This is a genomic window from Stenotrophomonas sp. Marseille-Q5258 (genome assembly GCF_946900935.1).
In the GTDB taxonomy this organism is placed as follows: domain Bacteria; phylum Pseudomonadota; class Gammaproteobacteria; order Xanthomonadales; family Xanthomonadaceae; genus Stenotrophomonas; species Stenotrophomonas nematodicola.
On the sequence record NZ_CAMPPN010000007.1, the window covers coordinates 114150 to 171102 of the forward strand.

A 56953-nucleotide genomic window follows, 5' to 3' on the forward strand; every position below is an offset into this window, starting at 1 on the left:
CTGTCCTACCTGGGCGTGCGCTCGCTGGATGAGATCGTGGGCCGCACCGACCTGCTGCAGCAACTGGCGGTCGCGCCGCGCCCGGGCGTCAAGGTCGACCTGTCGCGCCTGCTCAACCCGGCGCAGTACGCCGGCAGCCATTGTGCCGCCCAGCGCCTGTACGAGTCACCGGACAGCCTGGCCACGCAGATGGATGGGCTGCTGGCGCCTGCGATCGCCGGCAAGCTCGGTGGCGAGCACCGCTTCCTGATCCACAACACGGACCGTTCGATCGGCACCCGCCTGTCGGGCGCGATCGCCCGCGCGCACGGCAACCAGGGCATGAGCGATGCGCCGCTGACGCTGCGCTTCCGCGGCACCGCCGGGCAGAGCTTCGGCGCGTTCAACGTGGGCGGCCTGCAGCTGGAAGTGGAAGGCGAAGCCAACGATTACGTCGGCAAGGGCATGGCCGGCGGCCGGCTGGTGGTGCGCCCGCCGCGTGGCGCACGCTTCGAGGCACGCAACACCGCCATCATCGGCAACACCTGCCTGTACGGCGCCACCGGCGGCGAACTGTTCGCGGCCGGTCGCGCCGGCGAACGCTTCGGCGTGCGCAATTCCGGTGCGCTGGCGGTGATCGAAGGCGCCGGCGACCACTGCTGCGAGTACATGACCGACGGCATCGTGCTGGTGCTGGGCAAGGTCGGGCTCAACTTCGGTGCCGGTTTCACCGGCGGCCTGGCCTACGTGCTGGATATCGACCGCGACTTCGTGGACCGCTACAACCACGAGCTGATCGACATCCACCGCATCTCCGCCGAAGGCTTCGAGAACCATCGCCAGCACCTGCATACGCTGATCAGCCGCCACCGCGAGCTTACCGGCAGCATCTGGGCGCAGCAGATCCTCGACGAATTCCGCGATTACGTCGGCAAGTTCTGGCTGGTCAAACCCAAGGCGGCCAGCATCGAATCGCTGACCGACTCGCTGCGCCGCGCCGCGTGATGCGTCGCGTGGTGCCCCGTAGTGCCGGGCTCTGCCCGGCAATCTCGACCAAACATCCGAGCACGCCATGAGCCGCAAGCACGCCTTCCAGTTCCTCGACCTGCCCCGGACCATGCCGCAGCGCATTCCGGTGGAACTGCGCACCTCCGGCGACTGGGGTGAGCTGTACGGCAAATTTGGCAAAGAGGACGCCCAGTTCCAGGCCGGCCGCTGCCTGGACTGCGGCAACCCGTACTGCAGCTGGAAGTGTCCGGTCCACAACGCCATCCCGCAGTGGCTGCAGCTGGTGCAGGAAAACCGCATCCATGAAGCGGCCACGCTGTGCCATTCCACCAACCCGCTGCCGGAAGTGTGCGGCCGGGTGTGTCCGCAGGACCGCCTGTGCGAAGGCAGCTGCACGCTGGAGGAGTTCGGCGCGGTGACCATCGGCGCGGTGGAGAAGTACATCGTCGACACGGCCCTGGCCACCGGCTGGCGCCCGGACCTGAGCGCGGTGGAGGCCACCGGCAGGCGCGTGGCGGTGATCGGTGCCGGCCCGGCCGGCCTGGCCTGTGCCGACAAGCTGGCCCATGCCGGCGTGCAGGCCGTGGTGTACGACCGCTATGAACAGATCGGCGGGCTGCTGCAGTTCGGCATCCCCAGTTTCAAGCTGGACAAGGCGGTGATCAGCCGCCGCCGCAACGTACTGGAAGGCATGGGCGTGCAGTTCCGGCTGGGCGTGGAGATCGGCCGCGACATCAGTGTGGACCAGCTGCTGGCTGAGTATGACGCGGTGTTCATCGGCACCGGTGCCTACCGCTACACCGATGGTGGCCTGCTCGGGCAGGACCTCAAGGGCGTGCTGCCGGCGCTGCCGTTCCTGGTACAGAACAGCCGCATTGTCGGTGGCAGCGACGCGCATGGCCGGCCCATTGCCGGCTGGGAGGACCAGATCGCCCTGCCGGACCTGGAGGGCAAGCGGGTGGTGGTGCTCGGCGGTGGCGACACCGGCATGGACTGCGTCCGCAGCGCGGTGCGCCTGGGCGCGGCCAAGGTGACCTGTGCCTACCGTCGCGACGAGGCCAACATGCCCGGCTCGGCGCGCGAAGTCGCCAACGCGCGCGAGGAAGGCGTGCGCTTCCTGTTCAACCGCCAGCCGTTGTCGATCGAAGCCGGTGCCGACGACGAGGTGATCGGGGTGATGGTGGTGGAAACCCAGCTCGGCGAGCCCGACGCGCAGGGCCGCCGCAACGCGGTGCCGATCGACGGCAGCGAATCCCTGCTGGAAGCGGACGTGGTGATCATCGCCTTCGGCTTCTCGCCCAGCACGCCGGCCTGGCTGGCCGCGCACGGGGTGGAAGCGGGCCAGAACGGCCGCATCGTGGCCGGTGGTGCCGGCCGGTTGCCGTTCCAGACCGCCCACCCGCGCCTGTTCGCCGGTGGCGATGCGGTGCGCGGTGCCGATCTGGTGGTGACCGCCGTGGCCGAGGGCCGCGACGCAGCCGCCAGCATCGTCCAGCTCGTTACCGCCTGATGCGTCGTGGGATCAGGCGGCGCGGGCGGCCTGCGGGTCGATGCCCGCGCGTTCGATCTCCAGCGCCATCAGCAGCTGGATGTTGTCCAGCTGGGCGCGGATACGCGCATTGCTGACAGCGTCGTCGTGGCTGCCCCCCATGTGCGCCTCCAGCATGCGGGCCAATCCGGCCAGCAGCAGCTCCGCGTCGGACGCGGGCGCCTGCCGCAGCACGCCCGCCAGGGTGCGCAGGCGGGTGGTGCGGTCGCCCACTGCGCGCGGCACCGGGATGGCAGCGGAAGGGATCGGGGTCATGGCAGGTACTCCAGGGCGGGGGATCACCGCGCCACTGTCGGTCAGGGCCGAATCCGACACCATGCAACTATTACGAAAACTCCACCCCCCGCAGCCCGGCCAGGTAGCGCTCCACCCCGGCGCTGAACCGGTCCAGCCCGGCGCGGCTGTCCACCAGCGGAGCCTCTTCCAGCGCCCGCATCAGCCCGCGCGCCTGCTTGCCCAGCCGGCGGGCGCCGACCACACCCAGCCCCCCTGCCATGCGATGCAGGCACGCGTTGACGGCCTGGGCGTCGCCGCCGGCCGTGGCCCGGATCAACCCGGACAGGTCGGCCTGGGTGGTGGTCTGCATCAGCGTCAGCACCTCACGCGCGGTAGCGACCGACCCCAGTTGCCGTCCCAGCGCCTGCACGCACGGCACCGGGTCGACCGCGGCGGCCATGTCCCCGGTCGTCGTCAGCAACGCCGCCAGGTGTTCGCGCAGGGCCTCCAGGGTGATCGGCTTGGTCAGCATCCGGTCCATGCCGGCCTGCTGGCACCGCTGCTGCGTCTGCGCCTGTACGCTGGCGGTGAGGCCCACGATCGGCACCGGCACCGCGCCGGACGCACGCTCGGTGCGCCGGATCGCACTGGCCAGCGCATATCCGTCCATCACCGGCATCTGGCAATCGGTGATCACCAGGTCGAATGCGCGGCCCTGCATCAGGCGCAGCGCTTCTTCGCCCTGCGCGGCCATCGTGTGGCCCAGGCCCAGCTGACGCAGCCGCCAGGCCATCAGCGCCTGGTGGATGGGATCGTCCTCGGCCACCAGCACCTGCAGGCCGGGCGCGAACACCGGCTGCGCCGCGTCGGCGTCGCGGGCGGATACAGCGCCTGGAGCGATCGCGATCGGCAGCGTGAGTTCCAGTTCCATCCGCGTGCCCTGCCCGGGTGAGCTGTGCATGCGCAGATCGCCGTCCATCAGCCCGGCCAGCCCACGGCAGATGCTCAGTCCCAGCCCGCTGCCGCCATAGCGGCGCCCGATCGAGGCCTCGGCCTGGGTGAACGGACTGAACAGCACCGCCTGCTGGTCGGCCGATACGCCGATGCCCGTATCGATCACCGCCAGGCACAGGCGCTGCCGGTCCCCCTCATCCGCGCGCACGTCCAGTTCGATCCGCACTCCCCCGTGCGCGGTGAACTTCAGCGCATTGCTCAGCAGGTTGAACAGGATCTGGCGCAGGCGCACGCCGTCGCCGCAATGGCCGGCCGCCACCCGCGGGTCGATCCGGGAGCGCAGCCACAGCCCCTTGTTGGCCGCCATCGGCGACAGCAGGCGCTGCACATTGCCGATGATGCCGGGCAGCGTGATCGGCGTGGCTTCCAGTGGCAGGGCACCGGCGTCGATGCGCGAGTAGTCCAGCACGTCGTCGAGGATCTGCCGCAGCAGGCTGGCGGCGTCGTGCACGGTGGCCAGCAGCGCGCATTGTTCCTCGTCCAATCCGGTGTCTTCAAGCACCTCGAGCATGCCCAGCATGCCGCTCATCGGGGTGCGTATCTCGTGGCTCATGGTGGCCAGGAAGTTCGCTTTGGCCGCGGCGGCGGCCTCGGCGTCGCGGCGCGCGGCGGCCAGCGCGGTGGCCTGCTCGTGCGAGGCGGTGACATCGATCCAGTAACCGCTCCATTTGACGCTGTCGTCGGCGGCGGCCATCGGCTGGCCGCGCGACCGCACCCAGCGCCAGCCCTGCGGCCCGCAGGCCCGGAATTCGACATCGATCACCGTCAGATGCGTGGCAGACACCTCCACGCTGCGCCGCAGATGCGCCTGGTCGTCCGGGTGGACCGTGGCGAACAGGCGCGACTCGTCGGCCATCGCCACCTCGGCCGACAGCCCGAACAGCGAGTACATGTCCCCGGTGATGTAGGGAAACGACAGCACACCGTCGCGCCCGCGATGGGCCTGGTACACCACCGCCGGCAGCGTGGCGCACACTTCCTGCAGGCGCCGCTCGGCGCGGTGGCGCTCGCCGGCCTCGCGGTGCAGCCGCCAGTAGCCATAGGCGTGCATCAACAGCAGGACCAGCACCATCAGCAGCAGCGGAATGGCCCAGCGCAGCAGGGAGCCGGACGCGGCGATCGGGTCCACCGTCACCTGTGCACCGGCCACCAGCCCGCCGGGCAGCGGCAGCCAGGCCACCTGCCCGCGCAGCGCCCGCTGACCGTCCCCCGGCGCGGACGCCGCCTGTCCAGGCCGTTGTTCCGTGGTGATCATTGGTTCTGCCCCCCTGCATCATGGTCGCCAACGGCAATGCGGCCCGGGCAGCGTCGAATGGCGGGCCGTCCTGCAAGGTGCGCCCACCCTCACCGCCACCGGAACATCGCCCCGCGCGGCCTGTCGACGTCATTGACGACAGGCGCTGCGCTGCACCCGACTCACCCTAGCGATTGCACCCGCTGCAGCAATGAAACTTGTTGCAAACCCCTGTGTGCGTGACGCCACGCACGTGATGCGCTGCGGCGCCGTCGCATTCAACCGGGCGCACCCCTGACATGCGATCGCATTACACTGCGGCCTCCTCCTTCTGCTGGATGCCCACCATGCGCATCGGCCTGGCCGCCAACCGCCTGCACCATCACGACAAGCACGCCGCGCTGTTCCGCTGGCTGCGCGCCAGCGACCGCGGCCTGCGCGAACTGGGGGTGGAACTGCATGCGGTCGGGCGTACCTACGATGCGATCCAGCGACTGGGATTCCTGCAGGATTTCGCGCCGCTGCGGCGTTATCCGAACGGGCGCGAGGGCGGTCTGATGAAACTGGTGGCCGAAGTGGTCGGGATGGGGACACCGGAACGCACGCTGGACGGGGCGATCTACCTGATGGACCCGGTCGATCCCTCCTCGATCTTTCCCGAAGCCACCGCGCTCAAACGCCAGTGTGTGATCCACGGCAAGCCTTTCATCTCCACCGTGGCCACCGCACGTGACTGGATCGAGATCGAGCGCGTGCATGCCGGGCTCGCCGCGGACCGGGGCGCCGATGATCTGCACGCCTTCGAACACCAGACCCTGGCGCTGATCGCGCACGACGCGATGAAACCGGCCATGCTGGCCTTCGCCGCTGAGCATTTCGAGGTGCTGTCGCGGTTCCGTACCCGGATCGGCACCGGCACCACCGGCCAGCGCCTCAACGCGCTGGCCTGGAGCCGGGGCTGGCCGCAGGACCAGGCGTGGGTGGAGCGCTACCAGAGCGGCCCGATGGGCGGCGACGCGCAGATTGCCGACCGCGTGCTGGAAGGCCACTGCCAGCGGGCGATCTTCTTCGAGGACCCGCACGTCGCACGCCAGCACGAAGCCGACATCCAGCTGCTTGAGCGCGCGGTAACCACAGTGACCGACCAGGCCGTGTGCATCACCGCACCGCGCGTGGCCGAACGCTGGGCGCAGGCGGCGGCGTTGCGCGCCCGCGCGTGAACGGCCGGCATTACAGCAATTGACGGAGCATTGCCTTGAGCCGGCGGCCTTCGCGCTGGAAGTAGTCGCGCTCGTCCTGCCAGGCCGGGAACCGCTTTTCCACCTCTGCCCAGAACGCCGGTGAATGGTTGGGCTGGATCAGGTGGCACAGCTCGTGGACCAGCACGTATTCGAACGCCGAGGGACGCCCCAGTACCAGCGCCAGGTCCAGCGCCATGCTGCCGTCCGGTGCCAGCGAACCCCATTGCGACGACATCACCTTGAGCCGCAACCGTGCCGGCGCGCGCGGCAGACCGGGCAGGTATCGGGGCAGCCACTGGCCCACGTCGGCACGGGTCTGGGCTTCGTAGAACTCGCGCAGGCTGCGTCGCAGGGTGGCCTCGTTGCCGCGCGCGGGCCAATGCATCACCAGGCCCGCCGCGTCGCGCTCGAGATGGGCGAAGCGGCCGCTCGCCCAGCGCAGCGCGACCAGTTCGCCACGCAGAGGCAGCTGGCCGGGCTCACCGATCACCAGCGGGGGCGGCAGGTTGTGCGCCTGGTAGCTGCGCAGCTGCGTGGACAGCCAGTCGCGGTGCTGCTCCAGGAAGCGCTCGCCCATCACCAGGCTGGCGCGCGGCGGCAGGGTCAGGCGTACGCCGCGCTCGTCCACGCTGAGTTTGATGCGACGCGCCCGCGGATCGCGCACGCGCAGTACATCGATCTCCGCATCTTCCAGGCGCAGTCGTACCGTGTCGCGCTGCAGGATGGGGGCAGCCGGCGAGATCAGGCGGCGGAGGAGTCCGGACATGGCAACAGCATAGCGCTGCCCGCGCGCCGCAGATGACTGCGGGGTAGCGGGGGCGGAGCGGGGACGCTGCCCCGCTCCGGTCCGCACCTGGCGTCAATCCGCCTTGCTGAGCTTGAACGCCTCTTCCAGCAGCAGGAACAGGCGACGGACTTCGCCGCTCTGCAGGGCAAACCGTGCGTCCAGTTCGGCACGGCGGCCGTCGTCGTCGGCGTGCTCGAGCTGGTCCAGCGCACCGTCCAGGAACTTCAGCTTGCGCACGATCAGGTCATCGCCCAGCACGAAGGACAGATTGTCCTCGAACACCAGGGCCAGCTTGGTGACCTGCTTGCCGGCGTCCAGGTGCTTGTCGATCTCGTCGCAGCGCAGTTCCTGGTGCTGGCACTTGACCACGGCGCCGCCCTCGGCCGGGTCCTTCATCTCGCATTCTTCGCCCAGGCTCAGGCCGGTCGGCAGCGCCTCGCCGGCGATCCAGCCGGTCAGGATCGAGCGTGGCGCCACTTCGGCGTTCAGCGGCATCGCCGGGAAGCTGCCGAGCAGGCCGCGGATGTCGGACATCACGTTCTCGCCGGTCTTGCGGCTGGAACTGTCCACGGCCACATAGCCGTGCGCCAGGTCGATCAGCGCATCGGTACGCGAGCTCTTGATGAAGGCGCGCGGCATCAGTTCATGCAGCAGGTCGTCCTTCATGCGCTTGCGCTCGCGGCCACCGGGCTTGCGGCCTTCCTTCTCCTCGATTTCCTCGAGCTTGCGCGCCAGCAGATCGTTGACCACCGCGCCAGGCAGGATCTTGTCTTCACCGCCCACGGTCAGCCACAGGGCATCGCCGATGCGATGGGAGAACACGGCCTTTTCTTCGCGGCCGAATGGCGAGATGAAACCGCGCGAGGTCATTTCAAGCGGACCCACCGGCTTGAGCAGGGCCTGCGGCAGCAGGGTGTCGACCTCGGAGAAATCGGTGGTGGTCGGGAAGCGGAACAGCGTCAGGTTGCGAAAGAACATGGAAGTCCGGAATGAGAGCGTGGAAGGAACGCAAGGCGCGGTGCACCGGCTAGGCCGGCGGCGGTACCTCGCCGGCGTCATCGGGGGTGGGCCACCCGCCCGGGGCGGCCCGCGGGGCGTCCTGCGTGCGCCCCAGCGACAGGAAATCGAACAGGGCCGGATCAGCCAGCTGCGACGGATGGATGTTGCCCAGCGCGCGCGCGATCTGGTCGATCCGGCCCGGGTGCGCCTGCTCCCAGCCCTGCAGCATCTGCGCGACCTGGCGGCGTTGCAGGGTGTCCTGGCTGCCGCACAGCGTGCACGGGATGATCGGGAACGCGCGTGCCTGCGCGTAGCGGGCAATGTCCTGTTCGCTGACGTAGGCCAGCGGACGGATCACCACATGCGCGCCATCGTCGCTGCGCAGTTTGGGCGGCATCGCCGACAGCTTGGCGTGGTGGAACAGGTTCAGGAAAAACGTGGCCACGCTGTCGTCGCGATGGTGGCCCAGGGCAATCTTGGTGAAGCCATGCTCGGCCGCATGGCGGTACAGGGCACCGCGCCGCAGCCGCGAACACAGCGAGCACATCGTGCGCCCTTCCGGGATGACCCGGGTCACCACCGAGTAGGTGTCCTGCTCGATGATCTGGAACGGCACGCCGATCGAGCGCAGGTAGCCGGGCAGCACGTCGGTGGGAAAACCGGGCTGCTTCTGGTCCAGGTTGACGGCCACCAGCTCGAAATCCACCGGCGCCTTTTTCTGCAGCTGCAGCAGCAGGTCCAGCAGGGTGTAGCTGTCCTTCCCGCCGGACAGGCAGACCATCACCCGGTCGCCGGCCTCGATCATGCCGAAGTCGCCGATGGCCTGGCCGACCTGGCGGCGCAGCCGCCGCGCCAGCCTGTCCTGGTCCGCCTCGGCCGCACGCGGATCGCGGGCGCGCAGGACGGGATCGGGCAAGGGCAGGACGGCGCTCATGACGGTCATTCTACCGGCTCGCCGCCGCCCCCATCGCCACCGGGAGGTGACTGCGTTCACTCCCGGGCATCATCATGGATGTGTATGCTCAATGGCCGTGGATACCCTGACGCCCACCGAGATCAGTACCCGTCTTGCCATGCTCCGGCAGGAGCACCGTGCGCTCGACGAACAGATCCTGCACATGGCCGCCAATGGCGAAGACGAGCTGGACGCCAAGCGCCTGAAGCGGCGCAAGCTGCAGCTCAAGGACTGCATCGCCAGACTGGAAAACATGCTGATTCCCGACGAACCGGCATAACACCGGCACCCGGCGAGCCGACCGTTGGTCGGCTGCCCTTCCTGCCGGCTGCCTCAGTCCTGTGCCACCGGCTCATCCGGCTTGGCCGCCTCCGGGCTGACCCGCTCGATGGTGTGGCGCAGCTCGCGGCCGAGGATGAACTTGGCGTCTTTGGCCCAGGCATCCAGGCGGTCGTCGAACAGCAGCTTGCTGTTCTCGTCCGGCCATACCAGCCGCAGCTCGCGCAGCTTCTGGATGAAGCCGCGGAACAGCGTGCGGTCGAAGAACTCCGGCGCGGCCGGCGCATACAGCAGGCTCAGGCGCTGCGCGGCCTGCTGGCACAGGCTTTCCAGCTCGGCCGCGCCGAGCGTGCCCGGGCCATTCTTCACCAGCACCGAGATGGCGATGTAATAGCGCTCGAACGCCTGCTGCAGCGAGTGGCCGATGGCACGCAGACGGAAGACTTCGTCGGTCTGTCCGGTGTTGCGCGCCAGGATGCCGCCGTCGTCGTCATTGACGTTCTGCAGCAGGCCCTCGCGCACGAACACGTTGATGGTCTGCTCGATGCGCTGGGCGAACTCGTCCTCGCTCCACGGCAGGAACAGCTCGGCCTGCAGGAACGGGTACACCGTGCGGCCCAGCTGCACCAGGCCGGTACGGCTCATGCGACGGTTGTTCTGGAAGCAGCACGCCACCCACGACGAGGCCGTGAACAGGTGCAGCACGTTGTTGCGGAAGTAGCTGAGCAGCACTGCCGTATCACCGCTGACGCTGAGCACATCACCGAGCGGGTGCTTGATGCGGGTCAGGACGTTGATTTCCTCGGCATGGGCGATGATCCGCTCCGGCGAGTGCGGGGTCACCGTCACGCGATCGGAGTACGGCATCTCCACCAGCAGGGTTTTGCACAGCTCGATCTGCGCGATCAGGTCGGCCTCGCCCATCGCATGCTTGGGCGTGGACAGCAGCGCCAGCGCCAGCAGGTTGATCGGATTGACGTCGGCGGCGCCGTTGATATGCACCTGGATGCGTTCGGCCAGGTGGTCGACCGTGCCCGACAGCCACGACGGCTTCTCGTCTTCGCCGACCGGCTGCCCATTCCACTCCGGCGCCTGCTGGGCCAGCACGTCGTTGAGCGCGATCGGCTCGCCGAAGTTCACCACGACCTGGCCGTAGTTCTGCTTGAGCACCTTGGGAATGGACCACAGCAGCTGCCAGATCGATTCCTTTTCCTTGGGCCGCCCGGACAGCTCATCCAGGTAGCTGCCGCCTTCCATCAGCTTTTCGTAGCCGATGTAGACCGGCTGGAACAGCACCGGCTTGCGCGGCTGGCGCAGGAACGCGCGCAGCGTCATCGAGATCATGCCGCCCTTGGGCTGCAGCAGGCGACCGGTTCGCGAGCGGCCACCCTCGACGAAGTACTCGATCGAGTAGCCACCCGCCACCAGCTGCGCCACGTACTCGCTGAGCACCGCCGAGTACAGCGCGTTGCCGCGGATGGAGCGGCGGATGAAGAACGCGCCTCCCTTGCGCAGCAGCGTGCCAACCACCGGCAGGTTCAGGTTGATGCCGGCCACGATGTGCGGCGGCACAATGCCACGGTCGTACAGCAGGTAGGACAGCAGCAGGTAGTCCATGTGGCTGCGGTGGCTGGGCACGTAGACCACTTCGTGCCCGGGCGCGGCCGCCTTGAACTTGTCCAGGTGATGGACCAGCACGCCGGCATAGATGCGGTTCCAGACGTGGCTGAGCATGAAGCTCGCCGAGCGCACCACCGGGCTGGAATAGTCCGCGGCGATTTCCCAGGCGTAGGCATGCGCCTTCTTCCAGGCATCGGCCGGCTTGGAGTTGTCGCGCTTGGCCTGCGAGGCGATCGCCTCGCGCACGGTGTCGGCATCGAGCACCTTGTCCACCAGCAGGCGGCGGGTGGACAGATCCGGACCGATCACCGATTCACGGATACGGCGGAAGTGCGTGCGCAGCACCCGCTGCAGCTTGCGCACGGTGCGCTCGGGGTCCAGCCCCTCGTCCACGGTGGTGCGCAGGGAAATCGGCGGCGCGAAGCGCACGATGGTGCTGCGGCCGTTGAGCAGCACGGCCAGCAGGCGACGGAACCGGCCCACCAGTGCCCAGTTTTCCGAGAACAGCACGGCGAACCAGCCGCTCTGCTTGTCCGGCGCACGTCCGACGAAGATCGACACCGGCACCAGGTGCACGTCCAGCTCATCGCGTGCGCGATGGGCCTGCAGCACCTTGGCCAGCGAATCCGAATGGGTCTTGGCGCCGCGCTGCTCGGGAATCAGCGAGTTGCTGCTGCTGCGGCGGGACAGCGCCAGGTAGGCACGCCGGCGCCCGGTCGGGTCGCCGGCGATGGGCACCAGCGGCGAGGGCAGGCCGGCTTCACGGCAGGCCTTGTCCAGGATCAGCGCGTTGGACAGCCCGTAGTCTTCCAGCACATAGACCACCGGGCGGCCGTCGTTGTACTGGCCGGGATGTTCCGGTTCGATCTTCAGCGACAGCCACGGCTCGACCAGCCGGCCCAGCAGGCGCGCCCACCACGGGCGGCGGCCCACCGGGGCACGGGTTCCGGGCACGATGGCGGACGGCGCGGTTGCCGCCGGGTCGGCCGCAGCCGGCGCCTCACCGGGCTCGGCCGGAATGCCGGCAACGGGCGCGGTGTCGGGCGACGCGGACGGTGCGTCCGGCGTCTTGGGCGGCTCTTCGCCGGGGAAAGGCAGGGGATTCTGGTTCGGCATCGGCTTCATTATGGCTTAGCCGGTGCGGAAGCATCGTCCTTGACCGCAGCGGCCGCCTCTGCTTCAGCCGCCTTGGCGGCGTCATGTTCAGCTTGTGCGGCCTCGGCGGCCCGCAGCAGCGCGTCGATGTCTTCGAGCGTCCGCGTCACGTACCAGTGGCCCTCGCGACGGGTCATGCGCACCTGTGCGTCGATCTGTTCGCCCGCCAGCGGGTACTGGATCCGCACCACGGCGGTATCGCCCTGCTGGGACACCAGTTCGCCGCGCAGTTCGGTCAGCGCCGTGTCCAGCGACAGGCCGTAACTGGCCAGCGCGGTTTTGAAGGCCTTGGCGAACGGTCCCAGCCGGCGCAGCGAACCTTCCATGCCCGCGGCCTGCAGTTGTTCCTCGGTCGACAGCGCGGCGGTCCGCGCCGTGGCCGTCAGCAGGGTGATGGTGGTGCGGGCGCGCTGTTTGTCGGTCAGCGGGGCGGCGGCCGCCCAGCGGCTGAGCGCGTCGACCACCTGGGTGTAGTGGGCGCGCTCGGTTTCGCTGTAGTCGCTCTGGTTGCGCAGGTACTGCACACCGAACAGTCCCATCGAATGCGCCGCCTGGCGCACCCCCGTGGCCTGGCCGGCAATCTGCGCGTCGAAGGCGCGCTGCAGGCGCTGCGGCGCGTCCGGCCGTGACAGCGCGGCCATCATCGGCAGGAACTGACCATCCAGCGGCAGTTCGGTCAGCGGCCAGCGGCTGCGTCCCTGGGCCCAGGCCGCCTGCAGGCGGTCGTACTGGGCCGGCGGCACCGACGCCTGCGCGTAGCCGACCAGGTCATTGTCGGCGACGAGGCAGGCAAGCTGGCGCAGGGCCGCCACCGGTTCGGCGGCTGGCGCATCCGGATCGATCTGATCGCGCTTGCACGCACTGAGCAGCACCAGGCCGCAGAACGACAGCGCCAGTACCCACTCTCGACAACGCCCTGGCATCAACGGCATGGACATGAATTCGGACTCCCCGGACCGGTCCGCATCTTGCGGCCTGCGGCCCTGCAGCGGCAAGCCGGGCCCTTGCGGCGCCACCATAGGAGGCCGCAGGTCATTGAAAAACAAGGAAAACGAACGGACACCGGCCGGGACCGGCGCGGTGCCCGTGCCCGACAGGGTCTAGTCGTGGGTCCAGGTCGCCCGGATGAAGTCGGCCATGTGCCCGTCCGACAGCCGTGCATATACGCCTGGATAGCCGGCCTGCGCGCAACCCACGCCCCAACTGACGGTCCCGAGAACCGTCCACCGGCCCTCGCGCTGCACCAGCAGCGGACCGCCCGAGTCGCCCTGACAGCTGTCGATGCCTTCTTCGCCAGCGCAGAGCACCTTGCCCGCCTGCAGGTTGGGATAGGCGTTGCGGCACTCACGGAACGGGACATAAGGCGTCTGCACGGTCTGCAGGACGGTCGGCGCGCCCGCCGGTCCTTCCAGGCCGGTGTCGCCCCAGCCGATCACGGTAAAGCGGCGACCACGGCGCAGGTAGCCGGTGTCACCGCCGAGCAGCGGCACCGCGAACTGGCCCTTGGCGATCGGGCGGCGCAGCTGGATCAGCGCGATGTCGTTGACCAGGGCTCTGCTGTCGTAGGCCGGGTGAACGTGGATGGCCTTGATGTTGGACACCCGCCGGCGCCCGGTGGTATCCAGCGTGGTCTTGCCGGCCAGCACCGCGTAGTCACGCGGCAGCGCATCTTCCACGCAGTGCGCGGCGGTCAGCACCCAGGACGGCGAGATCAGGGTGGCGCCACACCAGTGACGCGCGTGGTCGGACTCGCCCCGGGCAAGCTGCTGCAGGCTGACCATGAAGGGGTACTGCCCGGGCTCGGCATCGATGCCGCCGATGATCCTGGGGCTGTGTCCGTCCAGCGGCGGGGTGGCCAGCGCCGGGGCGGACACCGTGGCCATGACGACGAGAGCGGCCACGGCCGCGCGGTAACGCATGTGCATGCTGCAACTCCTTTGCAGTGATGAAGAAGCGGACGACACGGCCGGGAGGGCACGTGCCGGGATCGATTCGACGGCAAAGGCGGGAGACAGACTGGGCGACGCTTCTCACTTCGCTGTGGCCAGCGACCCGGCAGCGATTGATGGATTCACTTCTGCAACCGTGCGCAACACGACAACGAGACGCGGTTCCGGCACCAAAGAACGCGTCGGTGCCGGCACACGGAGCGCCGGCACTGTGCGGGGATCAGCGCAGGACCGAGGCGATTTCGGCCTGGATCGCCAGCGCGGCGGCGCGCGGGTCGGTCGCCTGGCGGATCGGCCGGCCCACCACGATGGCATCGGCGCCATCGGCGAACGCCTGGGCAACGCCTACAGTGCGCTTCTGGTCATCGCCCACCGGGCCACCCGGGCGGATGCCGGGGCAGACAATGGAGAAACCCGGCCCGGTAGCCGCGCGGATCGGTGCGGCTTCCTGGCCAGAGGCGATGACGCCGTCGATGCCGGCCGCCCGGGCGGCCAGCGCGCGCTCGACCACCACGTCCACCGGCGCCCGGTCGATGCCCATGCCACGCAGATCGTCCTGGCCCATCGAGGTCAGCACGGTCACCGCCAGCAGGCGCATGTCGCTGCCGTTGGCGGCGGCGCAGGCCTCCATCATCGCCGGGTGCCAGCCGTGGATGGTGGCGTAGCTCACCGGCCACTGCGACAGCCGCTTGATCACCGCGGCGGCGGTGGCGGGGATATCGAAGAACTTCAGGTCGACGAAGACGCGCTTGTCGCGCGTGGCGAGCGCATCAAGCACCTGGAAGTATTCGCCGGACGCCAGCAGTTCCATGCCGATCTTGTAGAACGACACGCTGTCGCCCAGCCGGTCCACCCACGCCAGCGCCTCATCGCGTCCCGGCACGTCCAGCGCGACGATCAGGCGTTCATCATCGCGCAGCGGCAGCGGTGCCCGGCTCACGGCGCGTAGTCCAGCGCAGCGCGCTTGGCATCGTGGCGGGCCTGGCGCGACTGGCTGTAATCGTTGTTGAACTGCGCCGGCTCGAAGCCGCCGTAGGTCGGGTTGGGCAGCATCCACCAGCGCTCGCCGAACCAGTCGTGGTACTGCTGCAGCAGTGCGTCGCGGCCATCGTTGGTGTTGGCGGTGACTTCGACGAAATCGCCCAGCTGGTCGCCGAACTGCATCAGCACGCGGTACTTCTGGCCGGCCAGGCGGCGGCGGCAGTTCTTTTCGCTGCCGGCCTGCTCGCAGCCTTCCACCACGGTGCCCAGGCCGAGGAAGACGCTGTCATCGGCCACCGGCAGGCCTTCGGCGCGCAGGTTGGCGAGGGTGGCCTCCTTGAGGTGAACCGCGCGGTTGGAGATGTACAGCAGGGTCACGCCGCGGGCGTTGGCGGCCTTGGCGAAATCGACCACGCCGGGGATCGCCTTGGCCTTCTTTTCGGCCACCCACTGGTCCCAGGTCATCTCGTCGTATTCCTTGCCGTCACGCACCAGGCGCGCCTGGTAGGGCGAGTTGTCCAGCACGGTCTCGTCCACGTCCAGCACCACCGCCGGCTTCAGGCCCTTGGCTTCGTTGCCGCGCTCTTCGGGCACCAGCGCATCCCAGTGGGCTTCCTTCAGCGCGGCATCCAGGCGGTCGGCGGCGGCGCGGTAGGTCTGCTCGGTGATCGCACGGTATTCCTGCGAACGCTGCATCCACAGCACCGCATTGAGATTGTCGTTGGCGGCCACGGCGGCATCGCCGCTAGCAGCCGGTGCATCGGCAGACGCGGCGACGGTCGGGGGTGCGGCATCAGCCGGGGCTTCGGTGCGCTTGCAGGCGGTCAGCGCCATCACGGCGCAGGCAAGCACGGACAGGGGAACAGCAGCAATACGACGCATCGGGGTCACCAGCAACAGAGTCGTGCCAGTTTACCGGCTTGGCCGGCGGCGTTCATGCCGGCGGCGGCGCTCGGCTATGCTGCACCCCCTTGAAACACCGTGGAGCCCCCCGTGACCGATGACGTCCAGACCCCTGCCCTGCCCGTGCTGAGCGCGGCCCAGGCCCGCACCCTGGGCTGCCTGATCGAGAAGGAGGCCACCACCCCGGACGCCTACCCGCTGACGGTCAATGCCGCCCAGTTGGCGGCCAACCAGAAGACCGCGCGGGAGCCGGTGATGGCCCTGTCGGCCGGGGATGTGCACCACGCGCTGCGCCAGCTGGAGACGCTGGGGCTGGCCCGCCAGCAGTTCTCCTCGCGTGCCGAGCGCTATGAACACCGTGCCGGCAGTGCGCTGGACCTGACCCGCCAGCAGCTGGCGGTCCTGGGCCTGTTGCTGCTGCGCGGTCCGCAGACGGTGAACGAGCTGCTGACCCGCAGCGAGCGCCTGTTCCAGTTCCAGGACGCCGACGAGCTGCGGCACCATGTGGAGCGCATGATCCAGCGCGGCCTGGCGGTCCAGCTGCCGCGCGCCAGCGGACAGCGCGAAGACCGCTACATGCACCTGCTGGCCGGCCCGGTGGACGTGGAGGCGTTGGCGGAGGCGTACAAGGCGGCGCCGACCAGTGGTGGCGGTGGCAGCGCCGCGCTGGATGCGCGCGTGCAGCAGCTGGAGGCCACTGTGGCCGAGCTGCAGGAGCAGCTGGCGGACCTGCGCGCGCAGTTGGGCGGCTGAAGAGCAGCCGGGCAGAGCCCGGCTCTACGGGGTGTCGGACAGCGCGGTCGGGGTGTCGGACAGCGCGGTCGGAGTGTCTGGCAGCGCGGTCGCGGTGTCGGGCAGCCCGCCCGACCCTGCCTCCGTGCCGGGCTCAGGCAGTCATGACGCCACCACCGCCGGGGCCCCTGGCGTGGCGAACAGCAGCACCACGTTGCCACCGTGCGGCGGCGGCAACAGCAGGTCGCCGCGATCTTCCATGCCCAGCTTGCGCAGCAGGGCGGCCGACCGCAGGTTGTCCGGCGACACGATGCCGTACAGATCGGCGTGGTGCAGCACATCGCGCGCGTAGTGCATCACCCCGCGCGCGGCCTCCAGCGCGTAGCCGTGGCCTTCGTACGGCGAGAGCAGCGCGTAGCCGATATCCGGCGCGGGCAGTCCATCGCGGCGTACCAGCCCGGCATTGCCCAACCATGCGCCGTCGCTGCGACGGATGATGGCGTACATGCCAAAGCCGTTGAGGGCATAGCTGCCCAGCACGCGCTCGGCGGTGTAGTCACGCGCCTGCGCCAGGGTACGCACGCCGCGGTCGGCGATGTTGCGGATGAACCCCGGTTCGTTGAGCAGGGCCAGCATGTCGGCCGCATCATGGTCGGGGTCGATCAGGCGCAGGTGCAGGCGGTCGGTCTGGATCACGGCGGACATGCGGGTCACGGCGGAGGAAGATGCCCCGATTGTGCAATGCGCGCCCCGAACACGGTAGCGCCGGCCCTTGGTCGGCTGCTGTTCGCCCTGGCCGGCGGCAGCCGACCAAGGGTCGGCGCTGCGCGACGCGCGTGGTCAGTCGAACAAGGCCTGGATCGCCGCCAGTCCTGCACTGGCGCGCTCTTTCTTGCGTTCGGCATCGGCGACCGGATCGGCACCGTCGCGCTGCATCTCCTCGGCCGGGATCTCCTCGAAGAACCGGCTGGGCTTGAGCCGCACGTGCTCGCCGAACTTGCGCGTGAGCTTGCTGTAGCTCATCCACAGCTGCACCTTGGCGCGGGTGATGCCCACGTAGAGCAGGCGACGCTCTTCCTGCAGGTTGCCCTCGTCGAGACTGACCTGGTGCGGCAGCACGCCGTCCTCGCAGCCAACGATGAAGACGTACGGAAATTCCAGGCCCTTGGACGCATGCAGGGTCATCATCCGCACCTGGTTGCCGCCATCGTCCTTGTCGTTGCGCGACAACAGCGCCAGCTGCGCGGCCAGGTCGGCGGTGGAAGCACCGCGCGGGCCGCCTTCGAACCACTGCGCCAGCTCTTCCAGGTTGGCCAGACGGCGCTGGTACACCGATTCTTCCTTGCAGGCGCTGCGCAGCTCGGAGACCAGCCCCGACTCCTTCACCAGCCGCCGCACCAGGTCGCCGGAACTGAGCTGCGGCATCTGCGCGCGCAGGTCGCGCAGGATGTCGGTGAAGCGGCTCAGGCCGTTGGCCGCGCGCGGCGGCAACTGCGACAGCGCGCCGATCGCCTCGGCCGCATGCGCCATCGGCAGGTCCTTCTCCGACGCCAGTTCGGCCAGCTTGGCCAGCGTGCCGGCACCCACTTCGCGCTTGGGCGACTGCACCGCGCGCATGAACGCCGTATCGTCGTCGGGGTTCACCAGCAGGCGCAGCCAGGACAGCGTGTCCTTGACCTCCTGGCGCTCCAGGAACGCGGTGCCGCCGGTGATGTGGTACGGCGCGCGCACCAGTTGCAGCGCCTTTTCCAGTGGCCGCGACTGGAAGTTGCCGCGGAACAGGATGCAGAAATCACTCCAAGGAATCTGCTTGGAGGTGGCCAGGTAGGAAATCTCCGCCGCCACCTTCTCCGCTTCGTGCTCGCTGTTGCGGCACTCCCACACGCGGATGCGTTCGCCGTCGGCCTGGTCGCTCCACAGCTTCTTGAGGTGCTCGTGCGGGTTGTTGGCGATCAGCGCATTGGCCGCGCGCAGCACGCGGTTGGAGCAGCGGTAGTTCTGCTCCAGCTTGATGATCTCCAGCGCCGGGTAGTCGCGCGCCATCTGCTGCAGGTTTTCCGGATTGGCACCACGCCACGCGTAGATCGACTGGTCATCGTCGCCCACGCAGGTGAAGTTGCCCTTGCTGCCGGCCAGCTGCTTGAGCAGCCGGTACTGCGCATCGTTGGTGTCCTGGCATTCGTCCACCAGCAGGTAGCCGATGCGTTCGCGCCACGCCAGGGCGATCTCCGGGTTCTCTTCCAGCACCTGCACCGGCAGGCGGATCAGGTCGTCGAAGTCGACCGCGTTGAACGCGGAGAGGCGCAGCTGGTATCGCTCGTAGACGCTGGCCGCTTCCTTCTCGCGGTTGCTGCGCGCGGCCGCCATCGCCTGCTCCGGCGAAAGGCCGGCGTTCTTGGCGCGCGAGATCAGGTTCTTCACGTCTTCGATGTCATCCGGCTTGGCGCCGTACATCAGGTCCTTGACCTGCGAGGTGGCATCGTCGGCGTCGAAGATCGAGAAGCCGCGCTTGAGCCCGACCGAGGCATGCTCGATCTGCAGGAATTTCAGCCCCAGCGCGTGGAACGTGCAGATCGTCACCTCGTCGGCGTCTTCGCTGCGCAGGCGCTTGGCCACGCGTTCGCGCATTTCCTTGGCCGACTTGTTGGTGAAGGTGATGGCCGCGATGCGCCGCGCCGGATAGCGCTTGCTGGCGATCAGCTGGCCGATCTTCTCCACGATCACGCGCGTCTTGCCGCTGCCTGCGCCCGCGAGCACCAGCAGAGGACCTTCGCAGTGCAGGACTGCCGCGCGTTGGGGAGGATTGAGACCGTGCATGCCGACTCCGGGGGAGGGGCATTGTAGCGGGCCGCGCCGGTGCGGCGGCGGCCGGGGAGGATTGACCTGCGCGCGCGCCCTGCGCTATTGAGGGGGGGATCATGTGAAGCAGGACACGGGGCGTCATGAGGGGATGCATTGCAGGGGGCCGGGCCGTGCTGCTGGGCGCGGTACTGTGCGGGCTGGTGGGTGCCGCCGCCGCTGCGGAGGCCGACGCGCCTGTCTTCGACCCGTGGGCCGCCGACGTGCTGGGCTCGGAGACGTTCCTGGCCTCGCACCCGGACATGCGCTATCGCAAACTGGGCAACGAAGCGATGCAGGGCGGGCGGCCCGAGCAGGCGCGGAGCTATTACCGGCGGGGTGCGCGCTACGCGGACAAGCTGTCGCAGGCGGCCCTGGCCGAGCTGCTGTGGAACGGCGTGGGCGGGCCGGCCGACCGCGCGGCCGCCTATGCCTGGATGGACCTGGCCGCCGAGCGCGGCGACCGCTTCCTGCTGGTGCATCGCGAACGCTACTGGGCCGCGCTGGACCCGGCCGAGCGCGACCGGGCGCTGGTGGAAGGCCAGGCGCTGTACGACACCTACGGCGACGCCGTGGCCAAGCCACGCCAGGAGCGCGAGATGCGCCGCGGCCGCAATGAGGTGACGGGCAGCCGGCTGGGCTGGATCGGCGCGCTGAAGATGACCGTGCGCGGCGAGGACGGGCAGCAGCAGGCCATGCCGGTGGACCGCTTCCTGCAGGACCGCTACTGGGAGCCGGCGCAGTACTGGCACTGGCAGGCCCAGGCGATGGAGCAGATGCAGCGCGCCGGCACGGTGGAGGTGGGGCCGGCCACCGGTGTGCCACCGGCCGAGTGACGCCGGCGGCGGCACCGGCCATCTGCGGATAAAATGCGGCATGGCCAAGCTCTACTTCTACTATTCGGCGATGAACGCCGGCAAGACCACCACCCTGCTGCAGTCGGCGCACAACTACCGCGAGCGCGGCATGCGCGTGGCCATCCTGACCCCGCGCCTGGACGACCGCGCCGGGCGCGGCGTGGTGGCCTCGCGGATCGGGCTGAAGGCCGATGGTGTGGCCTTCGACCGCGATACCGACCTGCAGCGCCTGATCGCCGCGGACATCGCCGCAGGAGGACCGCTGGGCTGCGTGCTGGTCGATGAGGCCCAGTTCCTCACCCGCAGCCAGGTCTGGCAGTTGAGCGAAGTGGTCGATGAGCTGCGCATTCCGGTGCTGTGCTACGGCCTGCGCACCGACTTCCGCGGCGAACTGTTCGAGGGCAGCCAGTACCTGCTGGCGTGGGCCGACGAGATGCAGGAGATCAAGACCATCTGCCACAGCGGCAAGAAGGCGACGATGACCGTGCGCGTGGACGAACACGGCCATGCCGTGCAGGACGGCCCGCAGGTGGAAATCGGCGGCAACGAACGCTACGTGTCGGTCAGCCGCGCCGAGTTCAAGAAGATCACCCGCGGCGAAGGCCGCATCGATCCGATGCAGGCCCCGCTCCCGCTGTGACGGTGGGGAGCCGGGCAGAGCCCGGCTCTACGTCAATAGAGCGTGCGTTCCGGTGCGCCCACCGCCGGCGGGCTGTACTGGTACAGCCAGGTTTCGGTCAGCGTACGGCCGCCGCTGCGCAGGTACAGGCGGATGTCGATCTGCTGGGTGCTGTCGTCCGGCGGCACCACGTCGAACATCGCACGGTAGCCCTTGATCTCGCGCAGCGGGCGCGCCGAGACGATCTCGGTGCGGCCACGGCTGACCTGCACCACCGCTTCCACCTCGGCCTTGTCGATCAGCGCAGCCAGCTCGCCACCTGCGAAGTCCACGGCGAAGCGCCAGGAGAAGTACTCGCGCTTCTTGCCGATCACGCCGCCCAGGCCGGTGCGGCTGTCCACGCAGTGCGCCATCGGCGGTCGTGCCGGCGGCTGCGCGCCCCAGTACAGCCGATAGCCCAGCAGCAGTTCCTGCCCTGGCTGCGGCTTGGCGTCGGGGTTCCAGAACGCCACGATGTTGTCGAAGGTTTCATCCACGGTGGGGATTTCCACCAGCTGCACCGAGCCCTTGCCCCATTGGCCCTTCGGCTCCACCCACAGGCACGGGCGCTTCTCGTAGAACACGCCGTCGTCCTGGTAATGGTCGAAGTTGCGGTCGCGCTGGAGCAGGCCGAAGCCGCGCGGATTGTTGTCCACGAACATGTTGAAGCGCAGCTGCGCCGGGTTGCACAGCGGGCGCCAGATCCACTCGCCGGCGCCGGTCCACATCGACAGGCCATCGGTGTCGTGGATTTCCGGCCGCCAGTCCCAGGCCATGCGGCGGTCGTTCTCGCCCACCTGGTACATGCTGGTGCACGGGGCGATGCCCAGCCGCTCGATCGCCTTGCGCGGATACAGCGCGCAGTCGATGTCCATCAGCAGCACATCGCCGTTGGTGATGGCGAAGCGGTAGGCGCCGGCAACGCTCGGCGAATCCAGCAGCGCATACACCACCAGGGTGTTGGAGTCGGCGGCCGGCTGCTCCAGGTAATAGGCGATGAAGTCCGGGAATTCCTCCGGACGGCCCATGCCGGTGTCGATCGCCAGGCCGCGCGCCGACTGGCCGTACTGGCCTTCCCTGCCGACCGCGCGGAAGTAGCTGGCACCGAGGAACGCGGCGAAGTCGCGGTCGGTGTCCTGGCGGGTGTTGAGGCGGAACCCGGCAAAGCCGAGGTCGGGCGGCAGGTGGCTGCCCTTCAGGCCGCTCTTGCCGTAGTCGAACGCGGCCGGGTCGTAGGCCAGTTCCTGGGCGGTGCCATCCACCACGTCGTACATGCGCACCGGGGAATGGAAGTACAGCCCGAGGTGGAAGAACTTGGCCTGGTACCTGCCGGGCTGGTCGGCCCACAGGGCGTGGTCCTGGCGGTAGCGGATGGACTGGTACTGGTCCCAGTCCAGCGCTTCCAGCGGACCCGGCAGGGTGCGCTTGTGGCTCTGGTAGGCCGCCTGGGACAGCGCGCGCGCCTGGCCCTTGAGGGAGGCGAAGTCGAACGGCTGCGGCTTGCCGAGGCGGCGCAGGCCGACCTGGTTGCCCTGCGCGGCGCAGGCCGGCAGCGCGGGCAGGCCGGCGGCAGCCAGGGCCAGGGAAGCGGTGCGGATGAAGTCGCGTCGTTGCATGCAGGCAGCGATGGCAGGAAAGGGCCGGCCATCATAGGCAGGCGAACGTTAATTCGCCGAGGTGGACGCGGCGGAGCGTTCAGCCACGGCCAACGAGGGGCAGGCCTGTTGCGCCTGCGCCAGCTCGTGCGCCATCGCACCGCCCTGCGGCTGTTGCCGGCGTACATCGGCCTGCAGCGCGGCCAGCGCCTGGCGGCCGCGCTGCGGCGCCTCGCCGCAGGACAGCAGCGCCAGCGATGCGCGTGCCCGCCAGCGCCGCTGCCGGGTATCGGGCTCCTCGCCCGGGAGCTGCGCAAGCGTTTCCAGCACGCGTCGCGCTTCCACGTCCTGCCCCATGCGCATCAGATTCCGCGCCCAGGCCAACTGCAGCTCCTGCTGCTGCGCCACTGCGGCCGTGCCGGCCGGAGCAATGCGCCGCATCAGGCTGATCAGCCGCTCACCGGCCTGACGCGGGTCGCCCTGCGCGCCGATGATGCCGGCCATCGCCTGGTCGGCCTGCAGCACCAGGGGATCCAGCTCGCCGCGCTGCGCGGCCTGCCACTGCCGCCCTTCGTGCAGGGCCGCCAGCGCCTCCCGCCAGCGGCCGCTGGCGGCCAGCGCCGTGCCCTGGTCGTAGAGCCCCTGCGGCAGCAGGCGCACGCAGTCCGGCTGGCGCCAGATGGCCACGGCGTGAGCGAAGTCGACCTCGGCTGCGGCGCTGTCGCCGCGCTCCAGCGCCAGTTGCCCCATCGCGTGCCAGGTCAGGCCGGTATCGCGGTGCTGCTCGCCCAACGCCTGTCGGGTCAGCCGGTGGACCTGCTGCAGCGTCGCTTCGGCCTGGTCCAGGTCGCCGCGCTGCATTGCCACTACCGCGCGCAGGCGTCGGATCGACAGGGTTTCCGGATGATCCGCTCCGTACAGGTTGACCGCGTCCGCCCAAGCCAGGTGCAGGGTCCGCTCGGCGCCGTCCAGGTCGCCCTGCGCGGCCAGGGTTTCGCCGAGGTGACGGCGCAGGGTGATCAGCTGCGGGTGGCGCCCGCCGACGCGGGTCTGCAGCAGCTGCAGGGCCTGGCGGTAACCTGACAACGCGGCCTGCGCATGGCCTTCGTCGCTGTCCAGCGCCGCCAGGTCGGACAGACTGTCGGCGGTGGCCACCACATCGCGCAGCACATCGCGGCGCAGCGCCAGCGCCGTGGTGAAGGCGGCACGCGCCGGGGCGCGGTAGCCGAGCAGCTGCTGGCAGCGCCCGAGCTGGGCGTGGTATTCGGCCACCAGCGTCGGCATCTGCAGGCGCTGCTGGCTGGCCAGCGCCTGCATCGGCAACAGGTGGGCCACGCAATCGCGCGAGCGGCCGAGCATGCGCAGCGCGCGTCCGCGCTGGGTAACCGCCTCCAGCTGCAGCGCCGGCGGCACCTCCTTGACCTGCTCCAGCAGAGCACGCTGGCGATCCAGCGTCTGCAGGGCCAGCTGATAGTCGCCCAGGCCGATCCGCAGGCGGCCGATCACGCCCTCCAGGTCGGCCAGCGACAGCGGCTGGTCGGCCAGCTCCACTTCGCCGCGCTGCTGCCCGGTGGCCAGCAGCTGGCGCACATCGAAGCTGCCGTGGCGCACGCCGGCAGCGCGGTCGAACAGCCCCACGGTGAAATCCTGCATGGCCTGCGCGCGGGCGATCTCGCGGCGCGCCTGCTGCATCTGCCAGAGCGCCAGCACCGCCAGCGCGATCAAGGCGAGCACGCTGACCGTGCCCAGGCCGACGCCCCAGCGGTGGCGGCCGATGTACTTGCGCAGCCGGTACAGCGTGCCCTGCGGGCGGGCGTGGATCGGGCGACCCTCCAGAAACCGGCGCAGGTCCTGCGCCAACGCCTCGACCGAGGCATAGCGCTGGCCCGGCTCCTTCTGCAGCGCCTTGAGCAGCACCGTGTCCAGATCGCCCCGCACCCGCCGTGCCAGCCGCCGCAGCGCCGACCCGGCCGCGCCGCCCTCGCCGGCCCGGCGCAGCAGCAGGCTGGAGGCGCGCGGCGCACTGACCTCCATGATCGACCGCTCCCACTCGGCGTCGCTGTGCCGGCGCAGGCGATACGGCTTCTGCCCGGTGACCACCTCAAACAGCACGACGCCCAGCGAGTACACATCGGTCAGCGTAGTCACCGGCGCGCCGCGTACCTGCTCGGGCGCGGCGTAGTGCAGGGTGAACGCGCGCGCCTCGGTGGGCGGGTGCACCGGGGGCTCGCCCTCGTCGGCATCGAGCAGCTTGGCGATGCCGAAATCCAGCAGCTTCACCTCGCCCTCGGCGGTGACCAGAATGTTGGAGGGCTTGAGGTCGCGGTGCACGATCAGGTTGGCGTGCGCGTGGCTGACCACCGCGCACACCTGCAGCATCAGCTGCAGGCGGCGTTCCAGCGGCAACTGCAGGCGCTGGCAGTAGTCGGTGATCGGCTCGCCTTCGACATACGCCAGCGCCAGGTAGGGCTGTCCCTGCAGGTCCATGCCGGCGTCCAGCAGCTCGGCCAGGTGCGGGTGCTGCAGGCGGGCCAGGATGTCGCGTTCGCGGCTGAAACGCTGGCGCAGCCCGGGGTCGGCATAGCCGCTGCGCAGCAGCTTCAGCGCCACCTGGCGCTGGTACAGCCCGTCGGCGCGTTCGGCCAGCCACACCTCGCCCATGCCACCCTGCCCGAGCGGGCGCAGCAGCCGGTAGGGCCCGACGAGGGTGCCGACACGGCTGTCCTCCGGCGCGGCGGTCCACAGCGGCTGGGCCATGAACTCCTCGCTCTCGCGCTCGTGCACCAGCAGCCACGCCAGGTCATCGGCCAGGCTTGGATCCTCGGCGCGAAGCTGCGCCAGCCGCTGCGCACGCTGTGCGTCGGTCAGGTCCAGCAACGGATCCAGCAGCGACGACAGCCGCCGCCAGCGCGAAGCCTCCATCGATCCCCTCCCGCCTGCTGACTGCCTACCCGCGCCGCCACGCGGGGCCCGGATGCCGCTGTGCTAGTCCTCGCGGACCGAGGCCAGCAGGAACATCCGTGCCTTCTGCCAGTCGCGCCGGATGCTGCGTTCGGACCGCTGGCAGAGCTCGGCGATTTCCTGCTCGGACAGGCCGGCGAAGTAGCGCAGCTCCACCACCCGCGCCAGGTGCCCATCCACCGCCTGCAGGCGCGCCAGCGCCACGTCCAGCGCCAGCAGGTCCTCGTCCAGGCGCACGCCGCTGCTGCTGTTTTCGGGAATCTCGGCAACGCGCTTGAGATCGCCGCCGCGCTTGCGCGCGAGCCGGTTGCGGGCGTAATCCACCACCACGCTGCGCATCGCCGAGGCAGCATAGGCGAAGAAGTGCGCGCGATCCTCGAAACGGGCGGCGCCGCGCGCACCCAGCAGCTTGAGGTAGGACTCATGCACCAGCGAGGTGGCGTCCAGGGTGCGGTTCTGCTGCCCGGCCAGCTGCCGCCGCGCCATGCTGTGCAGCTCCTGGTACAGCAGGGTCAGGACCCGGTCCAGCGCGGCGCGGTCGCCCGCGCGGGCCGAGTCGAGCCATACGGTGATATCCGCGCTTTCGTTCATCGCACACCCCCGCCGGTGACGTTGGCCGGACTATAGCGCCCCGGGAGAGACGGCCGCGAGACGATGCGGCGATGGCCGGCTCAGCGTTGGCAGTGCCCGCACCAGACGCTGGCGCGCTGGCCGATGGTGGCGTGGCGCAGCGGCCGCCCGCACTGGCGGCAGGGTTGGCCGTCACGGCCGTAGACCAGCAGCTCCTGCTCGAAGTAGCCCGGGGCGCCGTCGGGGTTGATGAAGTCGCGCAGGGTGGTGCCGCCGCGGGTGATCGCGTGGCCGAGGATCTGCTTCACCGCCGTGGCCAGGCGCTGGTACCGCTCGCGGGAGATGCGCCCGGCCTCGCGCAGCGGGTTGATGCCGGCCATGAACAGGCTCTCGGCGGCGTAGATGTTGCCCACCCCCACCACGATGCCCTGGTCCATCAGGAAGGTCTTCACCGAGGCGCTGCGGCCACGGCTGCGCTGGAACAGGTAGTCGCCGTTGAATTCGTCGTCCAGCGGCTCCGGGCCCAGCCCGGCCAGCAGTTCATGGGTCTCACCGGCCGGCTGCCAGAGCAGGCTGCCGAACCGGCGCGGGTCGTTGAAGCGCAGCAGGCGGCCGTTGTCCAGGCTGATGTCCACGTGGTCGTGGGCCCGCACCGGGGTATCGCCGGGCAGCACGCGCAGGCTGCCGGACATGCCCAGGTGCAGCAGTGCGCTGCCGATGGCCGTGTCCAGCAGCAGGTACTTGGCGCGGCGGCGGACGCCGTCGATGGCCTGGCCCGGCAGCAGCGCGGCGATCTCCGCCGGGATCGGCCAGCGCAGGTCCGGCCGGCGCAGGATCACGCCGTGCACGCGGCGGCCTTCCAGGTGCGGCGCCAGGCCGCGACGGGTGGTTTCGACTTCGGGAAGCTCGGGCATGCGCAGATTCTAGCGAGCCCCCGCCCGCTGCGGACGGGCTGGTTCAGCGCGGCGGCGCGGCCAGTTCCTTGGCGCTCAGGTACCCGTCGCCGTTGGCGTCCTGCCTGTGGAAGCGCTCGATCAACGTCTGGCGCTGCTGTTCGCGGGTGATCGGGCTGCCCTTGCCGCCCGGCAGCTCATCGCGGGTCAGCACGCCATCGCCGTTGCGGTCCATGCGGTCGAACGCATACAGCATCCACTGCACGTACTCTTCCACGCCGACCTTGCCGTCGCCATCGCTGTCCATGCGCTGCAGGTAGCTGCCGGTGTCGGACACCTGGGCCTGGGCGGCCGCGCTGGCGAGCAGCAGCAGCCACGAAAAACGCCGCACGGGGCGGCGTTTTTCGGCTGACGGGTGAACACGGTGCACGGTTCAGTGCGCCGTCAGTGCGTAGCCCTTCAGGCGCGCGGCATAGTTCTGCAGCGCGGCGATGCCACTGGCCTCGGCCTCGTGGCACCAGGCCTGCAGCAGCTTCAGACGCTCGGCCGCGTCGTTGCCACGCGCTTCCAGCAAGGCCGCCAGACGGGCGCGGTGCTCGACCAGCACGCGGATGCGCGGACGCTGATCGACCCAGGTGCTGAGCTGGGCACGGCAATCGGGCTTGAGCCAGCGACCGTCGTTGACCAGCCCACGGCGCATGCGGCGCGGCAGCAGCTTGCGCAGCTTGGCGCCGGCCATCGCGGCCTCCTCGCGCAGCGCCGGCACGAATACGTTGCGCTGGTAGTCGGTCATCGCCTGGAAGCGGTGCGACAGCAGCGCCTTGAGGGTTTCCGCATCCGGCACGGCGATGTTCGGACGTACGTCCATGCTCGGCGCCACACGCAGCACCTTGGCCAGGCGCAGCGCCTGCAGGCCGCGGATGGCGGCCCAGCCGATGTCGAACTCCCAACGGCGCATCGAGAAGCGGGCCGAGCTGGGGAAGGCGTGGTGGTTGTTGTGCAGCTCTTCACCGCCGATCCAGAACGCCCACGGCGTCAGGTTGGTGGAGGTGTCGGCCGACTCGAAGTTGCGGTAGCCCCACCAGTGGCCCAGGCCATTGACCACACCGGCGGCCCAGAACGGGATCCAGGCCATCTGGATCGCCCACAGCGCCACGCCGGGCAGGCCGAACAGCACGCTGTTGATGACCAGCAGCGCGACCGGCCCCACGTTGGCGTGCGGGGTGTACAGGTGGCGCTCGATCCAGTCGTCGGGCGCGCCGCGACCGTACTGCTCGATGTCCGCGCGCATGCCGCGGGCCTCGCGGTACAGCTCCACGCCGCGCCAGAACACCTTGCCGATGCCCTTGGTCACCGGGCTGTGCGGGTCTTCATCGGTTTCCACCTTGGCGTGGTGCTTGCGATGGATCGCCACCCACTCCTTGGTGATCATCGAGGTGGTCAGCCATGTCCAGAAACGGAAGAAGTGGGCGATGACCGGATGGAAGTCCACGCCGCGGTGGGCCTGGCTGCGATGCAGGTACAAGGTGACGGCGAAGATGGTCAGCTGGGTGAACACCAGCAGCACCAGCGCCATGCCCCACCAGCCAAGGCCGACAACACCGCCGGTCAGGAAGTTGAGGAGCGTATCGAACATCGCAGGACTCCGGGCCGCAGCGGCCAGCAAGGAAACGGGTACACCTCCGGACATGATGGGGCCTGACGTTGCAAACTTCATCCATCCGGTGCGATTTTTACGGCGTCATTCAGTTCAAACCCTCCTTCGTGAGCATGCCCCCGCATTCATGACAGTTGCCGCCTCTTCCCCCTCCCCGTTGTCCACCACCCCGCTGATCGAACTGGACCGCGCCTGCGTGATCCGGGGCCAGGTGCGGGTGCTGCACGAGCTCAGCCTTCGCATTGCCCAAGGCCAGCACACCGCGCTGCTCGGCCCCAATGGCTGCGGCAAGTCGTCCTTCATCAAGCTGATCACCCGCGAGCTGTACCCGCTGGCCCACGGCGACGGGACGGTGGCCGTACGCGTGCTGGGGCAGAACCGCTGGCAGGTGGACCGGCTGCGCTCACAGCTGGGCATCGTTACCGGCGACCTCAGCAGCTCGCTGGCCGACATGCCCGGGCTGACCGTCGAAGAGGCCGTGCTGTCGGGGTTTTTCGCCAGCTTCGTGGTGCCGGCCTTCCGTGAAATCACCGAGGACATGCGCGCGCGGGTGCGTGAAACGCTGACCATGACCGCCGCCCTGCCCCTGCTGCAGCGCCGCTATGCCGAGCTGTCCGCCGGCGAGACGCGGCGGGTGCTGATCGCCCGTGCGCTGGTCAACCGCCCGCAGGCGCTGCTGCTGGACGAACCGTCCACCGGCCTGGACCTGGTGGCGCGCCAGCACCTGATCGCCACCATGCGGGCGCTGGCTGTCCAGGGCATCACCCTGGTGCTGGTCACCCACCACATCGAAGAGGTGATTCCGGAGATCGAGCGGGTGGTACTGCTGCGCGCCGGCAGGATCGTCGCCGACGGCAGCCGCGCCGCGCTGCTGCGCGATGCACCGCTGTCGGAGGTGTTCGGCGGCCCGATCCAGGTAGTGGAGCAGGACGGGCGGTTGAGCGCGTTCGCCGGCTGACCCGGCACCCGCGGGAGGCGCCCACAAGGGGGCGGGGCCCTTGCCCCGCCCCGCCGTCCTCAGAACGTCAACGCCCGCGCCCGCGATTCGATCGGGGCCATGCGGCTCTGGTCCTGCAGCTGCAGATCACGCAGCTCGAACGGCGCCGCATAGCCACGCGGCAGGGCCACACTGGCGAACGGCAACCGCAGCTCGGCAGTGCCCGGTGCGTCGAACCAGGCCGCGCTGTGCGCCTGCGCCACCGGCCGCAGCTGCCCATCCGGGCCGGTGGCATACAGCGTCCCGCGCGCCTCATAGCGCCCCGGCGCGCCGATCTGCAGCGGCAGGCGCACGGCGCGGGCCGTCGGGTCCGCCTCGGCCTGGCCGCTGAAACGCGCGGTCGGCTGCGCGACGGCGAAGGCGACCTTGGCATCGCGCTGCACGCCCCTGGCGCCGACGAAGGCCTGCAGCTCCCACAGGCCCTGGACCGTGCCGACCTCCTGCGGGATCGTCACCTGCGCCTGCAGGCCGTCCCTGCCGGCCACCAGCGGTACCGGCCAGCTGCGTCCATCCGGTGCCACCAGCAGCGCCTCGCCCGCAGCCGGCAGGGCCCGCGTGGTGGAGCGCCCCGCCGCCAGCGCGGTGCTGCCGCCGTCGTCCTGCAGGCGTGCGCTGACCACCACGCGGCCACCGGCCAGCACCTGCTGGCGGTCGGCCTGCAGGCGCAGCGCAATCGCGCTGTTGGGTTCCAGCACCTGCACCACGTAGCGCCCCTGCGCCTGCGTGCTCTGCAGTCGGTAGGTGCCCACTGCAGCGCTGCCTCCGGTACGCACCATCGCCGTGCCGGTGCCGGCGGGCATGCCGGTGGCGCGCAGCTGCCCGGCATCCACGATACGGTCCACGGCCAGCGCACCGGTCGGGTCGCGCACCTCCCACTGCTCGGGTCGCAGGACCCGTGCGCCCTGCACCGGACTCACCTGGATCACCGCATCCGGTGCGGTCAACGGCAGCGCCACGCCCCGCTGCAACGCGGCGGCGTCCACGGTTTCCCAGTAGCTGCGGCTGAGCGCGGCCTGCGGCGCCGGCGCTGTGAGCGGCTGGGTCGGGTCCAGTGCCCAGGCGAAGCTCAGCGGTGCGCGTTCACCCGCCTCGTCAGGCAGCGCGGCGCGTTCCACGCGCGGGGCCACCTGGTCGCTGCTGCGCGCCGGCAGCAGCGGTTGTGCAGCCTGCAGCGGCGCGGCCAGTACGGCGGCGGCCACGGCCACCACGATCGTCAGTCTTGCAGTCATGGTGTGCTCCTCACAGGGCCAGGTCATTGCGCAGGATCGTGCCCAGGCCGAAGCACTCGCGGCGGCTCTGGTTGTGGCTCAACGGCTCGGCGCCGTTGGTGCGCTGCTTGTCGGTGAACCAGGTGGTGCCGGCAGCCTTCTGGCTGCTGCACTCCAGGAAGCCGTCCGAGCAGCTGTTCAACCAGTTCTGGGTGAACTCCAGCCCCACGTTCTGCGCGTAGCCTCCGCAGTAGCTGTTGCTGTCCCATACCGCCGACTCCACATCCGAGCCGACCACCGCGCGGAACGGCCTGGGCAGCGCCGGGCGCCCGGCCGTGCCGTACAGGTTCTGTGCGTTGTAGGTGGCCATGTGGCCCACCTGCTGCTGGCGGACCGCGTCGTTGGTGTACCCGAGCAGCCAGCCCACCGAGGTTTCAAAGGTATTGCCGTTGAGGACCGCATCGGCCAGCGGCGTGCCCGCCGAGGAGGGCGCCAGCGCGGTGACCTTGCTGACCGTCTGGATGATCTTCGGATAGCGGCTGTCATAGGTGGGGTTGGACAGGATCCAGCGCACCACGTTGCCGCCGTTGGAATGGGTGATCACCACCAGCCTGGTGATGCCTTTGCCGTTGATGAAGGTGGTCAACTGCCCGGCCAGGCAGCCGGCGGCCTCGGGCTTCCACATGTACTGGGTGAAGTCGCAATTGATGACGGTGTAGTTGGCGCTGTTCGGCAATCCCAGCCGTACCGTGTCGATGATGCCGGGCTGCCAGTAGTCGGCTCGCGCATCGGTCTGCGCGCCCGTGCCGTGCACGAACGCCACCCCCACCACATCCGCTGCCTGCGCACCGCCGCACGCCAGCATCAGGCCCACGGCCAGGCCGACGCCCATCCTTCCTGAGTTGCTTCGCATCCGTTCTCTCCCATGTCAGGTGATCCCCCTGGTTCCAGCAGCGGTTCACTATCGAATGCAATGATCGACATTCGCATGACAAGTGGCCGTGCCTTCGGCGGAAGCTATGCCGTAAGCGCATCGAATTCCGTGCGCCAGTAGATGTTTCCTATCTTCTGAGCCGATTCGCCGGTCGATCAGGGTGGTTTGTGCCGGGTCTGGCCGCATGACGGCCGGCGCTGCCAGCGGGCGGGCAAGCTGCGATCATGCGCGTCCGACTGTTTCCGAGACCTGCCGATGTCGTCGACCTTCACGCCCTTCCCCGCCCTGCGCCCCCTGCTCGGCACCGCCCTGCTCGCAGCGCTGGCCGGCTGCGCGACGACAGCCGCCCCGCCAGCCACGCCCGTGGAAGCCTCGGTGACGACCAAGGCGGTGGGCTATCTGCCCGCCGATGCGGTGCCGGCCAGCCTGGCGCTGGTGCCTGCACCGCCGGCCGCCGGCTCGGCCGGTTTCGCCCTGGATGAGCAGGTCAGCCGCGAGGCACGGGCGCTGCGCGACAGCCCGCGCTTCGCGCAGGCCCACCGCGATGCCGAACTGGGCTTCCCGGCCGGCGCCAACCAGTTCTCCTGCGCCATCGACGTGGAGGTGGACGCGGTGAAGACGCCGGCGCTGTACCGTCTGCTGGAACGCAGCCGCATCGATGCCAGCGCGGCCACGCGCACCGCGAAGAAGCACTACCAGCGCCCACGGCCGTTCATGGTCAACAACGAACCCACCTGCAGTCCGGAAGACGAGCAGGACCTGCGCGGCAATGGCTCCTACCCGTCAGGCCACACCTCGATCGGCTGGGCCTGGGCGTTGATCCTGTCCGAAATCGCGCCGGACCGCGCCGACGCGATCCAGGCCCGTGGCCGCAACTACGGCGAAAGCCGGCTGGTATGCAACGTGCACTGGCAGAGCGACATCCTCGAAGGGCGTTTCATGGGCGCCGCCGCCGTGGCGCGCCTGCACGGCAACGCCGCGTTCAACAAGGACCTGATGGCCGCACGAAAGGAGATCGTCGCCGCGCGCAAGGCGGGCCTGCATTCCAGCCGCGACTGCGCGGCCGAGGAAGCGGTGCTGAAGGTGCGGCCGGCAAGCGCGCTGTAGGAGACCTTGCGTGTAACCGCCGACCAACGGTCGGCGCTACGGAAGCGGGTGCCGACGCGTGGTCGGCACCCGCCCGGCCATCAGAACTTCGCGGTGAACTCCACGCCGAACGTACGCGGCTCGTTGAGGAAGCCGGTCAGGTTGTTGAAGTCGATCGCACCGACCACACGCACCTGGTCGGTCAGGTTGCGACCGTACACGGCAACGTCGTACTGGCCGTAATCCCAGTTGTAGCCCAGGCGCAGGCCGCCTTCCAGCGACGAACGGCTGCGGAACTCCGGGGACTCGTACAGGAAGAAGTTCACTTCGCTGCGGTAAGCCCAGTCGGTGTACACGTACAGCTCGCTGGCGTCAGTGATCGGGAAGCCCGCACGCAGGGTCAGGTTGTGGATCCACTTCGGCGCCTGCGGCAGCGGATTGCCGTTGACCAGCGCGTAGGTGCCGCCGTTGATCACGGTGGTCGGGTCGGTGATGGTGCAGCCGCCACCGCAGATCGCCACCGCCAGGTCGCGGTCCTTGATCTCGGTGTCGTTGTAGCTGCTGCCCAGGGTGAGCAGCACGTGGTCGGTCAGGTAGGCTTCGAAGTCCAGCTCGGCGCCCTGGCCGATGGTCCTGTCGGCGTTGAGCAGGGTGGCGGTGTTGTTGCTGCCGCCCACGGCGATCAACTGCTGGCCGTCCACGTTGTAGCGGAACACGTTGAAGCCCAGGCGGGCACGACGGTCGAACAGGTCGGCCTTGATGCCGGCCTCGTAGGAGATCACCTTCTCCGAATCGGCCTGCGACACGCCGCCGAAGGCCAGGCGGCCCTGGATCGACGGGGCGCGGAAGCCCTTGGCCACGCGCGCGTAGGCATTGAGGTTGTCGGTGATCTGGTACACACCGCTCAGATCCCAGCTGACGTCGTCGACATCGCTCCTGGCGATGTACGGGCCGCTGACCGGCGTCCCCCCCTGCACGGCCTGCAGCACGCTGGCGCTGAAGTCCTTCTTGTCCTGCGTGTAGCGCACGCCACCGCGCAGCTTGAAGCGCTCGGTCACGTCGACATCGCCGGAAGCGAACGCGGCCCACGCCTTGTTGCGCTGGGTCTGCACGGCATGGCCGGTCTGCGGATTGCCCGGAGTAAGCGAGTCGTAGTTGAAGCTGTCGATGGTGACGTCTTCATCGAAGTAGAACACGCCGGCCTGCCAGTCGAAGCGGCCCCACTCGTTGGATTCCACGCGGAATTCCTGCGTCCACTGACGATGGTGCGGCAGGCCGTCGGCCGACTCGGACGGGAACGGGATGAAGCCCGGGCCATAATTGCCCGCGCCCAGGAAGGCCGCGCCGTAGCCACCGTCGATGTCGCCGTGGTTGAGCGACTCGGCGGTCTCGTAACCGGTGATCGAGTGCAGCGTCACGCGGCCCAGGTTCCACTGCAGGCGCGCGCTGCCGCCCCAGGTTTCCAGGTCCGAGAAGTTCTCGCCGTCGGTGGACACGTCGTCGCGGTCGAAGTTCTCGACCAGCTGGTTGGTGCCCGGCTTGATGATGTTGGCGCGGAACAGGCGCGCGGTGCCGTTGAGCTTGCGCTTGTGCAGGTTGAACAGCGCTTCGACATCATCGCCTTCGTACAGGAACTGCACGCGCGCGGCGGCTTCGTCATAGCCTTCGAAGCCCTGCGCCGGCGCGTTCTGGCGGGTGTTGGTCACCCAGTCGTCGCGGCGCTGGTACAGCGCCGACACGCGCGCCGACCAGCGGTCGGTCAGCGGGCCGCCGTAGGCGCCCTGCGTGTTCCAGGTGTTGTAGCTGCCGTAGGCAACCTTGATGTAGCCATCGGCATCCTGCGACGGACGCGCCGAATCGAACTTCACCACGCCGGCGGGGGTATTGCGGCCGAACAGCGTGCCCTGCGGGCCGCGCAGCACTTCCACACCGGCCAGGTCGAACAGCGGGAAGCCCTTCAGCAGCGGGCTTTCCTGCACCACGTCGTCGTACACCAGCGAGACCGGCTGCGAGGCATTGAGATCGAAGTCGGTATTGCCCAGGCCGCGGATGTAGAAGCGCGGGAAGGCACGGCCGTAGGACGATTCAATGTTCAGGCTGGGCACGCGTGCCGACAGAAAGCGGATGTCGTCGCCGGCCGAACCGAGCACGTCCAGCTTTTCGCCCTGGATGGCCGAGATCGAGACCGGCACGTCCTTGGCGTTTTCCACACGGCGCTGCGCCGTCACCTGCAGGGTATCGAGGGCGACCGGGTCCTTGGCGGCGGGCGCGTCCTGGGCTGCGGCCGTCAATGGCAGCAGGGCGGCGAGGGCGATGACGAGCGGGTGCACGGACGGAAACCGGCCGTGGGCAGTGCGGTTCGGGAACATGGCGTTTAGGCTGTGTTGGGAGGGGTGGTGGACCGGCGCTACCAGACAATTGTTGCAGTACAGCAACAGCGTCGCAAATTCCGGTCATTCATTACCAAGATCCGGCCACGCGGGTGTGAAGGCGCCGGGCGGACGTCGCCCGGATTTGGCAGGATGGCGGGGTTGCCGGCCAGCGGCCGGCGCTGCTCCCTTCCAGCCAGGTACATCGTCATGACCCAGTGGTACTTCCACAGCACCGCCCAGCCCGACCGCGTTGGACCGCTCGACGACGAGGCCGCCCGCCAGTACGCCCGCAGCAACCCGCGCGCGCTGGTCTGGTGCGAAGGCATGAGCGGCTGGATGGCGATCGGCGAGGTGCCCGAGCTGCTGGCCAGCACGGCCGTCCCGACCGGCGCGCCGCCGCCGCTGCCGGGAGCGGGCGGCCGCAGCCAGCGCGCCGACGATATCGAGTTCCGCATCGTCGGGCATGAAATGCAGTTCGTGGAGATCGAGCTGGACCCGGGCGAGAGCGCCATCGCCGAAGCCGGCGCGCTGATGTTCAAGGACGCCTCGGTCCAGATGGACACGGTGTTCGGCGACGGCTCGCACAGCGGCCAGGGCGGTGGCTTGATGGACAAGCTGATGTCGGCCGGCAAGCGCGTGCTGACCGGCGAAAGCCTGTTCGCCACGCTCTACACGCACACCGGCCAGGGCAAGGCCAAGGTTGCCTTCGCCGCGCCCTACCCCGGCACCGTGCTGCCCATGAAGCTGGACCAGCATGGCGGCCGTCTGGTCTGCCAGAAGGACAGCTTCCTGGCCGGCGCGCGCGGCGTGCAGATCGGCGTGCAGTTCCAGCGCAAGATCATGACCGGCCTGTTCGGCGGCGAGGGCTTCATCATGCAGAAGCTCGAGGGCGACGGCTGGGTGTTCATCCATGCCGGCGGTTGCGTGGTGGAGCGCGAGCTGGCAGCCGGCGAACGCCTGGACGTGGACACCGGCTGCGTGGTGGCCTACCACGCCAGCGTGGACATGGACGTGCGCCGCGTGGCCGGGATCAAGAGCATGGTGTTCGGCGGCGAAGGCGTGTTCCTGGCCACGCTGACCGGCCCCGGCAAGGTATGGCTGCAGTCGCTGCCGTTCTCGCGCCTGGCCGGTCGGATGTGGATGGCCGCGCCGCAGGCCGGTGGCCAGAGCCGCGGCGAAGGCTCGGTGCTGGGCGGGATCGGCCGCATCCTCGACGGCGACAACCGCTTCTGAGGCCGGTACGACCCGGTATGCTATCGCCCATTCACTTTACGCCGATGCCATGACCGCCTTCCGCCAGACCCGTCTCGTGCTGTCCGTTGCCCTGCTCGGCCTGCTGGCCGGGTGCGGCGGCGATCCCGTCCGCCCGACCCCGCCCCCGGCGGCGGTGCCGGTCGCGCAGGCCAAGCCGGTGAAGATCGGCGTGGCACTCGGTGGCGGTGCGGCCAAGGGCTTTGCCCATATCGGCGTGATCAAGATGCTCGAAGCCAACGGTTTCGAGCCGGTGGTGGTATCGGGCACCAGCGCCGGCAGCGTGGTCGGTGCGTTGTATGCCAGCGGCATGGACGCCTTCCAGATGCAGTCCAAGGCGGTGGCCCTGGATGAAGCCAGCATCCGCGACGTGCGCCTGTTCTCCGGTGGTCTGGTGCAAGGCCAGAAGCTGCAGGACTACGTCAACGCGCAGGTCGACAACCGTCCCGCGGAGAAGCTGAAAAAGCCCTTCGCTGCGGTGGCCACCAATCTGGATACCGGCGAGCGCGCGGTGTTCGTGCGCGGCAACGTCGGCCAGGCCGTGCGCGCATCCAGCAGCATCCCCGGGGTGTTCGAACCGGTGAAGATCGGCAGAAACAGCTTCGTCGATGGCGGTGTGGTCAGTCCGGTGCCGGTGGACGCGGCACGCCAGCTTGGCGCGGACATCGTCATCGCCGTGGACATCTCCAGCAAGGCCAGCGGCAAGTCGCCGACCGGCATGCTCGGCATCGTCAACCAGTCCATTTCGATCATGGGCCAGCGTTTGGGCGAGCAGGAGCTGGCCCGTGCGGACATCATCATCCGCCCGAAGGTGCTGGATATCGGCGCGGCCGATTTCAGCCAGCGCAACAACGCGATCCTCGAAGGCGAGAAGGCCGCGATGGCGGTCATGCCGCAGATCCGCGCCAAGGTGCAGCAGCTGCAGCGCGCGCGCGCCGCAGCCCTGGCCCCGCCGCCCAAGCCGACGTGCGATGAACCTTCGCGCATGGGCAGGCTGATGGGCCGCAAGGAAAAGTGCGACGGCTGAGGCGCCGACCAACGGTCGGCTCTACCCGCTGGAACAAGGGCTCGCCCTTATTCCAGCTGCGAGAGCGGCAGCGCCCGGAAGTCCTTCACGGTACGCAGCACGAAGCTCGAATTCACGTCGGCCACGCCGGCCGCGTTGAGCAGCTTGTCGAGCAGGAAACTGGAGAAATGCTCCAGGTCGCGCACGTAGATGTGCAGCAGATAGTCCATGTCGCCGGTCAGTGCGTGGCAGGCCACCACTTCATCCCACTCCACCACGCTGTCGGCGAACACGCCGATGGCATGCTGGTCGTGCTTCTCCAGCTGCACGCGCACGAACGCCTGCAGGCCCAGGCCGATCCGGCGCGGCTCCAGGCGCGCACCGTAGCCGGCAATCACACCCTCGCTCTCCAGGCGCTGCACGCGGCGCAGGCAGGCAGACGGGGACAGGTTCACGCGCGCCGCCAGTTCGGCGTTGGTGGCGCGGCCATGTTGCTGGATCTCCGCCAGGAGACGCAGATCCGTGCGGTCGAACTGGGCATCCCCGGACATTGCTGCTCCGCAACATTGAATGGACGCAATGATATTGCGCCAACCCGTCATATCTGTGCAACTTTGCAATCCTCTTGCGCGCCCCCTGCCCTAGCATCGACAGATGACTTCGCAGGAGACCACCACGATGGACACCGCCACCGCCCCGCGCCGCGTCGAACACCAGCAGACCGACAAGGGATACGTGCCGGTCTATACCACCGCCATCGTGGAACAGCCCTGGGACAGCTACACCGCCGACGACCACGCCACCTGGAGCACGCTGTACCAGCGCCAGCGTGAGCTGCTGGAAGGCCGTGCCAGCCGGGAGTTCCTGCAGGCGCAGGACGAGATGGGCATGAGCGCGCACATGATCCCGCGCTTCGACCAGCTCAACGAGGTACTCGGCGCGGCCACCGGCTGGACCCTGGTCGGTGTGGAGGGGCTGCTGCCCGAACTGGACTTCTTCGACCACCTGGCCAACCGCCGCTTCCCGGTCACCTGGTGGATCCGCCGCCCCGACCAGATCGACTACATCGCCGAGCCGGACATGTTCCACGACCTGTTCGGGCACGTACCGCTGCTGATGAACCCGGTGTTCGCCGACTACATGGCGGCCTACGGGCGCGGCGGCGTCAAGGCGCACGCGATCGGCCCGGAAGCGCTGCAGCACCTCACCCGCCTGTACTGGTACACGGTGGAATTCGGCCTGATCAACACGCCCGAAGGGCTGCGCATCTACGGCGCCGGCATCGTCTCGTCCAAGGGCGAGTCGCTGTACTCGCTGGAATCGGACGCGCCCAACCGCATCGGTTTCGACCTGGAGCGGATCATGCGCACCCGCTACCGCATCGACACCTTCCAGAAGACCTACTTCGTCATCGACAGCTTCGAACAGCTGATGCAGGCCACGGCACCGGACTTCACCCCGATCTATGCCGCGCTGGAAGCGCAGCCGCATCTGCCGGCCGGTGACGTACAGGACGGCGACACGGTCTTCCATGCCGGCACCGGCGAAGGCTGGGCGGACGGCGGCGACGTATGACCGCCGCGTAGAGCCGGGCTCTGCCCGGCTGCGCCGCACCGTAGAGCCGGGCTCTGCCCGGCTGCCCCGCACCGTAGAGCCGGGCTCTGCCCGGCTGCGCCGCACCGTAGAGCCGGGCTCTGCCCGGCTGCCCCGCACCGTAGAGCCGGGCTCTGCCCGGCTGAGCCGCACCGTAGAGCCGGGCTCTGCCCGGCTGCGCCGCGCTAGCGCGGATACGCCAGCAGTACCACCAGATCCTGCTCCCCACGCTGCTGCAGCGCATGCAGGCTGCCCACCCGGGTCAGCAACGCGTCGCCTGCTGCCACGTCGTACTGCCTGCCGTCCAGCACATAGCTGCCCTGCCCACTGACGATGTAATAGATCTCGTCCTTGTGCTGGGGGTGCAGGCCAATGCCGGCGCCCTTGTGCAGCACGCGCTTGCGCAGCACGAACGGCAGGTCCGTGTCGTCGGCAAAGAACGGGTAGGCGGTCGTGGGGCCGGCACCACCATGCGGGCCGGGCTGGGCGATGGCGATGTCGCGCTCGTGCACCACCCGCGAAGGCTTTCCCGGATCGGTGCCCTGCCCTGCGGGCTGGCTCACGTCGCAGTCGATGTCGCGCTTCAACGCAGGCGTCAACTCCGGCTGCAACGCCACCCAGTCGCGCATCACCAGGCACGCCACTGCCGTCGCACCGGCCTGGCTGAAGTGCGTGCCGTCGGCCTTGTTCTGTTCGGGCACGAACATGAAGTACGGTTTTGCGCCCTGCTCGCCCAGCGCACGGATCCAGTGCGTGGAACGGGCGTTGAGGTCGATCAGCGCCACCTGTTCGCGCACGGCCAGCTGCTTCATCGCCTGGGTGTACAGCCCATGCGTATCCAGCAGCGACCCGAAGTCGTACAGCAGCCGCGCCACCGGGGTGATCAGCACCGGCGTGGCGCCCTTGTCGCGCGCCAGCTGCACGTAGCGCATCAGGTACTGCGGATACGCGCCGGCCGGATCGGTGTAGCGGGTGGGGTCTTCCACCTTCGCATCGTTGTGGCCGAACTGGATCAGCAGCACATCGCCGCGCTGCAGCTCGGCGGCGATCGCCTCCAGGCGTTTCTCATCGATGAAACTGCGCGAGCTGCGGCCGCCCTTGGCGTGGTTGCGCACCTCCCACCCCGCCGGATCGAGATAGCTCTGCAGGGCCTGGCCCCAGCCGGCCTGTGGCGCGCGCTCCGGGCCGTACGCGGCGGCGGTGGAGTCGCCGGCAATGAAGACGCGGTGCGGGGCGCAGAGCGCGCTGGAGGCTGCGAGCAGCAGCGACAGGGACAGCAGCAAACGCAGCATGGTCATGCTCCTGGAGGGAGAGTGGCCGGCCATCGGCCGGCACTGCCGGGCAAAGGGAAAAACCCGGATGACAGATGGGCGCCCGAGGGCGCCCATCGTCTGCCCGCGTGGGCGCATCGTTCGAGCGTGGGGCTTACCGGGCCAGCCAGCCGCCGTCGACCGGCAGCACCGCACCGTTGACGTAGTCCGAGGCGCTGGAGGCCAGGAACACCGCCGTGCCCCCCAGGTCTTCCGGGGTGCCCCAGCGGCCGGCCGGGATGCGGTCGAGGATGGACTTGTTGCGGTCCTCGTCGGCGCGCAGCGCGGCGGTGTTGTCGGTGGCCATGTAGCCGGGCGCGATCGCGTTGACGTTGATGCCCTTGCCGGCCCATTCGTTGGCCAGCAGACGGGTGATGCCGGCGATGCCGCTCTTGCTGGCGGTGTACGACGGCACGCGGATGCCGCCCTGGAAGGACAGCATCGAGGCGATGTTGATGATCTTGCCGCGGCCCTGCGCGATGAAGTGCCGGCCAGCCGCCTGCGAGATGAAGAACGCGGACTTGATGTTGACGTTCATCACGTCGTCCCAGTCCTTCTCGCTGAAGTCCACGGCATCGGCGCGACGGATCAGGCCGGCGTTGTTGACCAGGATGTCCAGGCCACCCAGGCCCTCGACGGTTTCGCGGATGACGCGTTCGACCGGTTCGATGCTGATCAGGTTGGCTTCGATCGCCAGGCAGCGGCGGCCCAGCGCGGTGATTTTGGCGATGGTCTCGGTGGGCGGCGCGATGCCGGCCACGGCGACGTCGGCACCGGCCTGCGCCAATGCCACCGCGATGCCCTGCCCCAGGCCGGTATTGCCACCGGTGACCAGAGCGACCTTGCCTTCCAGACTGAACGGATTAGCCATTGCGTATGCGGTCCTTTTCAATGCGTAACAGGCGCCGCCCGCGCGCTGCGGGCGGCGCGCGAGGGGTCACTTGAGCTGGCAGATGTCCAGCACGTGCATGTCGGTGTAGTCCAGGTTTTCGCCGCCCATCGCCCAGATGAAGGCGTAGTTGCTGGTGCCGGCGCCCATGTGGATCGACCACGGCGGGGACACCACCGCTTCGTTGTTCTGGATGACGATGTGGCGCTGCGCGTCCGGCTCGCCCATGAAGTGGTACACGCGGTCGTTCTGGCCCAGATCGAAGTAGAAATACACTTCGCTGCGGCGGTCGTGCAGATGCGGCGGCATCGTGTTCCAGACGCTGCCCGGCTTGAGCACGGTCAGGCCCAGCAGCAGCTGCGAGGACTGGCAGGTGGCCGGCACGATGTACTGGTAAATGGTGCGTTCGTTGCTGGTTTCCAGCGCACCGCGGTCCAGGGCCACCGCGTCCTTGATCGACAGCGCCTTGGTCTCGAAGCGCGCATGCGCCGGGGTCGAGGCCAGGTAGAACTGCGCCGGGTTGGCGGCATCGTCGGACGCGAACACCACCTCTTCGCTGCCCATCGCCACGTACAGGCCGTCCTTCGGCCCGAGGGTGTAGACGGTACCGTCCACGGTGACGGTGCCGCTGCCGCTGCCGACGTTGATCACGCCCAGCTCGCGGCGCTCCAGGAAGGCATGGCCGGCGGCCGAGGCCGGTTCGGTCTGCCGCGGCAGCGAGACCGGGCCGGTGACCGGGGCGGCACCGCCGAGCACGAAGCGCTCGTAGTGGGTGTACTTCAGCGTCACCGCATCGGCATTGAACAGGCCGTCGAGCAGGTACAGCTCGCGCAGGTCGTCGTTGCTGGCGCCCTTGATGGCGTCGGGATGGGTGGCGTAGTGGGTCTTGCAGTACATGGCGTCTCCAGAGCAGGGGTGGGCCGACGGGTCGGCCCCGGCGCGGTTTCCGATCATTCTAGCCAGATAGGAAACCGGTGTCATTTTGCGGTGCAAGGTGGGGTGGGCGGGCCGCCCCATGCACAGGTGGGAAAGGCGGTGCGATCGGCAACCGGTTGACCCGGCGTGTGGCGACGCGTTGATGATGACGACGCGTCGTTGCCATCGCGGCGCGGGTCAATCCTCCGGCGGTTGGCAGGAATCGCGGACGATCAGGTGCGGGCGCACGCTGGCGATCTGCAGCGCGGCCTGGCCATCGGGCTGGATCAGCATCGCCGCGGCGGTACGCCCGGTGTCACGGGTGTGGCGGCGCACCGAGGTCAGCGACGGCCACAGGCGCGAGGCCAGCGGGCTGTCGTCGTAGCCGATGATCGAGAGCTGGCGCGGGATGTTGATCCCCGCGCGCAGGGCGACCTTGTACACACCGGCCGCCATTTCATCGTTGCCGGTGAAGATCGCGGTCGGGCGCTGCTTGCCGAGCAGCAGCTTCTCGGCGGCGGCCACACCGGATTCGAAGGTATAACCGGCCTCCACGATGCGCGCCGGCGGCAGTTCGATACCGCGCTGGGCGAGGGCATCGATGAACCCGGCGGTGCGCTCGTGCGCCGAACGGTAGGCGCTCGGGCCGGTCACCAGCGCGATGTCGCGATGGCCCAGCGACAGCAGGTAATCGGCCGCTTCGGCCGCACCGTCGCGGTCGTGGGTGACCACCATCTGCGAGGTGTCGTCCAGCGGCAGCGAGGCGATGCGCGTGAAGCGGCAGCCGATCTCGTCGAGCATGTCCACCAGCGCCTGGTCTTCCGACGCACGCGGCACCAGGATCACGCCGTGCAGCTTCTGCTGCTGCACGAAGCGGCGCACACCCTCGATGTAGCCGGGGCTGCGCGAGTCGCACGGGTGCACCACCAGCTCGAAGCTGGAGCCGCGCAGCGCGTCGAGCGCGCCGTACTGCATGTCCACGATGTACTGGGCGGTGGGGTTGTCGTACACCATGCCGATCAGGAACGAACGGCGGAACGCCAGCCCGCGCGCCAGGGGATCGGGCGCGTAGCCGACTTCGCGCATCAGCGCCTCGACCTTCTCGCGCGTGTCCTTACGCACCAGCGGGGAGTTGTTGATGATGCGCGAGACGGTCTTCTTGGATACCCCGGACAGACGCGCGATGTCGTTGATCGTGGCGGCCTTGCCCTTGGTCAATCCGTGCGGGGACGGATCGGTTTTGCTGCGCAATGACATGTCGTTTCGAACCGGGGATGAGTCAGGGGATTCTAGCGGCCCTCTCAATCGAGGGCGCGGTAGCGGAAGTTGCGGAAGCGGACCTTGCCGTCGCCGGCGGCGTACAGCGCCGGTTTCAGGGCCAGGAACTTCCCGGCCACATTGTGATGGTAGCCGGAGACTTCCATCTGAACCGGGTACTTCTGCCAGGTTTTGCCGTCGGCACTGGAGTGGATGGTGACGATATGGCGGTTGTTGGTCACCCGCAGCCACAGCCGGCCGCCGGTGGCGCTGGGGGCCAGCCGGGTGGGGCGCTCCTCGCCGTAGCGGTGCATGATGAACTTCTCGCCGTTGCTGCCCACGCCCACGTACAGGCGGTCGCTGTAGAAGAGCAGGGCGCCGCCGACGGCGCCGGGGGCGATCTCCATCTCCACCTCGAACTGGTAGGCCTTGTCGCCGGCAATGGCGGTCAGCGGCGAGCTGTCGCGCGGGGTTTGGCCCTTGCCCTGCAGCAGCAGGCCCTCGCCACTGAAGTCCAGGCGGCGGTATTCGTCCTGCGCCGGGTTGAAGAAGGACCACTGCGCGCCCAGCGCCGGGCCGGCGAAGGTGTCCGACAGCGCCATGCCATGCGCGCCCACCGAGGTTCCGGAGGGCTTGGCCAGCGGCTGGCCGAGGTCGCCGCCCTTGGCCACTAACCAGCCATCGTCGGTCCACTCGATCGGCTCCAGCAGCGCCTGGCGGCCCAGCGTCCAGTACCCGTTCTCGTAGCCGTGGTACATCATCCACCAGCGCCCGTCGGTGCCCTCGATCACGGTGGCATGGCCACGCGACCACCACGGCTCGGCGGCCGAGCGGGTGCGCATGATCGGGTTGTTTGGCGCATTCACCCACGGCCCGTGGATCGAGCGCGAGCGCGCGGTGATCACCATATGGCCGGTCGGCGGGCCGGCGGTGCCGCCCACGGCGGTGGTCATGTAGTACCAGCCATTGCGGAAATTGATCTTCGGCCCTTCCTGCGCGTACGCCTCCACATCCCAGCTTTCCGGGTATTTCCAGCCGTCGTAGACGTGTCTGGGCGTGCCGGCCACGCTGAGGCCGTCGTCGGCCAGCTGCACGTAGTCGCCGCCACTCAGGAACAGATAGCGTTTGCCGTCTTCACCCACGGCATGGCCCGGATCGATGTAGCCGCCCAGGCCGATGTCGATCGGCTCGCTCCACGGGCCCTTGATGCTGTCCGCCCAGACCACGAAGTTGCTGCGGTGCTCGCCGGTGCGGGCGGGGAAATAGATGTAGTAGCGGCTACCGTGCTTGACGATGTCCGGCGCCCAGATCGCCCCCACGTTCTTTGTGATGGCATGGCCCAGCGGCTGCCAGTTGACCAGGTCGCGCGAGTGCCAGATCGGCAACCCGGGATAGGCGTCGAAGGACGACAGCGTCAGGTAGTAGTCCTCGCCGTCCTTGAGCACCGACGGGTCGGGGCGGTCGCCGGCGAACACCGGGTTGAGGAACGTGCCGTTGCCCAGGTCGGCCTGACGCTGGTTCTCGATGCCGCGCGTCCAGGCGGTGGACGGCTCGGCGGCATGGCCGGCCCCGGCCAGCAGCAGGCAGGCGGTGGCGAAGCTCGCCAGGGTCTTGCGCAGATGCATCCGTTCTCTCCTGATGGTGGATCGTGGTCCGGCCGCGCTCAGCGCGTACCGGTCCGGGCAAGGCGCTGCTGCCAGCGCGGGTAGTCGGTGGCGATCAGCGCCTGTGGCCAGGTGCCGTACCAGTGGTAACCGGTGCGGCGCTCGCGCGGCACCTGGTCGAAGCGCGCCACGCGTTCCCCCTCGCGGTTGGCCAGCACCACGCTGCTGTCGCGCAGGTCGTGGAAGCGGCCCCACAGCGGCGGTGCGCCGGGATCGTCCACCAGGCGGCGGTCGATGGTGCTGCGGTGATGCTGGAACTGCTCTGGCGCGGCGTCGAACGTCTCCAGCCGCACGCCCTGCAGCGCGTGGGCCTGGAACCACGCCATCGCCCCGTCCACCGCCGCGATCACCTCCGGCGACGGGTCGGGAATGGACATGAGGTAGCGCACCACGCCCACGCTCTCATCGACAACCAGCGCCGGCAGTTCAAAGCGGCGTCCCTGCGCGGGCTGCAGCGTGGTCGGATCGTATTGCCCGGCCCAGAGCGTGAGCGCGTCGCCCTGGCGCACCTGCAGGCGCAGCACGCAGGCATCGCCCTGGTGCACGGCGCGGTCGACCCGGGCGCGCTGGTCGGCGCCGATGAAGGCGAAAACCGGGTCCTGCTGCACCCGCCGGAGCGTGGTCAGCACGCCGCTGGTGACATCGTCGGCAAAGGTGACATGGCCGTGGTAAGCGGTACGCGACGGCACCGAGTGCGGCCAGCCGCCGCACGCCGGTATCTGCTCGGCGAGGATGAAATCCAGCCCGCGGACGGCGGCCTGGCGATAGCGCGGATCGCCACTGCGATCGAAGGCCTGCGCCAGGTAGGCCACCTGCGTATGGATGTTGCGGTTGTCGAAGCTGCCGCCGGCGGTGGCCTGCGCGGCCACCACCTCGGCACGCGCACGGTCGTCGAGGATCCGCTGCGGGTCCTGGTTGACCGCCCAGCCGCCCCCACGGTGCTGCAGCAGCACCAGGTTGTCGGCGATCTCCCGGTACTGGTCGGGGCGGTAGCGTGGGTAGTCCGTGCCATGCCCGCTCTGCCAGTGGTTGATCGCGTCCTGGAACGCCCGCAGCGGAATCTCCTGCCCCGGCGCCGCGGGCGCGGCGCAGGGCAGGGCGATCAGCAGCAGGGCGACGGCGCGATGCATCGTCAGGCGCGCAGCAGGGCGGGCAGCCACAGCGACAGCTCCGGGAAGAAGGTGACGATCAGCAGCACGCCCAGCGCGGCGAACCAGAACGGCCAGATCGAGCGCATGCTCTCGCCGACGGTGATCTTGCCGATCGAGGTGCCGATGAACAGCACCGACCCCACCGGCGGCGTCACCAGCCCCAGCCCGCCGGTCAGCACCAGCACCAGGCCGAAGTGGATCGGATCGATGCCGTAGGCCTTGGCCACCGGCAGGAAGATCGGCGTGCAGATCAGGATCATCGGTGCCAGATCCATGAAGGTGCCCAGCAGCAGCAGCATCACCACGATCATCAGCAGCACCATGAACTTGCTGTGCGCGAAGGACTGCAGGAAGTCCACCGCTGCCGCCGGCACTTCCAGGTAGGCCAGCAGCCAGCCGAACACCGCCGCGGTGGCGATCACGAACAGGATCACGCCGGTGCTGCGGGCGGCATGGGTGACCGTGCCGAGGAACTCGCGCCAGTTGAGCTGGCGGTACAGCACCGTGGTGACCAGCAGCGCGTAGACCACGGCGATTGCCGCGCTCTCCACCGCAGTGAAGATGCCGGCGCGGATGCCGACGAAGATCAGCGCGACCAGGCCCAGGCCGGGCAGGGCGGAGAACAGCCGCATGGCCACGGCACGCCAGCCGGGGAACACTTCCACGCCATAGCCGCGACGCCGCGCAACCACATACCCGGTGACCATCAGGGCCACGGTCATCAGCAGCGCCGGGGCGATACCGGCCGCGAACAGATCGGCAATCGACAGCCCGCCACCGGCCGCGGCCGAGAACAGGATGAGGTTGTGCGACGGCGGCACCAGCAGCGCCACCAGCGCGGCGGTGATGCTCACGTTGACGGCGAAGTCGCGGTCGTAACCGCGTTTGACCATCTGCGGAATCATCGTGCCGCCCACCGCCGAGACATCGGCGATGGCCGAGCCGGACACACCACCGAAGAACAGCGAGGACAGGATCGACACCTGGCCCAGGCCGCCGCGCAGGCGCCCGACCAGCGAGGACGCCAGCGAGATCAGGCGCTCGGAGATGCCGCCGCGCATCATGATTTCACCGGCGAAGATGAACAGTGGAATGGCGATCAGCGAGGCCGACCCGGTGCCGGCGGAGATCTGCTGGACCAGCACCAGCGTGGGCAGGTCCAGGTACCACAGCGTTGCCAGCGCGGCCGCGGCCAGCGCATAGGCCACCGGCACACCGAGCAGCAGCAGCACCGCGAAGACGGTGAAAAGAATCGTAATACCCATGACTCAGCGGTCTCCTTCTGCATCGGCAACCGGCGGTTGCGCGGCCTGCACCATCTGGTTGAGCGCGAACACCGCCATCAGCGCGCCGCCGATCGACAGCGGCAGGTAGTTGATGCTCTGTGGCAGGTTGGCGCCGGCGGTCTTGATGTCCAGCCCGTCAAGCAGCAGCACGGCTGCCCACCAGGCGATCACCGCGCCCAGCACCACCACCACCAGCGCGGCGAACATGTCCACCGCACGCCGCAGGCCAGGGCCCATGTGCGCGGCGAGCAGGAAGAAGCCGAAGTGACGGCGCGTGTGCACGCCGGTGGCCGCGCCCAGGCTCATGGCCGTGGCCAGCAGCAGCAGGGTCACCGGCTCGGTCCAGCTCGGCGAATCGTTGATCACGTAGCGGGCGAACACCTGCCAGCCCTGCACCACTACCAGCCCGAGCAGGGCGATGACGGCGATGTGGATGGCCACGTCGGCAATGCGGTCCAGCACGCGCTGCGGTGCCGAACGCAGGTCGGCAGAGGTTTCGGAAATCGGGTCGGACATCGCGGCAGGGCCTCAGGCGAAGTCGCGGATGCGACGGGTGAGGGCGGCCAGCTCCGGCTGCTGCAGGTACTGCTGCAGCAACGGGTCGGCGGCCTTGCGGAAGGCCGGCATGTCGACCTCGTTGAAGCGGATGCCGAAATCGGCAACGGCCTGGCGGGCGGTGTTTTCCGAGGCGTCCCACTGTTCGCGCATCACCTGCACCGACTCGCGCGCGGTCTCGATCACCAGGGTACGGTCGGCCGGGCTCAGCGCATCGAAGCTCTGCCGCGACATCAGCAGCACGTCCGGCGCATACGAGTGGTCGCTCTGCGACCAGTAGTGCGCGGCCTCGAAATGGCGGCTGGAGTGGAAGCTGCGCATGTTGTTTTCCGCACCGTCGATCATGTGCGTTTCCATGCCGGAGAAGGTGTCGCCCAGCGACATCGGCGTCGGGTTGGCACCGAGCAGGCGCATCAGCTGGATGAAGATGTCCGAGGACGCCACGCGCAGCTTGAGACCGTGCAGATCCTTCGGTTCCACGATCGGATGCTTGGTGTTGTAGAAGCAGCGCGCGCCGGAATCGTAGATCGCCAGACCGACCAGATCGCGGTGCTCGAAGCCCTGCAGCACCGTGTCGGCCACGCCGCCGTCGAGCGCGCGGCGCATGTGCGCCACCGACTCGAACACGTAGGGCAGGCACAGCCCCTGGGTCAGCGGGAAGGCGTTGTTCAGCGCCCCGGAGTAAACGCGGGTGATGTCGATGACACCAAAGCGCGCCATGTCGATCGCTTCGGATTCGCGGCCGAGCTGGCCGGAGTGGTACTGGCGCAGGCGCAGCCGGCCGCCGGTCTTTTCCTCGAGCGTCCTGCCGATCCACTTCACCGCGGTCACGGTCGGGTAGTCGGCTACGTGGACGTCGGTGGCAGTCAACAGCTGCGCACCAGCCGGTGCGGCATTGGACGACCGTGAGCAGGCCGTCAGCGCGGGCACGGCAAGCGCGCCCAGACCGGTGGCCATGAAACTTCTGCGAGTGAACATCTGCGCCCTCCCAAGCGTGCTCGCCATGTCCGCGCGGTTACCCGGCGGCGATGGCCTTGCAGGTAATGTCGCCGTAGCCGGCGAAACGGATCAATGCCTGTTGGCCCACGGCAATGTCATGGATGCCGGTGGCGTTGCCGCTGGCGATCAGGTCGCCGGCCTTGAGCGGGCGGCCGCGCTGCGCCGAGCGCGCCAGCGCGAACGCGTAGGCGGTGCGCAGGCCACCGGGCAGCAGGGTCGCACCGCCGGTGCCGACCACCTCGCCCTCGATACGGGTTTCCGCCCGCAGGTCGGCGTCGTCCAGCGCGGTCCAGTCCGGGATCTCCGCGCCCAGCACCAGGCCGTTGTTGTTGCCGAAGTCGGACACCACTACGCGCGGGCCGAGTTTGTTGATGGTGGCGAGCGGGCTGCTGGCCACTTCCACGCCGATGAACAGCCGGGACGGCAGCGCCTCGGCTTCCTCGGGCGTCCAGTGCAGTTTGTCGGCCGGGGCGTCCTGCTCAAGCTGGATCACGAACTCGGCTTCGACCGCGCCAAAGCCGCCGACGAACACCGGAATGTCCACTGTTCCACCGGTAGCATTCCAGAGCCGACGCGAGAAAATCGGGCCCAGCAGCCGGTCGTCGCCGGACCCGTCGCGGCGCTCGGCGGCGATGTAACCCACCTTCCAGCCCACCACGCGGTCATCCCAGAGATCGATGGCCAGGTCCTGCACACGGTAGGCAGTGAGCAGATCGTCGGGAATATCACCCGGAAAATCAGCCAATGCCTGCCCTTGCTGCCGGGCACTGACGAACGCGCGGGCGATCTCGCCCAACCCCTGGTCTGGCAGGTCCTGTTTGCCCTGGTCGTTGCTCAAGCGGGTCTCCCGATGATTTGTTGCACTGCCAATCGACAGCGCTTGGATGTGCTGTATATGGTAAACCGGTGTCATTGGCAATGTGCAGCGCGTCAGAATCGCGCCGGCAGTCACCATGACCGTTCCCTACCCCCTGCAGAAGGACGTTTGCGGATGCCACGCGCTGTAGTGATGCCGTTGCTGGCCGGCTGGTTGCTGATGGCCGGGCTGTGCTTTCCCCTCCACGCCGCCGGTACCGGTGCCGATACCGAACCGGCGCCGGGCAGCGCGGACCGCATCGCGCTGTGGCCGGCCGGCCAGGTCCCCGGCGAACGCGGTACGCCGAGCGTGCCCCGCGTGGTCGAGCGCAGCACCGATCCGGCGTTGCCGGACCGCTACATCGACGATGTCGATGCGCCCTACCTGGTGGTGTACCGGCCGGCGCGTCCCAATGGCACCGGCCTGCTGGTCATTCCCGGCGGCGGCTACCAGCGGATCGTGCTGGACAAGGAGGGCACCGCACTGGTGCCGGCATTTGTCGAGCAGGGCGGGATCACGCTGTTCGTACTGCGTTACCGGCTGCCTGCCGGACGCAGCGATCGGCAGGCGGCGCTGGCCGACGCGCAGCGCGCGATGCGGGTGATCCGGGCCGGGGCAGCGCGCTGGCAGCTCGATCCGGCCCGTATCGGCGTGATGGGCTTCTCCGCCGGAGGCCATGTTGCCGCCCGGCTGAGCAACGGTTTCGATACGCCGGTCTATCCCCATGCCGATGCCGTCGATGCGCTCAGTGCACGGCCGGACGTCGCGCTGTTGATCTACCCGGTGATCGACATGGGCCCGCACGCCCACACCGGCTCGCGCGAGCGGCTGCTCGGACCGCATCCGGACGCCGCACTGGCCACCCGGTTCTCGATGCAGGAGCAGGTGCGCGCGGACACCCCGCCCACTTTCCTGGTGCACGCGCAGGACGACACCGTGGTGTCCGTGCACAACAGCCTGGTCTATTACCAGGCGCTGCTGCGCGCCGGCGTGTCCACCGAGATGCATCTGTTCCCGTCCGGCGGCCACGGCTTCGGCGTGCGCATTCCCGCCGGCTCCACCGTTGCGCAGTGGCCCGACCTGGCCCTGCGCTGGATATCTTCGCGCCCCCCGGAGCCCATGCGCCATGACTGAGTCCCCCACCGATCTGCACCGGCGCCGTTTCCTGCGCGACAGCGCGCGCTACGCACTGATGCTGGGCGCCACCAGTCTGCCGCTGCTGCCGGCCTTCGCCGGCGTGCCGGGCCCGCGCCACGATGCCGCACCGCTGGCACGCGTGCGCGGTGGCCGCCTGCGGGGGCAGCTGGAGCAGGGCGTGAACGTGTTCCGCGGCATTCCCTACGGCGCCGATACCGCATCCAGGCGTTTCCAGCCGGCGGTGCAGGAAGCGGCGTGGCGCGGCGTGCGCGACGCGCTCGCCTACGGCAATGCGGCGCCGCAGGGTGGCAGCGAAGGACCAGGCAGCGAAGACTGTCTGTTCCTCAACGTGTGGACACCGGCCCTGCGCGATGGCGGCAAGCGGCCGATCCTGTTCTACATCCACGGCGGGGCCTACAACAACGGCTCGGGCAGCGATCCGCTGTATGACGGCAGCGCGCTGTGCCGGCGCGGCGACGTGGTGGTGGTCACCGTCAACCACCGTCTCAACGTATTCGGCTACCTGTACCTGGCGCAGTTGGGCGATGCGCGCTTGGCCGCGTCGGGCAACGTCGGGCAGCTCGACCTGGTGCAGGCGCTGCAGTGGGTGCGCCAGCACGCGGCGGAGTTTGGTGGCGACGCAGGCAACATCACCGTGTTCGGCCAGTCCGGCGGCGGCGCCAAGATCGCCACGCTGATGGCGATGCCGGCCGCGCGCGGGCTGTTCCAGCGCGCGTGGACCATGAGTGGCCAGCAGGTCACTGCGGCAGGCCCGCGCGCAGCCACCCAGCGCGCGCAGATCGCGATGCAGGCGGTGGGCGCGGCCGATACCGATGCGCTGCGCATGATGCCGATGGAGGCGCTGCTGGCCGCCACCCGCGTGCGCGATCCGTCGCGGGTGGAGAACAGCAGCCTCTATGTGGGGCCCGTACTGGACGGACACGTGCTGCCGGCGCATCCGTTCTGGCCGGACGCGCCGGCGCAGTCGGCCGGCATTCCGATGGTGATCGGCAACACCCACGATGAAACCCGCGCCTTCCTCGGCAACGACCCGGCCAACTTCGCGCTCACCTGGGACACCTTGCCGGCCAGGTTGGAGAAGGAGCAGTACGTTGATCTGCTGCCGGCGGTGGTGATTGCCGAGTATCGCCGCCTGTATCCGCACTACACACCCTCGGACGTGTTTTTCGCCGCCACGACCGCCGGGCGCTCGTGGCGCGGCGCGGTGGAGGAGCTGGAGGCACGGGCCCGGCAGGGCGCACCCACCTGGGCCTACCAGCTGGACTGGGGTTCACCGGTGGACGGCGGCAGGCTCGGCGCCTTCCACACGCTCGACATCCCGCTGGTGTTCGACACCACCGGCCAGCCCGGCTCCCGCACCGGCAATGGCGAAGAGGCCACGCGCGTGGCGGCCACAATGAGCACGGCGCTGATCGCCTTTGCCCGCCACGGCGACCCCAACCATGCCGCGTTGCCGCAGTGGCAGACCTATTCGCTCGAGCGCCGCCAGACCATGCTGTTCGACGCCACCTCGCAGCAGGCCGACGATCCGCGCGGCGGCGAGCGCCGCCTCTACCAGCAGGTTCCCTTCATCCAACGAGGTACGTTCTGATGCGGCATGCATCCTGGCTGCTGGGCAGCCTGCTGTGGCTCACGACGGGCGCGGCCCACGCCGCCACCGATCCGGCGATCGGCGACCGCCCGGCCCCGACCCCGATCCGTGCCGGCAAGATCGTGCTCGTCGGCGATTCCACCACGGCGGTGCAGGGCGGCTGGGGGCCGGCGTTCTGCGCCCGCCATGTCACCTCGTTCCTGACCTGCACCAACCTGGCGCGCGGTGGCCGCAGCACCTACAACTACCGCGCCGAGGGCTCGTGGGCGCTGGCCGAGGCGGAAATGCGCACGCCGGGCTATGCGACCACCTGGGTGCTGGTGCAGTTCGGCCACAATGACCAGCCGGGCAAGCCGGGCCGCTCGACCGACCTGCAGCGCGAGTTCCCGAACAACCTGCGCCGATACGTGCGCGAGATCCGCGCGGCAGGCGCACAGCCGGTGCTGCTGACGCCGTTGACCCGCCGGCAGTTCGCCCAGGGCGTGTTGATTGACGATCTGGCGCCGTGGGCCGACGTCGTGCGTGCGGTGGCACGCGAGCTGGACGTGCCGCTGGTCGACCTGCACGCGCGCAGCCGCGCGGTGGTGCAGGCGCTTGGCCCGGTCGGCGCGATGCCGCTGGCACAGGCCGCCCCCAGCGCGGCACAGGTCAGCGCCGCGCTGGGCGGCACCACTGTCGGCGCCGCGCCCGTCGCGGGTGCGCCGGCGGTGCAGAACAACGCCGTGGCAGAGCCGATGGGCCAGGCCAAGGTGGCCTTCGACTACACCCACCTCGGGCCGGACGGTGCGGCGGTGTTCGCCACGCTGGTCACCACCGAACTGGCGCGCGAAGTGCCGGCGCTGCGCTCCATGCTGATTCCCTGATCGATAGGTGCGCTAAACCAAAATCGGCGAATTGATCGCTAGTTCGCGCAACGTAGCGCAATGGCCGTGATTTGGGTCAAACACGCCGTTGACGCGGATCGCCTAGACTGGGGATATGCAAGAGCATCTCAATCCGTTTCCGCCGTTTCATGGTCGTGATCGACTGATCGCGGCCATCGACCACGCGGTGCAGCACGACGATGCCCATCGGATCGCCGCCACCCTGCGTGGCGCGTTGCGTGATGCCATCGCCGACAGCCGCATCCAGTTGCCTGCGTGTGTACATCGCCCGATCGCCGACCACTACGCGCGGCGCGAGCTGTACCGCAGCAGTGCGCACGGCTACAGCATCGTGGCGATGAGCTGGGGGCCGGGCCAGGGCACGCCGCTGCACGACCACAGCGGTCTGTGGTGCGTGGAAGGCGTGTGGCTGGGGCAGCTGGAGATCACCCAGTACCAGCTGCTGGAACGCGAGGGCGAGCGCTTCCGGTTCCGCGCCGAGCCCGCGATCCTTGGCGACTGCGGCAGCGCCGGCAGCCTGATTCCGCCGCACGAGTACCACACCATCCGCAACACCAGCGACGACGAGCTGGCCATCTCGGTGCATGTCTACGAGGGCGAGATGACCCGCAGCGCGGTCTTCGAACCCGATGGCACGCAGGGCTGGTACCAGCGGCGGCTGCAGGTCATGGAAACCGACGCCGCCTAGGCGCACGCACCGCGCGCATTGCTGCCCTCGCAAAGCCGACTCTGGTCGCCCCCCGCAAAGCCGACTCTGGTCGCCCCCCTCGTAGAGCCGACTCTGGTCGCCCCTTTCGTAGAGCCGACCTCTGGTCGGCTTCGCGCAGCGCGCAGCAGTCCGATGCCGGAGCCAGGAGCAGCCGACCCACCGTCGATGCCTTCCACCGCGCGGCCAGGCGAGAATGACCCACCCCACGCGCAGGAGCGTCCCATGTCCATCCACCCCTTCTTGCAGATCAACGTCTTCAGTACCGACCCGCTGCTGGGCAACCCGTTGGCTGTGGTGCTGCAGGCCGATGGGCTGAGTGAGGCGCGCATGGCGGCCTTTGCGCGCTGGACCAACCTGAGCGAGACCACCTTCGTCTCGACGCCAACCGACCCACGCGCCGACTACCGGGTGCGCATCTTCACCACCCTGGGTGAACTGCCGTTCGCCGGGCATCCCACCCTGGGCAGCTGCCATGCGTGGCTGGCCAATGGCGGCGTGCCGCACGGGGGGGAGATCGTGCAGGAGTGCGGGATCGGGTTGGTGCGGATTCGCCGGGATGCGTCCGGGGTGGCGTTTGAAGCGCCCCCGTTGCGGCGCGAGGGGCCCCTGGAGCCCGCGCTGCACGCGCGCGTGCGGGCAGGACTGGGCGTTGCCGCCGATGACCTGATGGATGCGCAATGGGTCGACAACGGCCCTCCCTGGTTGGCGGTGCGTCTGCGCAGTCGTGCGGCAGTGCTGGCCGTGCGGCCCGACTACGTCGCGCTGGAGGGACTGATGGTGGGCGTGTTCGCGGCGTGCGGTGCAAACGACGGTGTGGACGCGCAGTTCGAGTCGCGCGCCTTCATTGCCGGTGAGGCCGCGCCGGAGGACCCGGTGACCGGCAGCCTCAATGCGGGGATTGCACGGTGGCTGCTGCGGGAAGGCAGCTCGCCCGACCGGTATGTGATCAGCCAGGGCACGGTACTGGGCCGGGCCGGGCGGGTACAGGTGGAGCGGGTGGGGGAAACCGTATGGATCGGCGGTGCGTGCGTGACCTGCATTGAAGGGTCGGTGACGTTGTAGGCGGCATGGGGTTGAGACCATGCCGCTCGCGGTTACTCCACCGGTACCACGTTGTTGAGCTGTGTCACTTCAGCCCCGCCATCGGGCAGCATCACCCGCACCCGCAGGCCCGCGCGCTTGGCGGCTGGCAAGGGCAGCGCCACGGTGGTGGTCTTGGGCACCAGGTCGAGGGGGGCGTCCATCGCCGGGATCCCGACGCGGGCCACTTCACGCCCGTTGGCGTCTTCAAGGACCGCCGTTCCCGCCGGCGTTGCCACGTGGCCCAGGCTGTGCACGGTGACGTGCACCTGGCCCCCGTCCACGCGCACGTCGCCACGACCGACGCCGAGGTCGGGGCGCTGCTCGACCGGCGTACCGGCCTGCACCAGCGCGAACTCGAACACCTGGCTCTGGCCGGGTGCGAAGCGCAGCGTGGTCGAGGCACTGCGCTCCAGGGTGAGCTCGCGGACCGTTGCCTTGCCGTCAATCCGGTCGTCGCCATCGCGATCCACGCCGCTGGTCATCCGCCATTGCCCGGCGGTGACGTTCCAGGTGGTCATGTCCGCCTCCACGGCCCGCTTGCCCAGGTTGTAGGCAATCACCTTGAACCGGTCCGGTGACGGCGCGTGCACCAGCAGCGCCACCTGCTCGGCCGCATCCGGCTGGGCAAAGCGCCAGCTGACGGTATGCCCCGGCCAGCTCTGGTTGCGCTTGAGCGCGATGCCGCCCAGGCGCGCGCGCTGCAGGAACTCGCTGGGCGCTTCGACGCGGTCGGACCACCAGTGGCCCTCGGTGTTCATGTACTCGCGCTGCGCCTTGGCCTGGATGCCATCGGCGTGCAGGGCTTCCAGGTACCTCTTGTCGCCGGTGGCCTGCCAGGCCATCAGGCTGGAGAAGCCGGTGCTGCCACCGTCGGCGTCGGCGATGAAGCGCGGATTCCACTGCGCGCCGCGCCCCAGCACCTCGACGTAGTTCTCGCCCAGGTTGGAGAGGGCCCCCGGACCGCCGCGCTCCACGCGGTAGTCCAGCGCCTTGAGGTACTTGTCGTCGCCGCTCCAGCGCCATGCCGCCCAGAAGGTGTGCATGACATCGCCGCCGCCGGAGCCGTTGTTGAGCTCGCCGCCGCGGGTCTTGCCGGTGGCCCAGTGGATCTCGTTGGGCAGCGCCCAGCGGCCCTTGTCGTCGGTGTAGGCATGCGCCAGGTAGCTGTCGGCCAGCCCGGTGACCAGCGTGCGGCTGGTTGGATCGGCGTTGTACTGGCCGATCAGGAACGCCGGATGCAGCACCGGGAACGAGTAGGGCTTCTGCCACTGCCAGTTCGGGTCGCGGTACACCTTGTTGCCGCCGAACCAGTTGCTGGAGAACAGCCGTTGGCCCTGCGGATTGGGCAGGATGATGCGCTCGTCGAAGGCCTTCACCGTCTCCATCAGGCGCTCCACGGTGAGCGGATCGCCCCAGTTGAGGTACAGCATGGCGCTGTTGGTGTTGATGCCCTCTTCGTAGGCGTGCAGCTCATCGGTCTCGATGGTGCTCAGGCCGTTGCTGAACATCCCGTTGCGGTACACCGCATCGGACAACGCGGTGAGCGAGGCGTTGAGCCTGTCCGGCTGC

Annotated in this window: 50 protein-coding genes (2 of these 50 only partly in view); 17 read left to right on the top strand and 33 right to left on the bottom strand. The window is 69.1% G+C overall.

Going from position 1 to position 56953, the window contains the following annotated elements; all coding sequences use genetic code 11:
* On the top strand, window positions 1–984 hold the end of the coding sequence (gltB, locus tag OC534_RS05600; RefSeq protein ID WP_017355652.1) for a glutamate synthase large subunit. The gene continues 3471 nt to the left of window position 1, outside the view; only the last 984 of its 4455 coding nucleotides appear in the window; the start codon falls outside the window, past its left edge; the stop codon is at window positions 982–984.
* 67 nt (window positions 985–1051) lie between these two features.
* Window positions 1052–2497: an FAD-dependent oxidoreductase gene (locus tag OC534_RS05605; protein ID WP_017355651.1), complete on the top strand. Its 1446-nt coding sequence runs from the start codon at window positions 1052–1054 to the stop codon at window positions 2495–2497.
* Window positions 2498–2509: 12 nt separating this feature from the next.
* Here the strand turns inward: OC534_RS05605 and OC534_RS05610 are convergent, their stop codons facing one another.
* Window positions 2510–2791 carry a hypothetical protein gene (locus tag OC534_RS05610; RefSeq protein ID WP_206147395.1) on the bottom strand — a complete coding sequence of 94 codons (282 nt, stop codon included), beginning with the start codon at window positions 2789–2791 and terminating at the stop codon, window positions 2510–2512.
* Between the two features lie 70 nt (window positions 2792–2861).
* Complete coding sequence (locus OC534_RS05615) at window positions 2862–5021, bottom strand: PAS domain-containing hybrid sensor histidine kinase/response regulator (protein WP_166472419.1); 2160 nt, start codon at window positions 5019–5021, stop codon at window positions 2862–2864.
* Between the two features lie 326 nt (window positions 5022–5347).
* Between OC534_RS05615 and OC534_RS05620 the strand changes: the two genes are divergently transcribed.
* Window positions 5348–6220, top strand: coding sequence for a methylglyoxal synthase (locus OC534_RS05620; protein WP_136005699.1), 873 nt, complete (start codon window positions 5348–5350; stop codon window positions 6218–6220).
* Between the two features lie 10 nt (window positions 6221–6230).
* On the opposite strand, the gene OC534_RS05625 is transcribed toward OC534_RS05620, so the two are convergent.
* The 3 genes from OC534_RS05625 to ttcA form a co-directional block, all read right to left on the bottom strand.
* On the bottom strand, window positions 6231–7007 hold the full coding sequence (locus OC534_RS05625; protein ID WP_153165472.1) for a SprT family zinc-dependent metalloprotease: 777 nt from the start codon (window positions 7005–7007) through the stop codon (window positions 6231–6233).
* Window positions 7008–7100: 93 nt separating this feature from the next.
* On the bottom strand, window positions 7101–8006 hold the full coding sequence (locus tag OC534_RS05630) for a recombination-associated protein RdgC (protein ID WP_017355646.1): 906 nt from the start codon (window positions 8004–8006) through the stop codon (window positions 7101–7103).
* Between the two features lie 49 nt (window positions 8007–8055).
* Window positions 8056–8961: a tRNA 2-thiocytidine(32) synthetase TtcA gene (ttcA, locus tag OC534_RS05635; RefSeq protein WP_192813862.1), complete on the bottom strand. Its 906-nt coding sequence runs from the start codon at window positions 8959–8961 to the stop codon at window positions 8056–8058.
* Window positions 8962–9058: 97 nt separating this feature from the next.
* Here ttcA and OC534_RS05640 point away from each other — a divergent pair, with 97 nt between their 5' ends.
* Window positions 9059–9262, top strand: a complete 204-nt coding sequence (locus OC534_RS05640) for a DUF465 domain-containing protein (RefSeq protein ID WP_026070656.1) — start codon at window positions 9059–9061, stop codon at window positions 9260–9262.
* Window positions 9263–9315: 53 nt separating this feature from the next.
* On the opposite strand, the gene plsB is transcribed toward OC534_RS05640, so the two are convergent.
* The 5 genes from plsB to OC534_RS05665 form a co-directional block, all read right to left on the bottom strand.
* A complete protein-coding gene (gene plsB, locus OC534_RS05645) occupies window positions 9316–12006 on the bottom strand; it encodes a glycerol-3-phosphate 1-O-acyltransferase PlsB (protein ID WP_017355302.1) in 2691 nt (896 codons plus the stop codon).
* Entirely contained in the window at window positions 12006–12974 is a 969-nt protein-coding gene (locus tag OC534_RS05650; protein WP_262071528.1) for a hypothetical protein, read from the bottom strand. The genes plsB and OC534_RS05650 overlap by 1 nt, the downstream gene beginning before the upstream one ends.
* A 162-nt stretch (window positions 12975–13136) precedes the next feature.
* Window positions 13137–13961 (bottom strand): serine protease, encoded by an 825-nt coding sequence (locus tag OC534_RS05655; RefSeq protein ID WP_229296579.1) that lies wholly within the window; start codon window positions 13959–13961, stop codon window positions 13137–13139.
* Window positions 13962–14205: 244 nt separating this feature from the next.
* Window positions 14206–14925 (bottom strand): orotidine-5'-phosphate decarboxylase, encoded by a 720-nt coding sequence (pyrF, locus tag OC534_RS05660; protein WP_017355299.1) that lies wholly within the window; start codon window positions 14923–14925, stop codon window positions 14206–14208.
* Window positions 14922–15848 carry a 5'-nucleotidase, lipoprotein e(P4) family gene (locus tag OC534_RS05665; protein ID WP_262071529.1) on the bottom strand — a complete coding sequence of 309 codons (927 nt, stop codon included), beginning with the start codon at window positions 15846–15848 and terminating at the stop codon, window positions 14922–14924. The genes pyrF and OC534_RS05665 overlap by 4 nt, the downstream gene beginning before the upstream one ends.
* Before the next feature lie 111 nt (window positions 15849–15959).
* On the opposite strand from OC534_RS05665, the gene OC534_RS05670 reads away from it, so the two are divergent.
* Complete coding sequence (locus OC534_RS05670) at window positions 15960–16622, top strand: DUF480 domain-containing protein (RefSeq protein ID WP_017355297.1); 663 nt, start codon at window positions 15960–15962, stop codon at window positions 16620–16622.
* Between the two features lie 141 nt (window positions 16623–16763).
* On the opposite strand, the gene OC534_RS05675 is transcribed toward OC534_RS05670, so the two are convergent.
* Window positions 16764–17306, bottom strand: coding sequence for a GNAT family N-acetyltransferase (locus OC534_RS05675; protein WP_017355296.1), 543 nt, complete (start codon window positions 17304–17306; stop codon window positions 16764–16766).
* Between the two features lie 135 nt (window positions 17307–17441).
* Window positions 17442–19418, bottom strand: coding sequence for a UvrD-helicase domain-containing protein (locus OC534_RS05680; RefSeq protein WP_017355295.1), 1977 nt, complete (start codon window positions 19416–19418; stop codon window positions 17442–17444).
* Window positions 19419–19543: 125 nt separating this feature from the next.
* Between OC534_RS05680 and OC534_RS05685 the strand changes: the two genes are divergently transcribed.
* Together OC534_RS05685 and OC534_RS05690 are read left to right on the top strand one after the other, a co-directional pair.
* Entirely contained in the window at window positions 19544–20275 is a 732-nt protein-coding gene (locus OC534_RS05685; RefSeq protein WP_037590935.1) for a sel1 repeat family protein, read from the top strand.
* Window positions 20276–20315: 40 nt separating this feature from the next.
* Entirely contained in the window at window positions 20316–20936 is a 621-nt protein-coding gene (locus tag OC534_RS05690; protein ID WP_017355293.1) for a thymidine kinase, read from the top strand.
* A 32-nt stretch (window positions 20937–20968) separates the two neighbouring features.
* Here the strand turns inward: OC534_RS05690 and OC534_RS05695 are convergent, their stop codons facing one another.
* The 6 genes from OC534_RS05695 to OC534_RS05720 form a co-directional block, all read right to left on the bottom strand.
* Window positions 20969–22570: a glucan biosynthesis protein D gene (locus tag OC534_RS05695; RefSeq protein WP_262071530.1), complete on the bottom strand. Its 1602-nt coding sequence runs from the start codon at window positions 22568–22570 to the stop codon at window positions 20969–20971.
* 48 nt (window positions 22571–22618) lie between these two features.
* On the bottom strand, window positions 22619–25471 hold the full coding sequence (locus OC534_RS05700; RefSeq protein WP_262071531.1) for a serine/threonine-protein kinase: 2853 nt from the start codon (window positions 25469–25471) through the stop codon (window positions 22619–22621).
* A gap of 63 nt (window positions 25472–25534) precedes the next feature.
* Window positions 25535–26101, bottom strand: a complete 567-nt coding sequence (locus tag OC534_RS05705; protein WP_017357607.1) for an ECF-type sigma factor — start codon at window positions 26099–26101, stop codon at window positions 25535–25537.
* Between the two features lie 80 nt (window positions 26102–26181).
* On the bottom strand, window positions 26182–26994 hold the full coding sequence (mutM, locus tag OC534_RS05710) for a bifunctional DNA-formamidopyrimidine glycosylase/DNA-(apurinic or apyrimidinic site) lyase (RefSeq protein WP_017357606.1): 813 nt from the start codon (window positions 26992–26994) through the stop codon (window positions 26182–26184).
* Between the two features lie 43 nt (window positions 26995–27037).
* Window positions 27038–27364 (bottom strand): EF-hand domain-containing protein, encoded by a 327-nt coding sequence (locus tag OC534_RS05715; protein ID WP_017357605.1) that lies wholly within the window; start codon window positions 27362–27364, stop codon window positions 27038–27040.
* Between the two features lie 42 nt (window positions 27365–27406).
* Window positions 27407–28609: a fatty acid desaturase gene (locus tag OC534_RS05720; protein WP_153165474.1), complete on the bottom strand. Its 1203-nt coding sequence runs from the start codon at window positions 28607–28609 to the stop codon at window positions 27407–27409.
* 148 nt (window positions 28610–28757) lie between these two features.
* Here OC534_RS05720 and OC534_RS05725 point away from each other — a divergent pair, with 148 nt between their 5' ends.
* Entirely contained in the window at window positions 28758–29588 is an 831-nt protein-coding gene (locus OC534_RS05725) for an ATP-binding cassette domain-containing protein (protein WP_153165475.1), read from the top strand.
* 59 nt (window positions 29589–29647) lie between these two features.
* Here the strand turns inward: OC534_RS05725 and OC534_RS05730 are convergent, their stop codons facing one another.
* Window positions 29648–30856 carry a DUF4785 domain-containing protein gene (locus OC534_RS05730; protein WP_153165476.1) on the bottom strand — a complete coding sequence of 403 codons (1209 nt, stop codon included), beginning with the start codon at window positions 30854–30856 and terminating at the stop codon, window positions 29648–29650.
* A 10-nt stretch (window positions 30857–30866) separates the two neighbouring features.
* Entirely contained in the window at window positions 30867–31748 is an 882-nt protein-coding gene (locus OC534_RS05735) for a hypothetical protein (RefSeq protein ID WP_262071532.1), read from the bottom strand.
* 276 nt (window positions 31749–32024) lie between these two features.
* On the opposite strand from OC534_RS05735, the gene OC534_RS05740 reads away from it, so the two are divergent.
* Entirely contained in the window at window positions 32025–32876 is an 852-nt protein-coding gene (locus tag OC534_RS05740; protein ID WP_262071533.1) for a phosphatase PAP2 family protein, read from the top strand.
* An 80-nt stretch (window positions 32877–32956) separates the two neighbouring features.
* On the opposite strand, the gene OC534_RS05745 is transcribed toward OC534_RS05740, so the two are convergent.
* The gene (locus OC534_RS05745; protein WP_262071534.1) at window positions 32957–35224 is read right to left on the bottom strand and encodes a TonB-dependent receptor; all 2268 of its coding nucleotides are present in this window, start codon (window positions 35222–35224) and stop codon (window positions 32957–32959) included.
* 210 nt (window positions 35225–35434) lie between these two features.
* Here OC534_RS05745 and OC534_RS05750 point away from each other — a divergent pair, with 210 nt between their 5' ends.
* Together OC534_RS05750 and OC534_RS05755 are read left to right on the top strand one after the other, a co-directional pair.
* Window positions 35435–36460, top strand: a complete 1026-nt coding sequence (locus OC534_RS05750; RefSeq protein WP_136005733.1) for a TIGR00266 family protein — start codon at window positions 35435–35437, stop codon at window positions 36458–36460.
* 49 nt (window positions 36461–36509) lie between these two features.
* On the top strand, window positions 36510–37505 hold the full coding sequence (locus tag OC534_RS05755; protein ID WP_017355504.1) for a patatin-like phospholipase family protein: 996 nt from the start codon (window positions 36510–36512) through the stop codon (window positions 37503–37505).
* A gap of 47 nt (window positions 37506–37552) precedes the next feature.
* On the opposite strand, the gene OC534_RS05760 is transcribed toward OC534_RS05755, so the two are convergent.
* A complete protein-coding gene (locus OC534_RS05760; protein ID WP_017355505.1) occupies window positions 37553–38035 on the bottom strand; it encodes an Lrp/AsnC family transcriptional regulator in 483 nt (160 codons plus the stop codon).
* A 127-nt stretch (window positions 38036–38162) separates the two neighbouring features.
* Here OC534_RS05760 and phhA point away from each other — a divergent pair, with 127 nt between their 5' ends.
* Window positions 38163–39059 (top strand): phenylalanine 4-monooxygenase, encoded by an 897-nt coding sequence (phhA, locus tag OC534_RS05765; RefSeq protein WP_026070682.1) that lies wholly within the window; start codon window positions 38163–38165, stop codon window positions 39057–39059.
* A 203-nt stretch (window positions 39060–39262) separates the two neighbouring features.
* Here the strand turns inward: phhA and OC534_RS05770 are convergent, their stop codons facing one another.
* From OC534_RS05770 to OC534_RS05815, 10 genes are all read right to left on the bottom strand, one after another.
* Window positions 39263–40369 carry a GDSL-type esterase/lipase family protein gene (locus OC534_RS05770; protein WP_208020016.1) on the bottom strand — a complete coding sequence of 369 codons (1107 nt, stop codon included), beginning with the start codon at window positions 40367–40369 and terminating at the stop codon, window positions 39263–39265.
* A 133-nt stretch (window positions 40370–40502) separates the two neighbouring features.
* Window positions 40503–41258, bottom strand: a complete 756-nt coding sequence (kduD, locus tag OC534_RS05775) for a 2-dehydro-3-deoxy-D-gluconate 5-dehydrogenase KduD (protein ID WP_017355508.1) — start codon at window positions 41256–41258, stop codon at window positions 40503–40505.
* A 66-nt stretch (window positions 41259–41324) separates the two neighbouring features.
* The gene (gene kduI / locus OC534_RS05780; protein ID WP_017355509.1) at window positions 41325–42173 is read right to left on the bottom strand and encodes a 5-dehydro-4-deoxy-D-glucuronate isomerase; all 849 of its coding nucleotides are present in this window, start codon (window positions 42171–42173) and stop codon (window positions 41325–41327) included.
* 216 nt (window positions 42174–42389) lie between these two features.
* The gene (locus tag OC534_RS05785) at window positions 42390–43448 is read right to left on the bottom strand and encodes a LacI family DNA-binding transcriptional regulator (protein ID WP_017355510.1); all 1059 of its coding nucleotides are present in this window, start codon (window positions 43446–43448) and stop codon (window positions 42390–42392) included.
* Window positions 43449–43492: 44 nt separating this feature from the next.
* Window positions 43493–45073 (bottom strand): family 43 glycosylhydrolase, encoded by a 1581-nt coding sequence (locus OC534_RS05790; RefSeq protein ID WP_262071535.1) that lies wholly within the window; start codon window positions 45071–45073, stop codon window positions 43493–43495.
* A 38-nt stretch (window positions 45074–45111) separates the two neighbouring features.
* A complete protein-coding gene (gene pelA / locus OC534_RS05795) occupies window positions 45112–46272 on the bottom strand; it encodes a pectate lyase (RefSeq protein ID WP_166472410.1) in 1161 nt (386 codons plus the stop codon).
* Window positions 46245–47528: a TRAP transporter large permease gene (locus OC534_RS05800; protein WP_166472409.1), complete on the bottom strand. Its 1284-nt coding sequence runs from the start codon at window positions 47526–47528 to the stop codon at window positions 46245–46247. Before OC534_RS05800 ends, pelA begins: the two co-directional genes overlap by 28 nt.
* Window positions 47529–47531: 3 nt before the next feature.
* On the bottom strand, window positions 47532–48065 hold the full coding sequence (locus OC534_RS05805; protein ID WP_262071536.1) for a TRAP transporter small permease: 534 nt from the start codon (window positions 48063–48065) through the stop codon (window positions 47532–47534).
* Window positions 48066–48077: 12 nt separating this feature from the next.
* Window positions 48078–49082 carry a TRAP transporter substrate-binding protein gene (locus OC534_RS05810; RefSeq protein WP_026070685.1) on the bottom strand — a complete coding sequence of 335 codons (1005 nt, stop codon included), beginning with the start codon at window positions 49080–49082 and terminating at the stop codon, window positions 48078–48080.
* A gap of 37 nt (window positions 49083–49119) precedes the next feature.
* The gene (locus OC534_RS05815) at window positions 49120–49941 is read right to left on the bottom strand and encodes a 2-keto-4-pentenoate hydratase (protein WP_206147398.1); all 822 of its coding nucleotides are present in this window, start codon (window positions 49939–49941) and stop codon (window positions 49120–49122) included.
* A gap of 153 nt (window positions 49942–50094) precedes the next feature.
* Here OC534_RS05815 and OC534_RS05820 point away from each other — a divergent pair, with 153 nt between their 5' ends.
* The 5 genes from OC534_RS05820 (at window position 50095) to OC534_RS05840 (ending at window position 55363) form a co-directional block, all read left to right on the top strand.
* A complete protein-coding gene (locus OC534_RS05820; RefSeq protein WP_262071537.1) occupies window positions 50095–51093 on the top strand; it encodes an alpha/beta hydrolase in 999 nt (332 codons plus the stop codon).
* Window positions 51086–52708, top strand: a complete 1623-nt coding sequence (locus tag OC534_RS05825; RefSeq protein ID WP_262071538.1) for a carboxylesterase/lipase family protein — start codon at window positions 51086–51088, stop codon at window positions 52706–52708. The genes OC534_RS05820 and OC534_RS05825 overlap by 8 nt, the downstream gene beginning before the upstream one ends.
* Complete coding sequence (locus OC534_RS05830; protein ID WP_262071539.1) at window positions 52708–53571, top strand: rhamnogalacturonan acetylesterase; 864 nt, start codon at window positions 52708–52710, stop codon at window positions 53569–53571. The genes OC534_RS05825 and OC534_RS05830 overlap by 1 nt, the downstream gene beginning before the upstream one ends.
* Window positions 53572–53686: 115 nt before the next feature.
* Complete coding sequence (locus OC534_RS05835) at window positions 53687–54280, top strand: cysteine dioxygenase family protein (RefSeq protein ID WP_136005747.1); 594 nt, start codon at window positions 53687–53689, stop codon at window positions 54278–54280.
* Between the two features lie 243 nt (window positions 54281–54523).
* Complete coding sequence (locus OC534_RS05840; protein ID WP_262071540.1) at window positions 54524–55363, top strand: PhzF family phenazine biosynthesis protein; 840 nt, start codon at window positions 54524–54526, stop codon at window positions 55361–55363.
* A gap of 32 nt (window positions 55364–55395) precedes the next feature.
* Here OC534_RS05840 and OC534_RS05845 read toward each other — a convergent pair whose 3' ends face one another.
* Window positions 55396–56953, bottom strand: the end of a protein-coding gene (locus OC534_RS05845; RefSeq protein ID WP_262071541.1) for a LamG domain-containing protein. 2255 nt of this gene lie beyond the right edge of the window; the window shows 1558 of its 3813 coding nt (coding positions 2256–3813); its start codon lies off the right edge, out of view — the gene reads right to left on this strand; it ends in the stop codon at window positions 55396–55398.

Coding starts and splice junctions, on each gene's coding strand:
- OC534_RS05605 (WP_017355651.1), top strand. CDS start 1,052: ATGAGCCGCAAGCACGCCTTCCAGTTCCTCGACCTGCCCCGGACCATG.
- OC534_RS05610 (WP_206147395.1), bottom strand. CDS start 2,791: ATGACCCCGATCCCTTCCGCTGCCATCCCGGTGCCGCGCGCAGTGGGC.
- OC534_RS05615 (WP_166472419.1), bottom strand. CDS start 5,021: ATGATCACCACGGAACAACGGCCTGGACAGGCGGCGTCCGCGCCGGGG.
- OC534_RS05620 (WP_136005699.1), top strand. CDS start 5,348: ATGCGCATCGGCCTGGCCGCCAACCGCCTGCACCATCACGACAAGCAC.
- OC534_RS05625 (WP_153165472.1), bottom strand. CDS start 7,007: ATGTCCGGACTCCTCCGCCGCCTGATCTCGCCGGCTGCCCCCATCCTG.
- OC534_RS05630 (WP_017355646.1), bottom strand. CDS start 8,006: ATGTTCTTTCGCAACCTGACGCTGTTCCGCTTCCCGACCACCACCGAT.
- ttcA (WP_192813862.1), bottom strand. CDS start 8,961: ATGAGCGCCGTCCTGCCCTTGCCCGATCCCGTCCTGCGCGCCCGCGAT.
- plsB (WP_017355302.1), bottom strand. CDS start 12,006: ATGAAGCCGATGCCGAACCAGAATCCCCTGCCTTTCCCCGGCGAAGAG.
- OC534_RS05650 (WP_262071528.1), bottom strand. CDS start 12,974: ATGTCCATGCCGTTGATGCCAGGGCGTTGTCGAGAGTGGGTACTGGCG.
- OC534_RS05655 (WP_229296579.1), bottom strand. CDS start 13,961: ATGCACATGCGTTACCGCGCGGCCGTGGCCGCTCTCGTCGTCATGGCC.
- OC534_RS05665 (WP_262071529.1), bottom strand. CDS start 15,848: ATGCGTCGTATTGCTGCTGTTCCCCTGTCCGTGCTTGCCTGCGCCGTG.
- OC534_RS05675 (WP_017355296.1), bottom strand. CDS start 17,306: ATGTCCGCCGTGATCCAGACCGACCGCCTGCACCTGCGCCTGATCGAC.
- OC534_RS05680 (WP_017355295.1), bottom strand. CDS start 19,418: ATGCACGGTCTCAATCCTCCCCAACGCGCGGCAGTCCTGCACTGCGAA.
- OC534_RS05685 (WP_037590935.1), top strand. CDS start 19,544: ATGAGGGGATGCATTGCAGGGGGCCGGGCCGTGCTGCTGGGCGCGGTA.
- OC534_RS05690 (WP_017355293.1), top strand. CDS start 20,316: ATGGCCAAGCTCTACTTCTACTATTCGGCGATGAACGCCGGCAAGACC.
- OC534_RS05695 (WP_262071530.1), bottom strand. CDS start 22,570: ATGCAACGACGCGACTTCATCCGCACCGCTTCCCTGGCCCTGGCTGCC.
- OC534_RS05700 (WP_262071531.1), bottom strand. CDS start 25,471: ATGGAGGCTTCGCGCTGGCGGCGGCTGTCGTCGCTGCTGGATCCGTTG.
- OC534_RS05705 (WP_017357607.1), bottom strand. CDS start 26,101: ATGAACGAAAGCGCGGATATCACCGTATGGCTCGACTCGGCCCGCGCG.
- mutM (WP_017357606.1), bottom strand. CDS start 26,994: ATGCCCGAGCTTCCCGAAGTCGAAACCACCCGTCGCGGCCTGGCGCCG.
- OC534_RS05720 (WP_153165474.1), bottom strand. CDS start 28,609: ATGTTCGATACGCTCCTCAACTTCCTGACCGGCGGTGTTGTCGGCCTT.
- OC534_RS05725 (WP_153165475.1), top strand. CDS start 28,758: ATGACAGTTGCCGCCTCTTCCCCCTCCCCGTTGTCCACCACCCCGCTG.
- OC534_RS05730 (WP_153165476.1), bottom strand. CDS start 30,856: ATGACTGCAAGACTGACGATCGTGGTGGCCGTGGCCGCCGCCGTACTG.
- OC534_RS05735 (WP_262071532.1), bottom strand. CDS start 31,748: ATGCGAAGCAACTCAGGAAGGATGGGCGTCGGCCTGGCCGTGGGCCTG.
- OC534_RS05740 (WP_262071533.1), top strand. CDS start 32,025: ATGTCGTCGACCTTCACGCCCTTCCCCGCCCTGCGCCCCCTGCTCGGC.
- OC534_RS05745 (WP_262071534.1), bottom strand. CDS start 35,224: ATGTTCCCGAACCGCACTGCCCACGGCCGGTTTCCGTCCGTGCACCCG.
- OC534_RS05750 (WP_136005733.1), top strand. CDS start 35,435: ATGACCCAGTGGTACTTCCACAGCACCGCCCAGCCCGACCGCGTTGGA.
- OC534_RS05755 (WP_017355504.1), top strand. CDS start 36,510: ATGACCGCCTTCCGCCAGACCCGTCTCGTGCTGTCCGTTGCCCTGCTC.
- OC534_RS05760 (WP_017355505.1), bottom strand. CDS start 38,035: ATGTCCGGGGATGCCCAGTTCGACCGCACGGATCTGCGTCTCCTGGCG.
- phhA (WP_026070682.1), top strand. CDS start 38,163: ATGGACACCGCCACCGCCCCGCGCCGCGTCGAACACCAGCAGACCGAC.
- OC534_RS05770 (WP_208020016.1), bottom strand. CDS start 40,369: ATGCTGCGTTTGCTGCTGTCCCTGTCGCTGCTGCTCGCAGCCTCCAGC.
- kduD (WP_017355508.1), bottom strand. CDS start 41,258: ATGGCTAATCCGTTCAGTCTGGAAGGCAAGGTCGCTCTGGTCACCGGT.
- kduI (WP_017355509.1), bottom strand. CDS start 42,173: ATGTACTGCAAGACCCACTACGCCACCCATCCCGACGCCATCAAGGGC.
- OC534_RS05785 (WP_017355510.1), bottom strand. CDS start 43,448: ATGTCATTGCGCAGCAAAACCGATCCGTCCCCGCACGGATTGACCAAG.
- OC534_RS05790 (WP_262071535.1), bottom strand. CDS start 45,073: ATGCATCTGCGCAAGACCCTGGCGAGCTTCGCCACCGCCTGCCTGCTG.
- OC534_RS05800 (WP_166472409.1), bottom strand. CDS start 47,528: ATGGGTATTACGATTCTTTTCACCGTCTTCGCGGTGCTGCTGCTGCTC.
- OC534_RS05805 (WP_262071536.1), bottom strand. CDS start 48,065: ATGTCCGACCCGATTTCCGAAACCTCTGCCGACCTGCGTTCGGCACCG.
- OC534_RS05810 (WP_026070685.1), bottom strand. CDS start 49,082: ATGTTCACTCGCAGAAGTTTCATGGCCACCGGTCTGGGCGCGCTTGCC.
- OC534_RS05820 (WP_262071537.1), top strand. CDS start 50,095: ATGCCACGCGCTGTAGTGATGCCGTTGCTGGCCGGCTGGTTGCTGATG.
- OC534_RS05825 (WP_262071538.1), top strand. CDS start 51,086: ATGACTGAGTCCCCCACCGATCTGCACCGGCGCCGTTTCCTGCGCGAC.
- OC534_RS05830 (WP_262071539.1), top strand. CDS start 52,708: ATGCGGCATGCATCCTGGCTGCTGGGCAGCCTGCTGTGGCTCACGACG.
- OC534_RS05835 (WP_136005747.1), top strand. CDS start 53,687: ATGCAAGAGCATCTCAATCCGTTTCCGCCGTTTCATGGTCGTGATCGA.
- OC534_RS05840 (WP_262071540.1), top strand. CDS start 54,524: ATGTCCATCCACCCCTTCTTGCAGATCAACGTCTTCAGTACCGACCCG.